This is a genomic window from Proteus cibi (genome assembly GCF_003144405.1).
GTDB lineage: Bacteria > Pseudomonadota > Gammaproteobacteria > Enterobacterales > Enterobacteriaceae > Proteus > Proteus cibi.
In genome coordinates, this window is sequence record NZ_PENW01000007.1 from 56,477 (window position 1) to 114,147 (window position 57,671).

45 protein-coding genes and 2 pseudogenes (1 of these 47 cut by a window edge) are annotated in these 57,671 nt (G+C 36.6%); 17 read left to right on the forward strand and 30 right to left on the reverse strand.

Annotation, left to right across the window (positions count from 1 at the left end):
* Nucleotides 1–85: 85 nt before the first annotated feature.
* Nucleotides 86–895, forward strand: coding sequence for a TraB/GumN family protein (locus DK865_RS02230; RefSeq protein WP_109391079.1), 810 nt, complete (start codon nucleotides 86–88; stop codon nucleotides 893–895).
* A gap of 34 nt (nucleotides 896–929) precedes the next feature.
* The gene (ybaK, locus tag DK865_RS02235; RefSeq protein WP_109391080.1) at nucleotides 930–1,409 is read left to right on the forward strand and encodes a Cys-tRNA(Pro)/Cys-tRNA(Cys) deacylase YbaK; all 480 of its coding nucleotides are present in this window, start codon (nucleotides 930–932) and stop codon (nucleotides 1,407–1,409) included.
* 121 nt (nucleotides 1,410–1,530) lie between these two features.
* On the opposite strand, the gene ushA is transcribed toward ybaK, so the two are convergent.
* A complete protein-coding gene (gene ushA, locus DK865_RS02240) occupies nucleotides 1,531–3,195 on the reverse strand; it encodes a bifunctional UDP-sugar hydrolase/5'-nucleotidase UshA (protein ID WP_036913736.1) in 1,665 nt (554 codons plus the stop codon).
* Nucleotides 3,196–3,576: 381 nt separating this feature from the next.
* On the opposite strand from ushA, the pseudogene DK865_RS18995 reads away from it, so the two are divergent.
* Together DK865_RS18995 and ybaL are read left to right on the forward strand one after the other, a co-directional pair.
* A pseudogene (locus tag DK865_RS18995) lies at nucleotides 3,577–3,870 on the forward strand (MFS transporter); the annotation flags it as partial.
* A gap of 238 nt (nucleotides 3,871–4,108) precedes the next feature.
* A complete protein-coding gene (gene ybaL / locus DK865_RS02250; protein ID WP_023582629.1) occupies nucleotides 4,109–5,869 on the forward strand; it encodes a YbaL family putative K(+) efflux transporter in 1,761 nt (586 codons plus the stop codon).
* Nucleotides 5,870–5,999: 130 nt separating this feature from the next.
* On the opposite strand, the gene DK865_RS02255 is transcribed toward ybaL, so the two are convergent.
* From DK865_RS02255 to DK865_RS02290, 8 genes are all read right to left on the reverse strand, one after another.
* A complete protein-coding gene (locus tag DK865_RS02255; protein ID WP_109391082.1) occupies nucleotides 6,000–7,310 on the reverse strand; it encodes an inosine/guanosine kinase in 1,311 nt (436 codons plus the stop codon).
* Nucleotides 7,311–7,413: 103 nt separating this feature from the next.
* Entirely contained in the window at nucleotides 7,414–8,532 is a 1,119-nt protein-coding gene (wzz(fepE), locus tag DK865_RS02260) for an LPS O-antigen length regulator Wzz(fepE) (RefSeq protein ID WP_109391083.1), read from the reverse strand.
* A gap of 163 nt (nucleotides 8,533–8,695) precedes the next feature.
* On the reverse strand, nucleotides 8,696–9,676 hold the full coding sequence (gene hemH / locus DK865_RS02265) for a ferrochelatase (protein ID WP_109391084.1): 981 nt from the start codon (nucleotides 9,674–9,676) through the stop codon (nucleotides 8,696–8,698).
* A gap of 163 nt (nucleotides 9,677–9,839) precedes the next feature.
* Complete coding sequence (adk, locus tag DK865_RS02270) at nucleotides 9,840–10,484, reverse strand: adenylate kinase (RefSeq protein WP_023582632.1); 645 nt, start codon at nucleotides 10,482–10,484, stop codon at nucleotides 9,840–9,842.
* A 182-nt stretch (nucleotides 10,485–10,666) separates the two neighbouring features.
* On the reverse strand, nucleotides 10,667–12,550 hold the full coding sequence (gene htpG / locus DK865_RS02275; protein WP_023582633.1) for a molecular chaperone HtpG: 1,884 nt from the start codon (nucleotides 12,548–12,550) through the stop codon (nucleotides 10,667–10,669).
* 248 nt (nucleotides 12,551–12,798) lie between these two features.
* Nucleotides 12,799–13,986 carry a formate-dependent phosphoribosylglycinamide formyltransferase gene (gene purT / locus DK865_RS02280; protein ID WP_023582634.1) on the reverse strand — a complete coding sequence of 396 codons (1,188 nt, stop codon included), beginning with the start codon at nucleotides 13,984–13,986 and terminating at the stop codon, nucleotides 12,799–12,801.
* A gap of 124 nt (nucleotides 13,987–14,110) precedes the next feature.
* Nucleotides 14,111–15,022, reverse strand: coding sequence for an EamA family transporter RarD (gene rarD, locus DK865_RS02285; protein ID WP_109391085.1), 912 nt, complete (start codon nucleotides 15,020–15,022; stop codon nucleotides 14,111–14,113).
* 235 nt (nucleotides 15,023–15,257) lie between these two features.
* Nucleotides 15,258–16,205, reverse strand: coding sequence for an aminoimidazole riboside kinase (locus DK865_RS02290; RefSeq protein ID WP_109391086.1), 948 nt, complete (start codon nucleotides 16,203–16,205; stop codon nucleotides 15,258–15,260).
* 273 nt (nucleotides 16,206–16,478) lie between these two features.
* Here DK865_RS02290 and DK865_RS02295 point away from each other — a divergent pair, with 273 nt between their 5' ends.
* Nucleotides 16,479–17,948 (forward strand): glycoside hydrolase family 32 protein, encoded by a 1,470-nt coding sequence (locus DK865_RS02295; protein ID WP_109391087.1) that lies wholly within the window; start codon nucleotides 16,479–16,481, stop codon nucleotides 17,946–17,948.
* A gap of 18 nt (nucleotides 17,949–17,966) precedes the next feature.
* Here DK865_RS02295 and DK865_RS02300 read toward each other — a convergent pair whose 3' ends face one another.
* Nucleotides 17,967–18,962 (reverse strand): LacI family DNA-binding transcriptional regulator, encoded by a 996-nt coding sequence (locus DK865_RS02300; protein WP_109391088.1) that lies wholly within the window; start codon nucleotides 18,960–18,962, stop codon nucleotides 17,967–17,969.
* A 467-nt stretch (nucleotides 18,963–19,429) separates the two neighbouring features.
* Here DK865_RS02300 and DK865_RS02305 point away from each other — a divergent pair, with 467 nt between their 5' ends.
* The 6 genes from DK865_RS02305 (at nucleotide 19,430) to allS (ending at nucleotide 25,754) form a co-directional block, all read left to right on the forward strand.
* Nucleotides 19,430–20,065 (forward strand): response regulator transcription factor, encoded by a 636-nt coding sequence (locus DK865_RS02305; protein WP_023582638.1) that lies wholly within the window; start codon nucleotides 19,430–19,432, stop codon nucleotides 20,063–20,065.
* Between the two features lie 945 nt (nucleotides 20,066–21,010).
* The gene (locus tag DK865_RS02310) at nucleotides 21,011–21,673 is read left to right on the forward strand and encodes a CDP-alcohol phosphatidyltransferase family protein (RefSeq protein WP_023582639.1); all 663 of its coding nucleotides are present in this window, start codon (nucleotides 21,011–21,013) and stop codon (nucleotides 21,671–21,673) included.
* Between the two features lie 3 nt (nucleotides 21,674–21,676).
* Nucleotides 21,677–22,399, forward strand: coding sequence for a lysophospholipid acyltransferase family protein (locus DK865_RS02315; RefSeq protein WP_023582640.1), 723 nt, complete (start codon nucleotides 21,677–21,679; stop codon nucleotides 22,397–22,399).
* The gene (locus DK865_RS02320) at nucleotides 22,386–23,321 is read left to right on the forward strand and encodes a phosphatidate cytidylyltransferase (protein ID WP_023582641.1); all 936 of its coding nucleotides are present in this window, start codon (nucleotides 22,386–22,388) and stop codon (nucleotides 23,319–23,321) included. The genes DK865_RS02315 and DK865_RS02320 overlap by 14 nt, the downstream gene beginning before the upstream one ends.
* 318 nt (nucleotides 23,322–23,639) lie before the next feature.
* Nucleotides 23,640–24,461, forward strand: coding sequence for a CPBP family intramembrane glutamic endopeptidase (locus tag DK865_RS02325; protein ID WP_023582642.1), 822 nt, complete (start codon nucleotides 23,640–23,642; stop codon nucleotides 24,459–24,461).
* 378 nt (nucleotides 24,462–24,839) lie between these two features.
* The gene (gene allS, locus DK865_RS02330) at nucleotides 24,840–25,754 is read left to right on the forward strand and encodes an HTH-type transcriptional activator AllS (protein ID WP_023582643.1); all 915 of its coding nucleotides are present in this window, start codon (nucleotides 24,840–24,842) and stop codon (nucleotides 25,752–25,754) included.
* 58 nt (nucleotides 25,755–25,812) lie between these two features.
* Here the strand turns inward: allS and DK865_RS02335 are convergent, their stop codons facing one another.
* The 6 genes from DK865_RS02335 to DK865_RS02360 form a co-directional block, all read right to left on the reverse strand.
* Nucleotides 25,813–27,054, reverse strand: coding sequence for an MFS transporter (locus tag DK865_RS02335; RefSeq protein WP_023582644.1), 1,242 nt, complete (start codon nucleotides 27,052–27,054; stop codon nucleotides 25,813–25,815).
* A 25-nt stretch (nucleotides 27,055–27,079) separates the two neighbouring features.
* Entirely contained in the window at nucleotides 27,080–27,985 is a 906-nt protein-coding gene (locus tag DK865_RS02340) for a carbamate kinase (RefSeq protein ID WP_023582645.1), read from the reverse strand.
* Nucleotides 27,986–28,032: 47 nt separating this feature from the next.
* Nucleotides 28,033–28,860: a DUF2877 domain-containing protein gene (locus DK865_RS02345; RefSeq protein WP_023582646.1), complete on the reverse strand. Its 828-nt coding sequence runs from the start codon at nucleotides 28,858–28,860 to the stop codon at nucleotides 28,033–28,035.
* Between the two features lie 42 nt (nucleotides 28,861–28,902).
* Entirely contained in the window at nucleotides 28,903–30,168 is a 1,266-nt protein-coding gene (locus tag DK865_RS02350) for a YlbE family protein (RefSeq protein ID WP_023582647.1), read from the reverse strand.
* A 12-nt stretch (nucleotides 30,169–30,180) separates the two neighbouring features.
* On the reverse strand, nucleotides 30,181–31,848 hold the full coding sequence (locus DK865_RS02355; RefSeq protein ID WP_023582648.1) for an acyl-CoA synthetase FdrA: 1,668 nt from the start codon (nucleotides 31,846–31,848) through the stop codon (nucleotides 30,181–30,183).
* Nucleotides 31,849–32,461: 613 nt separating this feature from the next.
* Nucleotides 32,462–33,139, reverse strand: a complete 678-nt coding sequence (locus DK865_RS02360) for a hydrolase (RefSeq protein ID WP_109391089.1) — start codon at nucleotides 33,137–33,139, stop codon at nucleotides 32,462–32,464.
* 17 nt (nucleotides 33,140–33,156) lie between these two features.
* On the opposite strand from DK865_RS02360, the gene DK865_RS02365 reads away from it, so the two are divergent.
* Nucleotides 33,157–33,603, forward strand: coding sequence for a pirin family protein (locus DK865_RS02365; RefSeq protein ID WP_228407714.1), 447 nt, complete (start codon nucleotides 33,157–33,159; stop codon nucleotides 33,601–33,603).
* Here DK865_RS02365 and DK865_RS02370 read toward each other — a convergent pair.
* Nucleotides 33,589–33,912 (reverse strand): annotated as a pseudogene (locus DK865_RS02370) (LysR family transcriptional regulator); the annotation flags it as partial. The gene DK865_RS02365 and the pseudogene DK865_RS02370 overlap by 15 nt on opposite strands.
* A 533-nt stretch (nucleotides 33,913–34,445) precedes the next feature.
* Between DK865_RS02370 and DK865_RS02375 the strand changes: the two are divergent.
* Entirely contained in the window at nucleotides 34,446–35,918 is a 1,473-nt protein-coding gene (locus DK865_RS02375; RefSeq protein WP_109391090.1) for an anion permease, read from the forward strand.
* 98 nt (nucleotides 35,919–36,016) lie between these two features.
* Here DK865_RS02375 and DK865_RS02380 read toward each other — a convergent pair whose 3' ends face one another.
* The 10 genes from DK865_RS02380 to DK865_RS02425 form a co-directional block, all read right to left on the reverse strand.
* Nucleotides 36,017–36,313: a helix-turn-helix domain-containing protein gene (locus DK865_RS02380; protein WP_036913742.1), complete on the reverse strand. Its 297-nt coding sequence runs from the start codon at nucleotides 36,311–36,313 to the stop codon at nucleotides 36,017–36,019.
* Between the two features lie 36 nt (nucleotides 36,314–36,349).
* A complete protein-coding gene (locus DK865_RS02385) occupies nucleotides 36,350–37,324 on the reverse strand; it encodes a fimbrial protein (protein ID WP_109391091.1) in 975 nt (324 codons plus the stop codon).
* Nucleotides 37,305–37,598, reverse strand: coding sequence for a helix-turn-helix domain-containing protein (locus tag DK865_RS02390; protein ID WP_109391092.1), 294 nt, complete (start codon nucleotides 37,596–37,598; stop codon nucleotides 37,305–37,307). Before DK865_RS02390 ends, DK865_RS02385 begins: the two co-directional genes overlap by 20 nt.
* Before the next feature lie 25 nt (nucleotides 37,599–37,623).
* On the reverse strand, nucleotides 37,624–38,115 hold the full coding sequence (locus DK865_RS02395; protein WP_109391093.1) for a fimbrial protein: 492 nt from the start codon (nucleotides 38,113–38,115) through the stop codon (nucleotides 37,624–37,626).
* A gap of 12 nt (nucleotides 38,116–38,127) precedes the next feature.
* On the reverse strand, nucleotides 38,128–38,643 hold the full coding sequence (locus DK865_RS02400) for a fimbrial protein (RefSeq protein WP_036913744.1): 516 nt from the start codon (nucleotides 38,641–38,643) through the stop codon (nucleotides 38,128–38,130).
* Nucleotides 38,644–38,726: 83 nt separating this feature from the next.
* On the reverse strand, nucleotides 38,727–41,237 hold the full coding sequence (locus tag DK865_RS02405) for a fimbria/pilus outer membrane usher protein (RefSeq protein ID WP_109391094.1): 2,511 nt from the start codon (nucleotides 41,235–41,237) through the stop codon (nucleotides 38,727–38,729).
* A gap of 24 nt (nucleotides 41,238–41,261) precedes the next feature.
* Nucleotides 41,262–41,930, reverse strand: coding sequence for a fimbrial biogenesis chaperone (locus tag DK865_RS02410; protein WP_036913745.1), 669 nt, complete (start codon nucleotides 41,928–41,930; stop codon nucleotides 41,262–41,264).
* A 63-nt stretch (nucleotides 41,931–41,993) separates the two neighbouring features.
* Complete coding sequence (locus DK865_RS02415; protein WP_023582659.1) at nucleotides 41,994–42,524, reverse strand: fimbrial protein; 531 nt, start codon at nucleotides 42,522–42,524, stop codon at nucleotides 41,994–41,996.
* Between the two features lie 640 nt (nucleotides 42,525–43,164).
* Nucleotides 43,165–43,770, reverse strand: coding sequence for a histidine phosphatase family protein (locus DK865_RS02420; RefSeq protein ID WP_023582660.1), 606 nt, complete (start codon nucleotides 43,768–43,770; stop codon nucleotides 43,165–43,167).
* A 22-nt stretch (nucleotides 43,771–43,792) separates the two neighbouring features.
* Nucleotides 43,793–45,286, reverse strand: a complete 1,494-nt coding sequence (locus DK865_RS02425; protein ID WP_023582661.1) for an SLC13 family permease — start codon at nucleotides 45,284–45,286, stop codon at nucleotides 43,793–43,795.
* A gap of 109 nt (nucleotides 45,287–45,395) precedes the next feature.
* On the opposite strand from DK865_RS02425, the gene DK865_RS02430 reads away from it, so the two are divergent.
* The 4 genes from DK865_RS02430 to DK865_RS02445 all read left to right on the forward strand — a co-directional run bounded on the left by DK865_RS02430 (nucleotide 45,396) and on the right by DK865_RS02445 (nucleotide 49,171).
* Nucleotides 45,396–46,310 carry a LysR family transcriptional regulator gene (locus DK865_RS02430; RefSeq protein WP_109391095.1) on the forward strand — a complete coding sequence of 305 codons (915 nt, stop codon included), beginning with the start codon at nucleotides 45,396–45,398 and terminating at the stop codon, nucleotides 46,308–46,310.
* 120 nt (nucleotides 46,311–46,430) lie between these two features.
* A complete protein-coding gene (locus DK865_RS02435) occupies nucleotides 46,431–47,255 on the forward strand; it encodes a VanW family protein (protein ID WP_036913747.1) in 825 nt (274 codons plus the stop codon).
* Nucleotides 47,256–47,481: 226 nt separating this feature from the next.
* Nucleotides 47,482–48,060, forward strand: a complete 579-nt coding sequence (locus DK865_RS02440) for a YebB family permuted papain-like enzyme (RefSeq protein ID WP_194295171.1) — start codon at nucleotides 47,482–47,484, stop codon at nucleotides 48,058–48,060.
* A gap of 181 nt (nucleotides 48,061–48,241) precedes the next feature.
* Complete coding sequence (locus tag DK865_RS02445) at nucleotides 48,242–49,171, forward strand: Dyp-type peroxidase (RefSeq protein ID WP_023582664.1); 930 nt, start codon at nucleotides 48,242–48,244, stop codon at nucleotides 49,169–49,171.
* A 72-nt stretch (nucleotides 49,172–49,243) separates the two neighbouring features.
* Here the strand turns inward: DK865_RS02445 and DK865_RS02450 are convergent, their stop codons facing one another.
* The 3 genes from DK865_RS02450 to DK865_RS02460 form a co-directional block, all read right to left on the reverse strand.
* Nucleotides 49,244–49,591, reverse strand: a complete 348-nt coding sequence (locus tag DK865_RS02450) for a hypothetical protein (protein ID WP_036913749.1) — start codon at nucleotides 49,589–49,591, stop codon at nucleotides 49,244–49,246.
* A 171-nt stretch (nucleotides 49,592–49,762) separates the two neighbouring features.
* A complete protein-coding gene (gene pbpC, locus DK865_RS02455; RefSeq protein ID WP_109391096.1) occupies nucleotides 49,763–52,141 on the reverse strand; it encodes a penicillin-binding protein 1C in 2,379 nt (792 codons plus the stop codon).
* 42 nt (nucleotides 52,142–52,183) lie between these two features.
* Nucleotides 52,184–57,671, reverse strand: partial view of an alpha-2-macroglobulin family protein gene (locus DK865_RS02460; RefSeq protein ID WP_109391097.1) — the 3' portion only. 449 nt of this gene lie beyond the right edge of the window; only the last 5,488 of its 5,937 coding nucleotides appear in the window; its start codon lies off the right edge, out of view; its stop codon occupies nucleotides 52,184–52,186.

The window sequence follows — 57,671 nt, forward strand, 5'->3', positions numbered from 1 at the left end:
TAAGTAAAGCTTAGTTTTCATTGTTTCATTCAATTAAAAATCCGTTATGCTGGGCTTAGTGATCGACACTCAAAGGAGCATATCAATGACGGGTATTTTTCAGAAAATCAAACATTGGATAGGAATAAAAAATACGATCCATTACCCTTATCCCGCTGTTGATATTACACTACCTAATAATGTCTCTTTGCATCTTGTGGGAAGTATCCATATGGGAGTTTCCACAATGTCGCCACTTTCCAATGTACTCATTAACGAAATAAAAAATGCTGAGGCGATTATCGTTGAAGCCGATATCTCGACGGACGTTCAGCCTTTTGATCAAGCATCCCTTTTTAGAGCGTCACTAGAAACACGCTTAAATACCCCTCTTTTTTCTCAAATTACACAGCATTGTGAAGATCTCGCTCTCTCACTTTATCAACTTGAAAATAAACCGCTGTGGCAAATTGCTTTGATTTTACAATCTACCCAAGCAATGCAACTCGGACTGCAACCGCAATACGGCATTGATTATCAGGTCATCCAATATGCTAATGCGTACAAAAAAAACATTATTGAACTTGAAGGCATTGAGGATCAGGTCGCATTATTATTGAATTTCCCTGACGATGGTCAGCAATTACTCGAAGACACACTAAAAAATTGGCACGAGAACGCACGTACATTGCAAATCATGATCAATTGGTGGTTAAATTATAATAGCAAAGAGAAACAACCCCCTTTGCCGAATACCTTTAGTAAAGCTGTATTTGATATTTTAATGGAAAGCCGTAACCAAAAATGGGCAAGCATATTATCAAAATTACCCGCAGGTCGTTACGTAGTGACGGTAGGTGCCCTTCATTTATTTGGTGAAGAGAATCTGATCGATTTATTAACGCACCCAGCATAAAAATATTGTTCTCATCGTGTAAGTAGGAATAACTATGACTCCCGCTGTCAATTTACTGGAAAAACAAAAAATCAAATTTACCCTTCATCCTTATGAGCATGATGCTAATGTCCATAATTTTGGTGATGAAGCCGTTGAAAAATTAGGTTTAGATAATCGCCAAGTATTCAAAACACTCTTAGTTTCTTTAAATGGTGATGCTAAAAATCTTGCTGTTGCAGTAACACCGGTTTCTGGTCAGTTAGATTTAAAACTCGTTGCTAAGTGCTTTAAAGCAAAAAAAGCAGATATGGCAGATCCACAAATTGCCCAAAAGGTCACCGGTTATTTAGTGGGGGGAATAAGCCCATTAGGTCAGAAAAAACGCCTACCAACAGTGATTGATAAACAAGCACTTGAATTTAACACTATCTTTGTTTCTGGCGGTAAGCGTGGCTTAGATATTGAATTATCAGCCGAAGATTTAGGCGCTGTATTAGGCGCTCAATTTGCACTTATTCGTAAAGAGTCATAATCATTAATGATTTTTTATTTTAAGGCTCACCCTCAAAATAAGAAATTAACGTGATTTAAACCCAAAATAAAAGGCGACATTTAATGTCGCCTTTTTTCTATATAAGCGTTATTGGTAAAACTTATTTTTTATAAACAATTTCGCCTTTAGGTTCGAAATCTGCTGCTTTCAATGGAGAATGCGCTTCGATATAACCTTTTAAGACTTCAGCATCAACAAACCCAGTATTGACATAACCTGGATGTGTATCAATCTTAGGATAACCATCACCACCAATACCGTTAAAGTTGAGTGTTGCCATGCGGTAAGACTTCGTTTTATCCAATGGTTTGCCTGCAATTTTAACATCGCTAACTTTACAGTCTGCATCTACGGTTAAGCTAACATTGTAGAATTGAGCATAAGCACCCGAATCTACTTTCATACAGGCAACTGCTGACAAATAAGGCTCGACTTCTTCACCTTTAAAATCAACATAAACCAACTCGTTGGCGAATGGTTGAACTTTCAGAACGTCTTTATAAGTGATATCACCAGATTCAATAGAATCACGAACACCACCACCGCTCATAATGGCAAAGTCTGCATTCGCACGTTCAGCTTGAGCGGATAATAATAGACGAGCCATATTGGTCTGAACAAAGCGAACTTTACTACGATCACCTTCTAATTTACCAACAACCTCACCCACTTTAACATTCAGTTGCTCACCACCTTTTTCTTGGTAAGGTGTCAGCAATTTCATCATTTCAGGGTTATGAGGAATTTCTTCTGTGTAGTAAACGAGTTCAGTTGTACCGTCGTCTTTCTTCACTTTCTGATTTAAGTTGATTGGGATTAATTGGTAATGTTTTAGCGTGAATTCACCATTACGGAATTCGAAGTCTGCACGACCAACATATTTACCCCATTCATGTGCTTGAACAATCCATGTACCATTTTGGTTATCTGGTGCACAAGGTGTGCCTGGCACATAATCCGCTTGTTTGTAGTTTTTATTCTCTTGAGACATACAAACCGGATCTTGTGAGTGACCACCCACAATCATATCAAGGTAACCTTTTGGTAACGCACGCGCCATTTCCACATCACCTGGCGCGTTAGAGCCATGATTACCATCATCATAGTGACCCATATGAGTGGCTGCGATAATAATGTCTGGTTTTTCTGTTGTACGCAGTTCTTCTACGACTTTTTTAGCTTCATCCGAAGGCTTGCGGAATTCAGTATCAGGGAAGTTTGCTGGGTTACCAATACGCACAGTATCATCAGTCGTTAAACCTAATACGGCAATTTTCACGCCTTGCTTATCAAAAATGGTGTAAGGTTTGAATAAACGCTCACCGGTACTTTTTTGATAAATATTCGCAGATAAGAATGGGAATGTTGCCCATTTTTCTTGTTGACGTAAAACATCTAATGGATTATCGAATTCATGGTTACCCAGTGCCATTGCATCATAGCCCACAAGATTCATACCTTTAAAATCAGGCTCTGCATCTTGTAAATCAGATTCTGGAACACCCGTATTGATATCACCACCCGATAACAGCAGTACGCTACCACCTTTTTTAGCAACTTCATCACGAATATTATCAACAACCGTTTTTTGTGCCGCTAAACCATATTCTCCACGATCGTTATGCCAAAAATGGCCATGGTGATCATTGGTATGCAAAATGGTAATTTCGTAGGTTTTATCCTTTTCCCATGCCTGAGACATCGCAGGCGCCATCGCTAAAGAAACCGTCAATGCGCATGCTGATAATTTAAAAGATAAGCTCATGGTATATCCCCATGTATATTATTTATTGAGAAGGTTCTGCCATGGTTCTACAGTAGAAAAAGAAGACAGAAGTTAAATACTTTTGCTGTATTTTATGATGTAGGTTATATAATTTTTTTATTATTTCATTGATCCGATAGTTTTTTTGAGACCTGAATCAAACTCTATTTCTCACAAAAGCACTCAACTCCAAATAGATGTAAACTAGACCAATGAAAATAGAAATAATTGATTAACAATAACACGGTGACAAAAAATCAAACTGATCAATACTACAGTGATTTTCTTCCCCTATTTTTACCTTATCTCCATCAATAACGACTATACTTTCTATTGAATACATAACGCTAGCGTTGTCTCTTTAGTTACACCCTATCGCGTTATACAGCCCTAGATTGGACAGAGCAATTAGCCATATTCATGGGTGTGATCTTGGCTTCAGCATTTTCTGCTATCTTAATTTATGCTCAAGAGTGAGTTTAGAGTAAAACAAGTATGGTTTCTGGACTTTTCTTTGGACTTATTTTTGGGATGAAAGGTATTGGTGCTGCGGTCTTAGGATATGCTACCGAGCAGACGAGTATTAAATATGTCTACCCTATTTGCATTTACCTTCCAATATTCGGTGTTTTCACCCTTTTTCTTCCTAATATCGGGGTAGATAAAACCAAATAACTTGTAATCACCCCTGTTATCTAAATGAACCAATAACAAGGTACTGCTTACTTTAAAAGGTAAGACTGATTAAAATAACATAAAAAAGTGCATTTGCATCAAAAAACTCAATCAACTTGTTATTTTTATAAATAATCAATAATTTTTAGCGAATTTATTGCATGAATACGTTAAACTATCAGCCTGCTATATTACTCGCCCCCCGATACATGTAGTTTAATAAAAAGAAGGAGAATTGATGCCGCATTCAACACCCCTCATTACCACCATTGTTGGTGGGTTAGCACTTGCTTACATTTTAGGCATGATCGCTCAACGGCTAAAAATCTCACCTTTAGTAGGATATCTTGCTGCGGGTGTACTCGCTGGTCCGTTTACTCCTGGCTTTGTTGCTGATACATCTCTCGCCCCTGAGCTCGCTGAAATTGGCGTCATTCTGCTAATGTTTGGTGTAGGTTTACACTTTTCGTTAAAAGATCTGATGGCCGTCAAAGCTATCGCTATTCCCGGTGCTATTGCTCAAATAGCAGTGGCAACACTATTAGGATTGGGATTATCCGCATTTTTTGGCTGGGGTTTATTTAGTGGCATTGTATTCGGTTTGTGTCTATCAACAGCAAGTACCGTTGTTCTTTTACGTGCACTTGAAGAAAGAGGCCTAATTGATAGCCAACGAGGTCAAATTGCTATTGGTTGGCTGATTGTTGAAGACTTAGCAATGGTCTTAGCCCTTGTACTACTCCCAGCTATTGCCAATATGCTGGAAAGTAGCGATCAAACCAATGTTTCTCAACTCATGATTAATTTAGGTATCACTATCGGTAAAGTGGTGGCATTTATCTTAATTATGATGATTGTTGGTCGAAAGCTTATTCCGTGGATTTTATCTAAAACCGCGGCAACAGGTTCTCGAGAACTCTTTACATTATGTGTATTAGCTCTTGCTTTAGGTATCGCTTATGGCGCTGTAACCTTATTCGATGCTTCCTTCGCATTAGGGGCATTCTTTGCCGGTATGGTGCTTAACGAGTCTGAATTAAGCCACAGAGCGGCTCAAGATACTTTACCGTTACGTGATGCCTTTGCTGTTCTGTTCTTTGTGTCTGTCGGCATGCTGTTCGATCCAATGGTGTTAATTGAACATCCTCTTGGGATCTTAGCAACACTGGCTATCATAATTATTGGTAAATCTGCAGCAGCGCTCGTCCTGGTACGAATGTTTGGACATTCTCGACGAACCGCCTTAACCATTTCAGCCAGTCTTGCTCAAATTGGTGAATTTGCCTTTATTCTTGCTGGTCTCGGTGTGGCGCTAAACGTTTTAGAACCCGATGCTCGTAATCTTGTTTTAGCCGGTGCGTTAGTCTCTATTATGCTAAACCCTGTTCTGTTCTCTTTATTAGACCGTTATCTGGCGAAAACAGAAACCAAAGAAGAAGTGGAACAGTTACAACAAGAAGAGCTGGAAGAAGAGATGCCTGTCCCTGTTGATATTTGTGGTCACGCCATTATTGTCGGTTATGGACGCGCAGGAAGCATGCTTACTGAAAAATTATTAGCTCAATCTATTCCATTAGTTATTATCGAAAATAGCCGTAATAAATTCACTGAATTAAAAGAGAAAAGTTTAAACACCGTACTGGGTAATGCATCGACGAAAGAGTCACTTGCTTTAGCCCGTATTGATTGTGCTAAATCTTTATTACTGACGATACCTAATGGTTATGAAGCAGCCGATATCGCTGAAACAGCAAGAAGTATGAACCCCGATTTAAATATCATTGTTCGTGCTCATTTTGACGATATTATCGTGCGGGCTAACTATGATGAAGAAGCGTCTTTTATCCTTGAAAAAGGCGCAAATCACGTCATTATCGATGAAGATCAAACCGCATCTGCAATGGCAAATATGCTAATTAAAGAAGTAGAATTTGGTTGTGCTATTGATGATACACCAGAAAATGGTCAACAAATCATTGCACCTAATGCCGCGCAGTAACTAATTTATTATTCTACTGACCTAGTCTATTGAATAAAAAATAAATACAAAAAAACCTATCAATATCATGTTGATAGGTTTTTTATTACTTAAAATTTGCTTCTATTTTTATTGAGAAAAACAGTAAAAATTAACGTTCCCAATAAGCTTCTTCCAAGCTGTCTTCCTTTTCAGGTAAACCGCGTGTTAAGCGTGGAGAATGCTGACTTAGCACTTGATAACTCACTCGATTAGCATATTTACATACTTGTGCTAACGAGGAATAAGTTAAATAAGTCCGAGGATGCTTACTTGAATTTGGCACATTGATGCGATGATAGCTATTCGCGGTAATATCATGCAGTAATGCAGATAATGCAGCATCACCCGCACCATTTGTATTCATGATTTTTTCAGGACCGCCCATATAAGGTTCAATATGAGAATAGACTTTTTCTGGCTCTTCACAATCTTTACGACGCATTGCACGGCTAAATTCATAACGATTAAATTCAGCAATCGCACCCGGTAATAAAGGATGAGAGGTTTGACGTTTAAAGTTGTGTTCTGTATAACCGCCCATGTAAAGCCCAGCAGGCCCCGCAGTACAAAGCACTAAGTCCACCCATTCTAAAGCAACATCAGAAGCCAACAGAGGATCAGCATGTCCTGTTAATTCAAAAGCTTCATCTTCATTCATTGCGACAACAGAAACGTGCTCTTTTAAGAAATCACGCCACCATTGTGGATCATCGGCAATAACATATTTTGTGCCCAGTGTGAGAACAACAGGTACATCATATTTTTTCGCATACTCTATCGCTTTCATGGTAGCTAATGGCATCGGTTCACCCGGTTTACAGCGAACTAAGTAAGCCGTTAGCACCAATGCGGAAGCTTCTGCAATCACCTCTTCCGGAATGCTTTCAGGTTTAAGTTGATTCATTTGACCCGGGCTAATCGCAAATGTGCGCTCACCATTTTCCGTGATCAACGTAAAACAACGCCCAATGGCACCATCAACACCTTGGAGGTAATTAAGATCAGTACGGCTAGATGTGTTACATAAATAACGATAAGCATAGCTACCAATCTGAATGTTATTACACATTGTGCCTAATAACACAGAACGGTCATCAGCTAATACAGAGTAGTTATGTAGCGTATTACCAATAGTGCCGCCCGCAAATTCGTGAGTGATCAGATTATTGTCTGTTAGTTCACGATAAAGTGCCTCTGCGACATCATCTTCAATAACAAGAGAGTGTCCCTGACTCAAGTTATAACGGTTAATAAACTCCTCATCAACTTTCGCTTCAATATCAACCAAGGTTTGGTCAATACCCACGATATAGGCACGAGAGGATTCGCTCTCTGTCATATTGATGATGGGTTGTAATAGAGGATCTCGTAAACTAACGGGAAAATAGTGTTTAGATTTTCGTTTGCCAGGGAATTTCATTGTGAACGATGCTACACAGCTAAAAAAGATGCGCAATGTTAACACAATATTATCGGAGAGGCAGTAGGTGTACGTCAGTACACCTACTTATTTAAAGATATTTTTATGCGGTTTTACGACGGCTTCTTGCCATATAGCTCAGTAAAACACCCATAACAGACAGGATGAAACCAACAAAAGCAGCGCCAACTAAAATCAGAGCACGTTTAGGTGCATCTTTTTTAGTCGGTTCGTAAGGTTTCAGCATATATTTGAAGGGTACAAATTGAAGATCATCTAATTTTACTTTTTCTAATTGCTTCATATTGTATAAACGGTTTTTCAGATCAGAACTTACCGTTGTTGGGTCTGTGATAGCTTCTGTGATCGCTAATTTACTGCTTAATGCATCAGAGCCCATGGCAATAGAATAATCAGGGTCATCTTTAATCTGTGCGCCTTCACTAGAAATAGGTTTTTTAACCCCAGCGGCATTTGCAATTTCTAACGCATATTTTAAGCGTTGCACATTTACATTACGCGCATTAGCGATACGCTCTAAATCCATTTCATAGGCTTTTTGCGCAAAACTTAATTTACGTTCAATTTGATCATCAATTTCGTCTTTTACTTCCATTCGTACTTTGGTAGAAACAAAACGAATATAACCAGAAAGTAAATCGTAAGCTTCTTCAGGCGTTGGCGCGGTAAAGCTTAAATTAATTTCACCACTAAACTCTTCATCACTATTTTTAGCATCTGAAACTTTTAAATTAATGTCTTTAGTGACAATCTCTTCTATTAATTTACGTTTATCTAGTGGCGTTGGCTCTTCCATTTTAGCCAGCAAGCTTTTGTAATAATCTGTGCTCACTAAATATTCTTCACGTAATACACGAGAATTATAGTTATTGATAAATTTTTGATAAACAGATGAACCATTCACACCTGTATCAACATCCACCAAGCTAAGCTCAGTCAATGTTGCTCTTAATTGCTTCATTTCATCCAGCATTGGCTTGGTAATTGCAGCTTGGCTCGTCCATTTTTGTGGTAAAAAGCTTGCAACAGTAAAGCCAACGATAGCAAATAATAACGTGATACCAATAATGACAAATTTTGATTTATAAATAACAGAAAATAATTCAAAAAGATCGATTTCATCATTCTGTTTTAGATAGAAATCGTCAAAATGTCCTTTATCAATTTCTGAAGATTGTGGTTTTGAAAGCTTACTATTCATTTTCCTGCCTAAATTTATGTAATGCAGTGTCCGTTTATCAGCACTTTTAGTGATTTCCACTAAAAGACTTAAAAAATGAGAAAAGATAAGTTTATATATAACTGAAATATGATCAAATTAATATATCATCAAATCCGATAATTTTATTTATCGAATTTAGACATTATTTTTTGCATACCTCTCGGATCATCGCTTCTAGCAAGTCAATATGCTCAGGGGCATCATTTAATGCCGGAATGTATTCATACTGTTTGCCACCACCATGAATAAAGAATTCTCGGTTCTGTTCATTAATTTCTTCTAATGTTTCCAAGCAATCAGATGAAAATCCTGGGCATACAACCTGCACATGTTCAATCCCTTCACTTCCCAGCTTTTCCATCGTTTTATCTGTATAAGGCGATAGCCACGGTTCACGACCAAAGCGTGATTGGAATGTCAACATCACCTGTTCTTTAGGATAACCTAACTGCTCTTCTAATTGCGCTTTTAGTTTTTCTGTTGTGAGACAACACTCATCATAATAAATATCACCCGTCTTGATAAAGCGCTCAGGAATACCATGGAAAGAGAGAACTAAACGATCGGGTTTACCATATTGCTGAAAGCTTTTCTCAATAGAAGTGACAAGCGCTTTGATATAAAGCGGATGTGTCGGATAACTACGAATAAAGTGAAGAGAAGGTATTGTGCGCATGCCTTTAAAAATTCGGCTGACACCATCAAATACCGCCGCAGAAGTAGAACAAGAATATTGCGGATAAAGGGGTAACAAAATAATACTCTCAACACCTTGTTGTAATAGCTTTTCAACCCCTTCGTTTAGTGATGGATTACCATAACACATCCCTAATTCCACAGGTATATTAGGTAATCGCTGAGCAACGGCGCGTTGTTGTGCTCGGCTATAAACTAAAAGCGGCGAACCTTCATTCATCCAAATCTGTTGATATAACTTAGCCACTTTAGGTGAGCGAAACGGTAATATCGCCCCTTGTAATATTGGTTTCCAAATCAAAGGAGAAATATCAACAACACGAGGATCGCTAAGAAATTGAGCTAAATAACGTCGAACAGCCCCCGTTGTCGGCGCATCAGGTGTACCAAGATTAACCAAAAGAACACCATACTTAGCATCATTCATACTATGACTCCTTAGAGTTATTTTATTAGGATAACCAAAGAGTAGAAGAATAAAGGAAAATAAGAGATTGTGCTTGTCAATTTATTGGATCAGTCTCTTTACCTGATTTTATACAGATAAAAAAAATCCCGGCTCAACCGGGATTAGTCATCACAATGACAAATTAGCCAAGGATACTTTTTAATTCAGCGTTAATTTCGCTTACTTTTTGTGTACCATCAACTTTGAAGTATTTCGCATTGCTTGCTTTCGCTTCATTTTGATAATAAGAAACTAACGGCGCAGTTTGAGTATGGTACTCAACTAAACGTTTACGAACCGTTTCTTCTTGGTCATCTTTACGCGTTGTTAATTCTTCACCTGTCACGTCATCACGATTTTCCACTTTAGGTGGATTAAATTTCACATGATAAACACGACCTGATGGTGCGTGAACACGACGACCAATAATACGCTCAACAATGATGTCGTCTGGTACCGCGAATTCCAGTACGAAATCCACGTTGATACCCGCTTCTTTCATTGCATCAGCTTGTGGAATTGTTCTTGGGAACCCATCCAACAAGAAACCATTACGGCAATCGTCTTGTTTGATGCGCTCTTTAACTAACGCAATAACTAATTCATCAGTCACTAACTGACCATTGTCCATCAGTGCTTTTGCTTTCAGTCCTAGTTCTGTACCTGCACTTACAGCCGCACGTAACATATCACCAGTTGAAATCTGTGGGATACCATAGTTTTCTTTAATGAATTGAGCCTGAGTGCCTTTACCAGCGCCTGGAGCGCCTAGCAGAATGATACGCATCGCGTAAATCCCCTTGCATTTAATTTTTTATATTTAAACTCGAAAACGCATTACCATACCATTTTGTGAGGTCATCGCTCAAGAAATCACGGTAGCGATTGCATTTTATTTTTTATCGAAAAAGAAAAAACCACGCTATCTTTTCAGATAAACGTGGTTTAAATGTTTGAAAACGAAAACAGTTACGCGTTTTGAACTAAAAGTTTATTCACTAAGCGAATAAACTGGTTTGGATCTTCTAAAGAGCCTCTTTCAGCAAAGAGCGCCTGATCCAGTAATAGATTTACCCAATCCGCAAATAGTGCTTCATCCGTTAATTCTGCTGTTTGCTTCACTAGTGGATGATTTGGGTTCAGTTCAAAATTGTATTTCACTTCTGGCACTTCTTGTCCTGCGGCGGCAAACAATTTAGCCATTTGTGTTGTCATTTCATCAGCACTGGTTGTCACAATTGCCGGAGTATCAGTTAAACGATGTGTTAATTTCACCTCTTTAACTTTATCTCCTAGCAAGGTTTTAATACGTTCAACAAAAGGGGCTAACTGTTTATCTGTTTCTTCTTGCTCAGCCTGCTTCTCTTCATCAGCAAGTTTATCAAGAGATTCATCTGCTTTACTGACAGACTGGAATGATTTGCCATCAAACTCAGTCAGGTAGTTCATCATCCACTCATCGATACGATCAGATAACAGCAGTACTTCAATACCTTTTTTGCGGAACAGCTCTAAATGCGGGCTGTTTTTCGCCGCTGCATAGCTATCAGCAGTGATGTAATAGATTTTTTCCTGACCGTCGACCATACGGCTAACATAATCTTCCAGTGAAACAGTTTGAGCATCGCTGTCGTTATGCGTTGACGCAAAACGTAGTAATTTTGCAATCGTTTCAATGTTAGATGAGTCTTCTGCTGGACCTTCTTTCAAGACTAAACCAAACTCTTTCCAGAATGCTTGATACTCTTCTGGCTTGTTTTCTGCGAGTTTTTGTAACATCTGTAATGCACGCTTCGTTAATGCACTGCGTAAATTACGTGTAACAGAGCTATCTTGTAAAATTTCACGAGAAACGTTTAGTGGTAAATCATTAGAATCCACTAATCCGCGGATAAAGCGTAAGTAATTAGGCATAAACTGCTCAGCTTCATCCATAATAAAGACGCGTTGCACATACAGTTTTAAGCCATGACGTTGTTCACGATTCCATAAATCCCAAGGTGCTTTTGAAGGCACATATAATAAGCTTGTGTACTCTTGCTTACCTTCTACACGGTTATGTACCCAGCTTAATGGATCTGCAAAGTCATGAGAGATATGCTTATAAAATTCTTTATACTCTTCATCACTGACTTCTGCTTTGTTACGAGTCCAAAGTGCCTGCGCTTTATTAATTTTTTCCCATGTGACAGTACCGTCTTCTTCATTTTTCGTTTCGATTTCAACAGGCAGCGAAATATGGTCGGAATATTTACTAATAATACTACGCAGACGCCAATCATCTAAATACTCATCTTCACCTTCACGTAGGTGAAGCGTAATTTCAGTACCACGATCTGCCTTTTCAATGTCAGCAACGGTGTAATCACCTTCGCCTTCAGACGCCCAAAAAACACCTTTATCGGCGCTTTCACCAGCTGCTCGAGTGCGTACTGTCACTTTATCTGCAACAATAAACGCAGAATAGAATCCAACACCAAATTGACCAATTAATTGGCTATCTTTAGCTTGATCTTGCCCAATAGATTCTAAGAATGATTTGGTTCCTGATTTTGCAATAGTACCGAGATTATCAATGACTTCATCACGAGTCATACCAATACCATTATCACTGATAGTCAGAGTACGCGCTTCTTTATCAGTGGAAATACGCACGTGTAACTCGCCGTTATTTTCATAAAGCGCGGCGTCTGATAATGCACGGAAACGCAATTTATCAGCCGCATCTGATGCGTTCGAAATCAATTCGCGAAGGAAAATTTCTTTATTGGAGTAAAGAGAATGGATCATTAATTGAAGAAGTTGTTTAACTTCTGACTGAAATCCTCTTGTTTCCTGACCTTTCATACTCATTTTTACCTCAATTCATCCTAATTTGGCGAAAAAAATCAATATGAGTAAAAAGTGGGGATAGTTAAGCTAGTTTCAAGGGTCGAGTAAAAAATTAAGCGAATAAAAGTGATTAAGCCCCTTATATTGCTTAGAATTTGAAAGGACTTTATGGACTATTTTCAATTCCAAAATACGTTTACTTCGACATTAAAGCTGAATTTTTACCGCTAAGCTGGTCGCTTTTACTTAGCGGTAATGATGTTATAGCGCTATTTGGAAGCGTCATTGACAATGATAGCGTTGGCACCTGCAATTGCTTCATCCAATGCCTGTTTTATTGTATCAGCATGAGCAAGCACAACACCTAGACGGCGAGAGCCTGCAATTTCAGGCTTAGCAAAAAGGCGAATTTGACGATCCGCTTTCAACGCTTTTTCAATACCAGAATAAACGATATTTGTACTATACAACTCCGGTAAAATAACCGCTGAGGCACAAGCGCCTAATTGGCGAATACCACCAATGGGATAGCCTAAAAAAGCACGAACATGAAGCGCAAACTCGGATAAATCCTGAGAAATGAGTGTCACTAACCCTGTGTCATGAGGACGTGGAGAGACTTCATTAAAGAAGACCTCATCACCTTGAACAAACAGCTCTACACCAAATAAACCATAGCCCCCTAAGTTCTCAACCACTTTACCCGCGATATGCTGTGCTTTAGCAAGTGCGATATCACTCATCTTTTGAGGTTGCCATGATTCACGGTAATCCCCTTTTTCCTGACGATGACCAATAGGAGCGCAAAAATGGACCCCATCAACAGCATGAATAGTCAATAAAGTGATCTCAAAATCAAACGGGATCATTTTTTCAACGATAACGCGCCCTTTTCCTGCTCTCCCTCCCTCTTGCGAGTAAATCCAAGCCTGAGCTAAATCGCTTTCATTACGAATAACACTTTGCCCTTTTCCTGATGAACTCATAACCGGTTTTACAATACAAGGAAAGCCGATTTCTAAAGCTGCTTTTTTAAAGCTCACTTCATCATCAACAAATTGATAGTTTGATGTAGGTAAATGTAATGTTTCCGAGGCTAAACGACGGATACCTTCCCTATCCATCGTCAGCTTTACAGCACGGGCACAAGGAACCACTTTTTGCCCCGCTTGTTCTAATTCAACCAGTAACGTGGTTGCAATAGCCTCAATTTCTGGAACGATAAAATCAGGTCGCTCTTGTTCAATAACTTGCTTTAATGCATCGCTATCAAGCATATTTACAACATGATAACGATGAGCAACATGCATCGCAGGGGCATTGAGATAGCGATCAACGGCAATCACTTCAATGCCTAAACGTTGGCATTCTATCGCGACTTCTTTACCTAATTCACCGGCACCTAATAACATCACCTTTGTTGCACTTGCTGTAAGAGCCGTACCCAGCACTGTCATTTTTTATCCTCACAATTAATAAAAACCACAACCACGCAAACGATTGCTTTTATATAGCATAGCGGATTTAGTTTGATAGAAAAATAGCCAGACAAAAAAATAATCAAACAGAGAAATAAAACAATTACACCGTTTGGCTGCGTTTTCCTTTTTGAATTTTTAGATAATTAAGGCGTTTTCGGATAAGTGCCAAAATACAGCATAAAAGTCCTAACCAAATCAGAGAGAAACTCACGCCTTTTACTTCATCAAAAGCTTCATGGAATAAGAAAACGGCAAGTAAAAATTGAATGGTAGGTTCAATATATTGCGCTAATCCGATCACTGTTAATGTGGTTCGTTTAACTGCTGCGGTAAAAAACAATAACGGCAGTATAGTGACAGGTGCTGTTAGAATATAATAAAAACGAGTCAGATTATCCGCAGAAGGTAGTGCGCTTTTATCTGTTATCAGCAACCAAATAGTGGCACCTATTGCTAATGGCATTAACCAGAGGGTTTCCATAAACAAAGAGGTGATCACATCAAAACGGATAAATTTACGGATCAAACCATATACAGCAAATGCGCCCCCCATCATGATAGCAAGTACAGGTAGTTCACCGTACATCCACAATTGATAGCCCACACCCGCACATATTAAGGCAACCGCCCATTTTTCTGCTGCATTAAGCTTTTCTTTAAGAAAGATGACACCCAATAAAATTGAGAAAAGTGGATTAATAAAATATCCCAAGCTCGCTTCTAATACTTGTTGATGTGTTAATGCATAGGTAAATGTACACCAAGAAACGGCCATAGCCATTGAGCTAAATAGACACATAAAAATAGAGCGCTTATCTTGTAAAACAGCACGCCATCGTGTCCTATTCTTAATAAAGAGTCGCACGAGCAATAAAAGAGGGATAGACCAGATCAAACGCTGAGCCAACATTTCTAATGGTTGCGCTCCGGGTAACAGCCGATAAAACAGCGGAGTTATTCCCCAAAGCAGATAAGAAAAAATGGCTAGTACCGCGCCCGATTGAGCCCACATTTAATGTTCCATCAATAAAAGTCAATAAGATTTAATATCATACGCTTAAAACAGAGGGAACAATATGATCAGCATCGCTGATTGATTGAACAAACATCAATACGACTGTATCGACGAAATAAAAAAATCTCCACAAATAACGATCCCGAGAAAAATCGTTATCAATGGAGAATAGGAAAATTCCATTAAGAGAAAACCGTGGTAAAAACCACAACCAGAAAAAAGGGGTGAGTAGTTAGAAAATCTCCCTAACATGTAAAGGCGGTTGTTGCTGAACAAAATCATGTAATTTTTTACGACTTGGTGCCGCAGCTATTGCCCCTTTTTGAGTGGTGGCTAAAGCACCACAAGCAGCTGCTTGCGTCACTATTTTTGATAAATATTGTTCATCTTCAGCAAAACCATATTCAGCAAGTGCGGCGAGTAAACCAGACATAAAGGCATCTCCAGCACCGGTTGTATCAATACATTCAACGATAAAGGCGCTAAATGCGACTTGAGTATTTGGCGTTAAAACTAAACAACCTTTAGAGCCTTGGGTGATCACTTTTAAACGCGCGGGATAATCTTCTAATTTTTTAAGTGCATTATTCAATGTCACTTCTTGTGTCATCCACGTAAGTTCATCTTCTGATAATTTTAATATGTCAGCTTTATGCGCATAACGATCAATAACTTCGCGCATTTCTTCGTGATCACGCCACATTTGAGGACGTAAATTAATATCAAAACTCAGTAGTGAATCAGTTTCTTTAATGTTTTTGATTGCACAATCTAAAGTCGAGCGACAAATGGGATTCACTAATGCTAAAGAGCAAAAATGCAAAATGTCTTTTTCAAACGCCGGTAAAGATTTTTCTGTTAAAAATTGATCAGCAGATTCAGCAACTAGGAAAGTAAAATCACGCTCACCATTTTCTTGTAAAGAGACAAGAACAGTACTGGTACGATGAAACTCATCAAATTCCATTGCACGAGTATCAACCCCCAGATCAAACAATGTTTTTTGCATAAAATGGCCAAACGCATCCTCTCCGACACGTCCAATAAAGCCACTTTGTTGACCAAGTTTAGCAACACCAGCAGCAACATTGACTGGCGCACCACCAGCACATGCTTCATATTGCATGTTTTGCAACGGGATCAAGTCAACAACAGCGTCACCTAAAGACCAGACTTTCATAATCTCTCCAGAAGATAAGCAATTATTTTTCTTAACTATATTCTGTTTTTCTGACTATTCATAACGAATAAGTAAAGATATTGCTCGTAAATCCACACTGATAACGTTAACATAATAAGATAAGATGATAAAGTCAATCTCGCACATCGTCTTTTTTTCACTCTAAATGTTATCGTTAACAACAAGAGTTATTGTGTGATTACGTCTGTTCTTTACCCTTTCAGAGCCCTTAAAAACGCACTCATAGCTCTAAAATATAATAAGGATAATGATATGAAACACCGCTTAGAACAATCAACAAAAGCCTTAGATACTTTGATTGAAAAACGAGGCAATAAATTTTATCCCCAGTTTCATTTGGCAGCACCTGCGGGTTGGTTAAATGATCCTAATGGTCTTATTTATCATGATGGTTTATATCATGCCTTTTATCAGCACCACCCTTATTCTCAAGATTGGGGGCCAATGCATTGGGGACATGCCACAAGCACCGATATGATCCACTGGCAACATCAACCTATTGCATTAGCACCAGGAGATGACTACGACAAAAGTGGTTGTTTCTCAGGATCGGCAATTAGCCATGAAGGTAAACTCTATCTTTTCTATACAGGACACAATTGGTTAGCAGCCGAAGGTGATGATAGCCAAATTTATGAAACGCAATGTGTTGCTATCAGTGAAGATGGTATTCATTTTGAGAAAAAAGGGATCGTTTTAGCCCCCCCTAAAGGTTATATGCATTTTCGTGATCCGAAGGTCTGGTATCAAGAAGGAAAATGGTGGATGGTTGTTGGGGCTCGTGATGAAAAAGACCAAGGTCAAGTCCTCCTCTTCTCTAGCGAAACCTTATTTGAGGAAGGTCAGCAGTGGAACAACGATTACACCGTTTTGGGAAAAACGGATGATAAAAATGTCTATATGTGGGAGTGCCCTGATTTCTTCCCAATTAGCCAAGAAAACGAATTTGCAATCGTCTTCTCACCACAAGGAAAACAAGCCGAAGGTTATCAATATCGCAACCTCTTTCAATCCGGTGCATTAATTGGTCAGTGGTCACCCAATCACCCCTTTAAACCACAAGGGCATTTTATTGAACTTGATAATGGTCATGACTATTATGCACCACAATCATTTACGACATCTGATGGTCGTCGCGTTTCTATGGGATGGATGGATATGTGGAATTCGCCAATGCCTTCAAAATCTGAATTTTGGGCTGGTTGCTTTACACTCCCTCGTGAAATCACTTTTGATAAACCCAAAAATCGCTTACGTATGGTTCCTGTTAAAGAAGTTGAATCATTACGCCAAGAAAAACAGACTATCCAGCCATTAACACTCAGTAATCAATCTATCGAGCTAATCAAGAATACGCCCGCTATCGAACTCGACTTAACGTTATCTTTAGACAGTGGCGCTGAAAAATTTGGCTTATGGCTAGGTGAGGGGCTCGAGCTCTTTGTTGATAATCAATCACATCGTTTAGTTCTTAACCGTCATTATCCTCAGCACAATATCAGTGGAGCTCGAAGTATTCCATTACCTGACGGCTGTGAATTGAATTTACGTATTTTTATTGATCGTTCATCAATTGAGATCTTTGTAAACAAAGGAGAATTCACCTTTAGCAGCCGATATTATGCTCAACAAGATGATCGAGCTTTACGTCTTTTTGCTATGAATGGTGATGCAACCCTAATTCATGGTGAATATTGGCATCTAAATAGTATTTACTCATAATAAATAAGACGTGAGTCTTTAAATAGACTCACGTTCAACTAATTGACAAGGTACGTGTCGGGTATCTTTGTGGTTTCGTTCTTGAATGATATGCAACGTCGCTTCTTTACCTAGTTCATAATGAGGCAGTTGTACCGTTGTTAATGGTGGATAAAACAACTCTCCTGTACCAATCATATTGTCAAATCCCAAAACAGCCACTTGCTCTGGAATACGTAACCCCATAGAAAGTAAAACTTGGTAAGCTAAAAACGCAATACGGTCATTACCACAAATGAGAATATCAAAGTCAGCTTTTTGATGAATACAATGCTTTTTCAATATTTCAATGACATCACGGTAGTGTTCATCGCCAAACATCATCGTATATTGTTGCAGATCTGCCAATGGCAATCCTGCCTCTTGCCAAGCATCTTCAACGGCTTTACGACGAATAGGGCCAGCAACAGACTCTGTTGGGATATAAAAGCACAAAGGACGGCGATATCCTTTTTCGATGACTTTTTTCATCGCAAAATACTGCCCATGATAATCATCGGGAATATAAGTAGGAAAAGCGTGTGTTTTATCCAAACAGTTTGCTAACACTAAATTCTTATCGAGCAATTTTTCATGTACAGTGATTTCACGCAACCCCATCGTTGTATAAATAATACCATCAGGACGTTGAGCCAAAAGTTGCCAAATGGCATTTTCATAACAATCTTGTGCAGTCAAATTGACAACAAATGAGCTCCAACCAAATTCTCTTGCCGTTTGTTCTATCGATAAAATCATTTCGACAGAAAATGGTGTCGTCGCGGTATCAATTGCCAGAACACCAATTGATGATACTTTTGTTCCTTGACCACGAATTTTTCGTGCAGAATAATCTGGAACATAGTTAAGTTGATCAATCGCATTTTGGACTTGTTTCAGTGTTTCTGGTTTTAATAACTCAGGGTTATTAATCGCTCTAGAGACTGTCATCAAAGAAACGGATGCAAGTCGAGCTACATCTTTCAGTGACGCCATAGCATTGGCTCGATTGGTTTATTAAAAAGGATCAATAGAAATAAAGTGCTATTTTACAAGAAGTAAAGTCAAAAATCCACAAAGTGAATTATATTGTAACTAAATGCGACAATTAATGACTTCATAAAAAGACATCTAAATATATTATTTTTTTACTTATTAAGTGAGTTTAATATAGTTAAAATCACTTACGAAAAAAAACTTAGTTACAATTAATAATTGTTATCTCCTCTCTTCATTATAGAAATAAATTATTCTTATCTATAAAATACAAATATTGAAACAAAACAAAGTTCTGATATTTTATCTATAATATAATACAGAAGTATTAATCATTTTTAATTTGATATATTCTGAATATGGCTCCGTTGCGTGAATGTCACCCTACATAAAAAACTTATAAATTAGTCAAATTTCGTTACTCATTCACTTTTAGTGTAAGAGCAGAGTAAAACCAGGAGCAGCATATGGAATCAATAATCCACTTAATCACTTTTGAAGATGACAGTACAAAAGTTCAACTTAAAGCCGTTCTTTCTTCTTTAGCGGCTAATGTGAAAACCTATTCAAATGAACAGGCTTTCTTGAAATACTATTTTTCATCAATAAAAGGAGCGCATAAAGAGTGCATCATAATTAATACAAAAAACAGTGCAGCACCATCAATTGCACTGATTAAAGAACTCAACAAATTGAAAAACATCATCCCTGTTATTATTATTTCAGGGGATAGTTCCATTGAGAGTTGCCGGAACGCATTTAAATCAGGGGCTTTTGAATATTTAACTCGTCCGCTAAATGTGAATGAACTCCTTAATATTGTCTCGGAATCTTTCCTACATTATGAAAGTGAAGTTGAGCAATTCCGAACCTATATATCTCTAAAAGATAAATTTGGTAAGTTATCTAATAGAGAAAAAGAGGTTATGGAGATGATCCTTGAAGGAAATACGAGTAAAGAAGCGGCAGAGAAACTTTCGCTATCACCTCGTACAGTTGAAGTGCATCGTTCAAATATGTATACAAAATTGAAAATAAGATCACTACCACAATTAGTTCAAGAGTATGATTTCTTTAAGAAATATGACTTAAGAGCAAACTGATTTACAATGTGATTTCTATTTATCAATAGGTTGTATTATCTAGCGATATAACGATATGACCTGCTTAATTTTCATTATATTTTATTAATGAGAAAACACTGTGCTTCTAAAAACATTCTATTTTGGATGAATTACACCTAATATGGGAATAATTAATACATTAGACACCATTCTACGATAGGAAGGGCGGCAACTTATTTTGATGCCACCCTTTCATTAGTGTTCGTTTAATTTCAATTTAAAACACTTGTATATATTATTTTCATAATCGCTATTATTAATAACTATTATGATTGTTTTTTATTAATAATAGCAATATAAGAATAGATGAAGCCCTTCATTTGATGTAAATCATTTTTCACTTATTATAAAGATGAATAGTCTCATTTTTAATTTCCCATTTTCTTTATTCTTATTTCACGAAGAAAATTATTCATGATTAAAAAATAATACAAAAGAAATTCCTGTCTCTTTTTTTTATGCCCAATTAAAGACTATTTATGCGTATTGATTTTCGATTTAATAAAAAAATTCTTTATAAGAAAATTCTAATCGAGAGGGGTTAATTCCAGTTATTTAAACTGTAAAATAAGAGATAATAATAAGTATTTCCCTTTATACTCCCTTTTACTTAAGAAATTTATTCTCCTTATACTTTAATTAATGTAATACATTATTTACTATTTCTACTTAATAACAGTCAAATAAAGAGTATCATTAAATGATTACACGATGTAAGTATAATACATTAGTTACCGATAAGTATTAACACCTAGAAAAATAAATAATTATTGATGATTGATTTATAGTCTTAATAAGAGCATAACAAGAAGGAATTCATCTTCATAAAAAAATATAAGATAAACTTATACGTTTATTCTTATTCTCACTTTGTGCAAATGCCCTTATGCTATCCCCTCCTAACTCGCTTTTAACAAAGAAAAAATGAACGCTCAAGATAAAAACCGTCGCCCTATAAAAGCAAGACAAACAAACTGGGCCACAAAGTGCAGTCGCTACTTACAACAAAAAGGGGCAACCCCTAACGGTATTTCCGTGTTTAGCGTCGTATTTGCATTACTTGCAGGCTTATCACTCTTTAGTGCCCTCTTTTACACATCTGGATTATTACGCTCAATTTTACTGATCCTTGGCGCTATCATGATCCAAGGTCGCCTTATTTGTAATTTATTAGATGGTATGGTTGCTGTTGAAGGCGGCATGAAAAGCCCAGTAGGTGCTGTTTATAATGAATTGCCCGATAGAATTGCTGATACTTTAATTATTTTGGGTGTCGGTTATGGATTATCTTCTGATTTTTCTATGGCCATTACATTGAGCTGGGTGGGCGCTTTTTTTGCGGTAATGACCGCTTATGTCCGTGTATTAGGGGGGGCTTGTGGGTTAGATCAACAATTTACCGGCCCAATGGCAAAACAACACCGAATGGCGTTATTAACCTCTGTTGCTGTTATTGCCGCATTTATTCCTAGTCTTTGGGGAACATGGCTCTTTTTTATTTCATTATGGATTATTATTTTAGGTTCAACGCTCACCACAATTTTCAGAACCCGTCGAATTTTACGGGATTTAGCACAAGGTGTCTGATTAATGAAAAATGGAAAACTTGCTTTAGATGCAAAAGTGGTATCATCCGTTTTAGTCTCTATTTGCCGATTCTTAACAGGTATTCGCGCTAAACAAACCTCTCCTATTGCAAAAGATACACCTTGTATCTATTACGCTAACCACTCTAGTCATCTTGATGGCTTAGTTATTTGGTCTTGTCTTTCGCCCAATATTCGCCCTTATGTTCATCCCGTTGCAGCTGAAGATTATTGGAATAAAAACCGCTTACGCCGTTATTTATCTCGTCGTATCTTTAGAGCCATTCTCATTCCTCGTCATGCGACCAAAATGAATTTTCCACAAGAGGAAAATTCTTGCGAGGAAACCGTAGAACAAGGCACAAATAACTCGGCATCATCAGCACAAAATAAAACTAATGCACTTGTCCTGATGCAAGAAATTTTAGACCAAGGAGATTCTTTAATTATTTTTCCTGAGGGTACTCGAGGTAACGGCGAATCTATTCAAGATTTTAAAGCCGGTCTTTGGCATCTCTCTCGTAAAAATCCGAATGTGCAATTAGTCCCTATTTACCTAGAAAACTTAAATAGAGTCCTTCCTAAAGGATCTCGCTTAGTTGTTCCTGTTATTTGCAGTGCCATTTTTGGTGCTCCTATTGGGTCTACTCATGAAAATGAAAGTAAACAAGAGTTTCTAGTAAGAGCAAAAAGTGCGTTAGAGGAGCTACACAATGGAACGTATTAATAATGAAGTCCTCTGGATATTTATCGGGCTCTTCTCTTTCTTAATTATCGCCAGCATTATTGGTGCTATTTTAGCAGCAATAAAAGGTCCTACTTCCACGATTACGAACCTTAATTCAAGGATCAACGCGTGGTGGGTAATGTGTATTATTGCAGGTGTTGCAATAGGCATTGGGGCTATTGGATCTGTCGTCCTATTTACTATTATCTCATGGCTTGCATTACGCGAACTGATTACCTTAACCCCTACACATCGTGGCGACCATGAAGCGCTATTCTGGTGTTTCTTCGTTATATTGCCTATCCAATACATTCTTGTTGGTGTGCAATGGTACAACTTAATGGCGGTATTTATTCCTGTTTACGCTTTCTTATTAATACCAACACGTATGGCGCTTTCGGGTGACACTCGCCACTTCTTAGAACGTATGGCAAAAGTACAATGGAGCGTAATGATAGCCATTTATTGTCTAAGTTATGCACCAGCACTTTTAATGTTGCCAATTGAGGGGTTCGAAGGCCGTAATATCAATTTACTACTCTTTTTAATGATAGTGGTGCAAGTTTCTGACGTACTTCAATATGTATTTGGTAAATTATTTGGCAAACATCCTATCGTGCCTAAATTAAGCCCAAATAAAACAGTGGAAGGCTTTTTTGGTGGCATTATCTCCGCCAGTCTTATTGGTATGATGTTGTGGTGGGCAACGCCTTTCTCATGGTGGGCTGCCTTTTTACTCTCTTTAGTGATTACATTGGCGGGTTTTGCTGGTGGCTTATGTATGTCAGCAATTAAAAGAGACAGTGGCGTAAAAGATTTTGGCACGATGATCGAAGGTCATGGTGGCATGATGGATAGAATGGATTCCCTCTGTTTTGCAGCGCCTATTTTCTTCCATGTTATTCGCTATTTTTACGTTTAGTTTTACGCTGTTTAATCAAATGTAAACGAGCCTATATAGACAAAAATACCGATATGAAAACTATCGGTATTTTTATACTCTCTATTTTTCTCATGCGAATTTAATATCCTTAATTGACTATCATTATATAAATTAAACATTTGTTTTAATTTTAGATTAAAAATCAATTTTATAAATTTAACATAAAATTCAATAAGTTAAATAAATAAATTACAAGCGAAGAGGTCTGATTTCTCTGTTTTCTTATTTATAGTGATAGCCTAGAAAGCCGCTATCTTTTACCCTAGCGCTCCTTTTCATTTTAGAACCTTTACAGTTATGATTACTTGGCTACTTCTTGCTTTTTCTTTGTTATTTTTGGGTTTCAATCGCACTCTTGCGTTTATTACACTAATCTTTACAGCACTTAGCGCATTTATAACCGGTGTTATTACATGGCATACCTTGCCAATTATTTTTAGTATTCTCTTACTCGCCTTCGCCTATTCCCGCTATAAAGAACAGCCTCTACTTAGCGCAATCATCATTCTTGCACTTATCATTATTGCTAGTGGATTAACTTTTCACCTTATTCCTGGTTTCAACAATTTACGTTACCTTTCACATACCATTATAGGGATGAAAAGCGCCCCTTTTTCTTTTTATTTCAATGCCGATAAAGCATTATTACCTTTTATTTTTCTGATCTTTGTGCCTACACTTTTTATCTGCGAACCATTAAAAAAAGCAAATAAATTACAGTGGGTAATGCTAATTATTGCTATTCCTGCGTTGTTATTAATCGCCGTAAAACTGGGGGGATTGGCAATTGAATTGCATTTACCATCGTGGTTACCTGCATTTATTCTCGCGAACCTCTTTTTTGTATCACTTGCTGAAGAAGCATTATTTAGAGGGGTTATTCAGCAAACATTATCACGCTATCTTCCGCCTTATGTTGCACTCTTAATCGCAGCCACTATCTTTGGTTTAGCACATTTCGCAGGCGGATTATTACTGATCATATTTGCTTCACTGGCGGGTATTATTTATGGATTAGCCTGGATGTGGAGTGGTCGGCTTTGGGTTTCAACACTATTTCACTTTGCACTTAATCTGACTCACCTACTCTTTTTTACTTATCCATTTAAAATAGCGTGATCTCTATTTTTCATATCACAATGATGGTCTATTTTTTATTCTGATCTTCACTACCTTTTACTGATATCTTAACTTAGTCAGTAAAAGGATAAGTGAAACGTGAAAGCAATCACACAAATAGAATACCGATCTTCTTATTTGCGCCCATCATCCGATGAAATTTTTGTTAGTATGCTTTATCACTTATCTATAAATAATCAAAACTTCATACGGCAAACAACAATAAGCCAAAAATAATAACATCCATTAACACGATAAGAAGTTGTCTTACTTTGCAGTATAGACCTCAGAAAAAATAGGTAAGCTTTGCTTTGTTTGCTTTTTTTAGTTCAGCATTCTCTGCTGAAAATTTGCCTCTTTCGCCATCAGGACAAAAATATGTTAGACCAAGAAATGATCCGCACTTTTATACAGGTCGCCGATTGCCAAAGTTTTACCAAAGCCGCCGATATGCTTCATAAAACATCCGCGGCAATTAGTTACCGTATAAAAACATTAGAAGAAAATATCGGCACCCAACTTTTTAATCGCACCACAAGAACCGTTACACTCACTCCCGCGGGTGAATACCTATTAGAAAAGTGCCGTCAATGGATTGTATGGTTAGAATCAATGCCTGTAGAACTCCAGCAAATGAACGCAGGTGTCGAACATCAGGTTAATATTGTTATTAATAATCTTCTCTATGATCGTACTGCAGTCGCCAGTATGTTGGCGTGTCTTCATCAACGTTTTCCATCTACCCAATTTCATATTACTCGCCAAGTCTATATGGGGGTTTGGGATGCACTTATTAACGAAGATTATCATTTTGCTATCGGTGTTACAGGCAATGAATCTCTTAAGAATAATATTAACATTTGTGCGATGGGCGAAATTCAATGGCAATTTGTTGTTGCACCTAATCATCCTTTAGCCAATATCAGCGGTGTATTAAGTGACGATCAAATGCGTATGTATTCTGCTGTAAACGTCGAAGATACGTCTCGCCATCTTTCTAAACGTACAGCTTGGCGCTTATCGGGTCAGCACGAGATCCGTGTCCCTGATTTACACACCAAATTAGCCTGTCATTTAAAAGGCGTAGGAATCGGATTTTTGCCATTAAGTTTATGCAAACCACTAATTGATAGTGGACAGTTAATTGCGAAAGAAGTGAAAAATCGTCGTCATAACTCTCCTCTTTCATTAGCATGGTGTGAAGACAAAAAAGGCGCAGTAGTCAGTTATTTAGTGGAGTTATTTAAGCAAAATCATCCTAGCGTACAATCGTTTTACGATCCTTTAAATTAAAAAGGCAAACCAAAGTTTGCCCTTTTACTGTGTATTCAGTCACTATCTGAATAACATACTACGCTTTTGCTTCTTCATTATTGTTGCTTTCTTTAATAAAGAGGCTTGCGACAATACCGATACAAATCAGAATAGCTGCAAAGTAGAAACCGGAGTCCATGCTACCTGTTTTGTCTGATAGGAAACCGGTTAATGTTGGTGCAAAAACAGAACCTAACATACCGATACAGTTATAAACGCCAAACGATGTACCTAGTGCATGTCGCGGTGAGTTATCAGCAACCACAGCAACAAGTACTGGGTTTGTACTAATTTTACCTACAATACCGTAAAGGATCAGAGCACCAATTAATACAGGCATTGATTCTGACATTGGCACAGCAAGAATAGCGATTAATGACAACGGTAACATGATCAGTAATACCGGTTTACGACGACCAATTTTATCTGAAACCCAGCTAAAAATAAGTGAACCAGGAATAGCAAACCACGGCATTAATGATGCGATAGTTGAAATTTGTGTTCCAGTGATCCCACGCTCAGTTTCTAAGTAGTACGGTAACCAAGTGACTAATACAAAGAAGCCATAGATTGAACAGAAGATGGTGACATACGCAAGGTTGATATTGCGATTACCAAATAAATCTTTAAATGTCAGTTTAACCTTCTGTTTTGGTGCGCCATTTTCTGTCGCAGGTTGTGCTTTTGGCTTATCTTTGATGATCCATAACATAACCAACCCAATGATAATAATGGGCACACCAATGATATAGAACGGAGCACGCCAGCTCATTCCCATCTCACCAACAGAAATACTTGAGATGTAGTAACCAATAGATAAACCAAATGCCATACCACTATTGATAATCGCACTACCTAATGTAATACGGTGTTTTGGTATCGCTTCTGAGGATAGACCATACTGAGGACCATAATAGAAACCTTGGAATATCCCTACCATGACCCATGCAAACATAAAGGTCACGTAAGTTGGCATCATACCCGCAATAATGGTAAATCCACCAAAGAGAACTACACCCGTTACTAATACTTTTTTCTTACCTAAATAGTCACCAATCATGCCTGATGGAATATTTAGTGCAGTATATCCGATAAAGAAAATACTCATAATGGAGCCTAGTTGAGCTTTAGTCAGATCAAACTCAGCACCAATATTTACCATTAAAGGACCAACAATGGCACGGCTACCATACAGCGCAATCCAACCAAAGAAGAAGATAATGGTCAGTTTGACCCAATAAGGGACTTTGCCTTTCTCATTCACTTGTGCATCGTTCATAATGACGCTCCTGAAAGAATTTTTATTAAGACTTATAAATTAAAGTGCCAGACTGACCTTCAATAACTTGTTGAATATTTTGTAATGCACCAATATGAGCTTGCTGCCCTGTTGCATTAACAAAATCACTCACTGCCATAATTTTTGGTCCCATTGCCCCATCAGCGACAGCCATTGGTGCAAGTTCTTCTGGTGTTGCTTCACGAATTGCAGCTTGTTCTGGTGTACCCCAATTTTTATAAATAGCATCTGCCTCTGTTAAAATAACAAAGTGCTCTGCATTTAATTCACGAGAAATTAAAGCCGCAGTTAAATCTTTATCAATAACAGCTTCACTACCAATAAATTCATTATTTGAATTGTTGACTGGAATACCGCCACCGCCACCACAAATAACAATATGCCCTTTATCTAATAGAAGTCTTACTGCATCAATATCAATAATCTTTTTCGGTGTTGGCGATGGCACAACACGACGATAATGTTTACCATCTTGTTTAAATGTCCATTGATACTTCGCCATTAATTCGTCTTTATCAGCCTCATCATAAATAGGGCCGATAAATTTACTTGGATCGTTAAATGCTTCATCATTAATATCAACTGAAACTCGAGTCATTACCGTTGTAATTGCTTGCTCAGGATGATTTTGATTAATTTTCTGCATCATCATATAACCAATCATACCTTGGCTTTCTGCGACTAAGATATCCAATGGATAGGCAGGAACATCTTGATATGCAAGGTTTTGCAGTGCAAGTAATCCGACTTGAGGCCCATTACCGTGTACTAATACAACACGATACTCTTTAGCTAATTTATTAATTGTTTCTGACATCAATTCAATATTTTTATATTGATTGTCAGCAGATAAAACTTCTCCGCGTTGCAATAATGCATTTCCGCCTAAAGCAATAACAATTGTTTTCATAATTATCCGTATCCGAATGTTTATATAAATTCTTTTATTAAAAAGATTTAATTAATATGCTGTTGTTGTTTTTTAGCTTGGTAACCAATCCATAATCCTAGTAATGTATCCGCGCCGGAATGATGACCAATAGAGAGTATTTCCAACATATCCTTAAAAATAATCTCTTTATTCTTTATTTTTTTACCTAATTGAATGAGATAGGTAGAAAATATTCCCTGTGTGGCATATTCCAAATAATGCTTACTGACAATGGTGGTCAATTCAAATAAAGGCGGTGTGTTATTAAAAAAATGATTAAGTTTATTTTCTGGCTCTACTAAATAATGTGCAAATAACATACCCACAAGCATATCATCTGAACTTGGCGTTAATCCGGGGCCTTTCCCTGTAAAAATAGCCCAGTTAACAGCATTGCCTAATAGCTGATTATGAAACAGCTTAGTTAATAACTTAATTTCACTCAGTTGCGCGATTTGACGATAATTTTTCAATGATCCGTATAACCCCGTTGCAATCGAGGGTGATAACAGAGAAAAAAAACTTTCTAACCAACGCAAATCTAAATCCGCTTTATCTTGTAAGCGTAAATTTTCACTTTGACCTGCGATCAATGTAAGCTTATTTACGAGTGTCGCTTGATGATTTTTAAGGTTCATCACTATCGAGGGATGGCACTGTTTGGCAAAATAATCAAAATCTTCTTGTTTCAGTAACCATCCCATCGGGCTTAATCCTCTACCTTCACGATGAAAAGTGATTAAGCGTTGTTGAGGACAAATGAAATTCAAAGCATGGTCATAAATGCCCACACATTTAATCTCACCTTCAAAGTCAGTGATATGCTGGCTGGTTTGAAGTGCTTGAATTTGCATAATGCCCCCTTGATTGCTGTACTTTGTCGTTAGAAAACGAGATTAAGCGTCGATACCTAGCTCTTCAGCAAGTGCAACAATCGCTTTTTCAAAACAACCTAAAGGTGCACGTACCGTACCGGCGCCAATCTGACCAACACCTGGCTCTTTATGTGCAATACCCGTGTTGATCAGTGGCGTAATCCCTGTTTCAACAACGCGACGAGCATCTAAACCTAAACATGCGCCTTGGAAATCCCAAGTTGGAATTTGCAACATCATGTTACGAGCAAGGTAGATCTCAGCCATTTCTTCAGTCACTTCACGCGCCGCATCCATACCGCCAGATGCACCGACAAAGCGAGTTACACCAGGTGCTGCAACCATTGCTGCGCCACCAATACCAAAGGTTTCAGTGATTGCACTGTCACCAATGTCTGGGTTTGCATCTGCTTGACTAAAGCCAGAGAAGAACAGACCTTGTGGTGTATTGACTGGTGCGGTAAACCATTGGTCACCCATTCCACTGATTTTGATACCAAAGTTGCTACCATTACGTGTCATCACCGTGACGATAGTACCTTGCTTGATTTGAGCCCCCGCATCCATCGCCGCTTTACAGTAAGCCATGGCTAAGTTCAGGAAGAATTGGTCTGTAATACTCAGGAATTTAGTCACTTTTGTGATTTCAGCTTCTTCAAAATCTAAAGTGCCTAGTACTGGTGCAAGCTGGCGCAGTAACAGTGCAGATGCGGCAATGTTACGTTGGTGGAATTCATCACCCATCGTAATGGCTTGCCCCATAATCGCCGTCAGATCGATACCATTTTCAAAGGTTGCAATCGCTGCTTTTAATACTGGCGCTAAGCTCTTTTGCATCCAATGTAAACGCTCTTGTACATCGGGGCCGTAAGCACCAAAGCGCATCACTTTACCGATACCTTCATTCATGTTGCAGTAAGCGTAGTTACCATGAATGTGGTTTTTAATAACCAGCATTGGCATATGCGCTGAAGTAATCCCTCCCATTGGACCGACTGCATTTACGTTATGGCAAGGAATAAACTCAATTTCACCTGCTTCTAACATGGCTAATGCTTGCTCTTCAGTTTCTGCCCAACCTTCAAATAAAGAAGCACCGATACATGCACCGCGAACAGGACCGCTCATTTCACCCCAAGTTACAGGAGGACCTGCGTGAAGTAATTTTTTACCTGTTTCTAAAGTAGGAACAACTTCTTTTGCTAAGCTAACATCACACCAGTGAGGACGGGCTTCACGGATACGTTCGATAACTGCTTCATTCGCTTGTTCGATAGTTGAGTACATATCTGCAATTCCTTATTTCAATTTCTTTAATATTTCAGCCAGTTTTTTATTGCCACCTGCGACAGGTGCCCACTGATAATGAACAACGGGGGTGCCACTTGATTGCAGATCGTCTGCAAAGCTACGTAATCCTGCATTGATCACAGAGATCCCATTAAGTAGTGGCGATACTTCAGCATGTGCTTCTGCTGGGTGTGGCTGGATTAATTCTTTTGCTAATAAAACGGCTTCTGGCAACGTATCCATCACAATAATGCCCGCTTCTTTTAGCTGTTTTTGCTGTTCGCTGCGGTTTTGTGGATCGTCTTCAGTACCTGTGATAGTTGCGATAGTGATTAGTGGATTGGCTTCGCCACGTTTCTCATTCAGTTTTTTGATTTCTTGAATTAACGCGCCAGCTGGATCTTGAGTTGCACCATAACCAATAACAAAATCAACCAGTAACACGCCAGCTTCTGTTTTATTGCTTAGCTCACTGATAAATTTGTTACGTGTGGATGGGTCAATCATTGGGTGTGGTTTACCTTGTGTATAGAAGTCATCACCCATATCGATAATTTTGTGGCCATCAGCATCTAGCATCGTGCCTTGTTTATGTTCGTTATCGACGTCAACATTCAGTTTTTCAGATAACAACATGGCACACTCAGCCGCTAGCGTACCACCGGCATAAAGACCAATAATTTTTTTACCTGTAACTTTAGGTAGCTCAGCTGCGATATCTTCAACACGTGCTAATTCAGCCGCAATGCGAGCAGTTTCATCTAACGTACGAGTAAAATAGAGGTTGTCGTCTTGGAATTTCTCCGGTGTTGTTCCGAGGAATTGCGCCACAATGGGTTTGTTATGACGTTTCATTTCGGCAATGATTTTTTGACGAACAGCCGGTGCAGGTGGCTTAGAAACAAAAGCGATAACACGTGTATTAGGATCTGCCGCCAGCATATTGATAGCAGTGATTGCACTGATACCACCAATTTGCTCTGTTAAGTCACGCCCACCTAAACCAATTGAGTGAGAAATACCTTGGCGCTGTAAAACGATTTGAGAGGTAATTTCTTGAATACCCGTCCCTGATGCGCCAACAATACCAATCGAGCCTTTCGGTGCAATGTTAGCGAAAGCAAGAGGAGCACCCGCAATATTTGCCGTACCACAGTCAGGTCCCATAACAATCAGACCTTTTGCTGCCGCTTTTTCTTTTAATGCTTTTTCATCTGCAATAGAAACGTTGTCAGAGAACAGCATCACGTTACAGCCATCTTCTAAACCCGTATCTGCTAGCTCAGCAGCATATTCACCCGCAATAGAGATAAGTAACATATTGGCATTATTGCTTTTTTGTTTCGCGGTACGCCAACTACGTACTGTCGTTAATTTGTTACCGCCTTTTTGACCGCTTGCAATTTCTGCAAGAGCTTCTTCCAATGCCGTAGAAATCATATCGATAATGGCAGGATCGTCTGATTCCGCTTTAATCGAAACGCAAATGTCATTCGGTGTTGCTTCGTTAAACATGTCATGCCAGAAACCGGTGACATCAAGAAGAGATTTATTCGCTGGTGTTCCCATCATGACGGAAATTTCTTCCACCTCTGGGGCTTCACTTAATTTTCGGGAAATAATCATCAGGCTTACTGAATCCTGAAAGCTCCCTTTTTTAATAAAAGCATGGATCATTATGATATCCTTAACGCATTTAATATATGTAACAGCACATATCTATTTGCATTTCGTTTTTTTGATAATAAGAAGCCTATTTGCTTAAGTTATTAAGCAATATAAATAAATGTCTGATTTATTAATTTCTAATCTCTGCGTATAAACATACTGAAGAAATATCGAAATGTAGAGTGACCGAAGTCACACTTATTTATTGTAAAAAATTTTTATTTAATCGAACGATATTTATTAAATAAATTATGATGAGGAAAGTTTATTAATTCAGGAATAAAACAAAACAATCTGAGGGGGATTTAACAAAAACCAAACAACAAAAAACCCATAAACTCCAAATAAAACAAAGGCAATCATTATCAAAGTCACAATTTCATAACATACAGCAATAAATAATTATTATCAACAAATAAAAAAAGCTATTTTTCTTTATTAAATTTTTAATTTCATTTAATTTTATTAAACAACAAAAAAGCCTTATATTTAATAAGGCTTTTTAAATAAATTTCATTATTGAACCCTAATATATCCCTATAAAATAATGCCCATAAAGAAAAGACTTTATAGGCATTTTTAAATACAGAGAATAAAAATAACACAGAGAGTTAAAGATTAATTAACGCTGAGAATCTAAAACTTCGTTATTTTTTAATACGTCTTGAGCCTTGCTATAACTTTCAATTAATAACTGATAAGCAGGGAAAATTTGAGTATACGCTTGCGCCCATTCAGCAGCATCAGCACGGTTCCATGTTTTTTGAATTTCAGAAGCAACCGCTGCGGTGTCCATCGGTACTACCCCCGCTTGAACAATACGAGCTAAGGTAATTTCTTCAGCCATTTTACTGTAAGTACCTGATGCATCAATCACAGCAAAGACTTGATAACCTTCAGCAACAGCACTAATTGCTGGAAATGCCATACAGACACTCGTAAAAGTACCCGCGATAATTAATTGCTTTTTACCTGTTGCTTTAACAGCTTCAACAAACTCAGGATTATCCCAAGCGTTAATTTCACCTTTACGTGCAATGTATTTTGCATGAGGTGCATTTTGATGAATTTCAGGAATTAATGGACCATTAGGACCTTGCGGTACAGAAGCGGTTGTAATAACAGGCATATTAGCTAATGTTGCCATTTTCGCTAATACTGAAGCGCGAGCTCGTAATTCCGTCATTGGCATATCACCTACAGTTTGAAATAAACCACTTTGGTGATCAATTAATAACATAACAGCATCTTCTGGATTAATTACAGGGCGTTGACCATTAAAATTGGCTGGAGTGCTCAAAAGGCGGGGTGTTAGATATGGTGCAGTTGTGGATTAATCTTCCATCTGAGGCTAAATCAGCACCTGCTGGCTATCCGTTATTAAAAGAAAGCGCGATCCCTGTACTTCCTTTGGCAGATAATGCCGGTCAATTGCGCGTTATTGCTGGGAATTATCATGACACGTATGGTGCAGCAAAAACCTTTTCGCCTGTCGATGTGTGGGATCTCCAATTAAAGAGCACAAAATCAGTGACGCAGCCAACTAAGAAAGATCGCTATGTTGGCTTAGTGGTTTTACACGGCAGTGTTTATCTTGATAATCAGACTCAATTACAAACAGGTGATTTGGTTATTTTAGATAATGAAGGTGGCACTGTTAATCTTGAAGCGATTGAAGATGCCATCGTCTTATATCTCAGTGGTGAACCTATTAATGAGCCTGTTGTAGGTTATGGCCCTTTTGTGATGAATATAAATTTGTAATAATGCGACAGGGCACGAAAGTTTAATGGTGCCATGTGGGTGCCCTTGTGCTGAACAAATAACTTCTTCCGCAATTTCAGCTTCTGCAACGACATTTTTACACTGCTGATAAAATGTCTGTCCGATTTTAGTGACATGAAATTGACGTGTAGAACGGTAAATCAAAGAAACATTAAGCTTTTGTTCCAAATCAGCGATACGACGACTTAGTTTAGATTTAGGTATACCTAATGTTTCTGCTGCTTGAGAAAAACCGTCAAACTCAACAACTTTCACAAAATAGTAAAGATCATTTAAATCGTACTTCATTGTGTATCACCTATTAGGTTATTTTCAATATTTAGCTGAATTGTTTCAAATACCGATATTATGGCAAAAAATAATGGTAAATATTATTTACCATTATTCAACTATTGTTAATGACATTATAATCACATAGGTTAATAAAATAAAGACGACCAAAAATAATAACACAATCTTTTATAAAATTATCAATTTAATATTACAAATGTGATGCAAAATAAAATCACATACCATAATTATATTTTATTTCCACCTATCATTAAATTTAGTTTTTATTATTAAAGTTTAGTTATAATAAAAAAAGAAACAAAAACAACAATAAAAACAGAAAGATAAATAATCACTCTGTATCTTAATAACATTAAGTTACATAAAACCTATTATTTTAAAATTAAGTTAATAAATAATTTTGTTTTTATGACACCAATCAATGAATGTTTAATAATATGTTAATAAGATTCTCTCCAATAAAAACACTTATTAGCTTTATTTTTTACTTCCGATTATTTATTTAACCTGCAACCTAATGGAATAACCTGATGAATAAATTAACTCCATTACGACCTATACCTACATTAATCGCCGTTTCTATTGCTCTTATTATCTGGTTTCTTATTCCCGTACCACAAGGTGTTGACCCCAATGCTTGGCATTTATTAGCACTCTTTGTGGGTACTATCGCCGCGATTATTGGTAAAGCACTTCCTATCGGTGCTGTTTCTATTATTGCCATAGCATTGGTCGCTGTTACTGGTGTCACTAATCCTAATTCAACCAAAGCTGCTATCGGTGATGCATTAAGTGGATTTTCCAATGATCTTATCTGGTTAATTGGTATTTCCATTATGGTATCAATGAGTCTAAATAAAACAGGGCTTGGTGCTAGAATTGGTTATTATTTTATTTCACTATTTGGTAAAAGAACCATTGGAATAGCCTATTCATTAGCAATTGCCGAAACAATTTTAGCCCCAGTAACACCCAGTAATACCGCACGAGGTGGTGGGATTATTCACCCGATTATGCGATCAATTTCAGATAGTTTTAACTCTAAAGCGGAGGATGGCACAAGTGGCAAAATAGGTCGTTATCTCTCTTTAGTGAACTACAATATAAATCCTATTACTTCCGCTATGTTTATTACGGCAACAGCCCCTAACCCGCTCATTGTCAGTTTAATTATTAGTGAAACAGATCCTACACATGAGCTTAGTTGGTCTATGTGGGCAATTGCGGCTTTTGTGCCAGCTATCGTTTCATTAATTTTAATGCCTATTGTTATTTATCTACTTTATAAGCCCGAAATAACCAGCACTCCAAATGCGCCTCATTTTGCCAAAGAGCGTTTAGCACAATTAGGTCCTATTTCATTACCTGAAAAAATAACGCTTGCTGTCTTCGCCTTATTATTAATTATGTGGGCTGGTGTCCCTGCATTATTATTTGGTGACGGATTTAGTGTTAATGCAACAACAGCGGCATTTATTGGTTTGTCGATTTTATTATGTACAGGCGTTTTAAATTGGGATGATATTTTAAAAAACAAAGGTGCATGGGATACAGTAGTTTGGTTCTCTGCATTAGTAATGATGGCATCCTTCTTAGGAAAATTAGGATTAATTAAGTGGTTATCACTCAGTGTCGGAGCAAGTATTGATAGTATGGGCATTAGTTGGGTCAGTGGCATGATATTACTGGTACTGATTTATGTTTATTCTCACTATTTCTTTGCCAGTACCACCGCTCATATTACAGCAATGTTTGCCGCATTTTATGCCGCAGGGTTGGCTCTTGGCGCACCACCAATGTTATTAGGGCTGATTTTGGCATTCTCATCTTCATTAATGATGTCATTAACACATTATGGTACAGGTACTGCGCCCATCATTTTTGGTTCAGGTTATGCCACATTAGGTGAATGGTGGAAAACAGGCTTTGTGATGAGTGTAGTTAATCTTATCATCTGGATCACGCTTGGCAGTGTATGGTGGAAAGTATTGGGATATTGGTAAGAATAAATCCCGCCAAGAAGCGTAAATGCCTAAGTATTCGTGGTTACATCATTGTTCTAAATGATGCTTCACGTCTTAGGCATTATTCTAAACAACTCTCATTGTATAAAAATCACTTCGGCCATGTAGTGATTTTTTTGATTATCGATTTTATCTTTCTCAAGCTTATTATCTTCGATAAGCAAATCACTTAAAAAATATTCTGGTTCAACGTCAAAAAGATAAGATAAACAATAAAGCGTTTCGGCATGAATGTTTGTGTCTCCATTTTCATAACGAGATTGATGTTGTTGACTAATTCCAAGTAATGCACCGAGTTCATCCCCAGTCATGCAATACATTTCTCTCAAACTTCGGATCTTTTTTCCAACTAATTTTGATATTTTCTTGTTCATAGTAAACTTCCTCATAAACAAATAAAATACAATATATTATTCATATAAAATATTGACTGTTGCGACTGAATTTGCTGTACCTGCTGTTATCTTATCGCCAGTCTTAATATAACGCGCTTTCCAGTTAAAAATATAATCACCTGAAGGAACATTATTTTGTAAATTAAGCTTTGTATTTAATTTAATTGGATTATTATTACTATTAACTATTTGGATACCAATACCGGTTGCACGGTTAGAACCCGATAAATTTAATTTCCCTGTATTAGCATCAATATATCCTGCACTACTTGTCACTGTTGCTTTAATATTTGTTCCAGCAGCGCAACTTAACGTAAGCGGAATATTAACATTTTGACTCACATCTCCAATATTTTTAAACTGTGTGTCGTACCACGTTCCTAAATTTATATTGTAGTTATCTGCTTTTGTTGTACATTTCAATGAATTTACTGTTATTGCACCAACAGGAATTCTTAATGTTGATAAGATCCATTGGTGATTATTAGGTAAAGTATTGTTTTGTACCATTCGAGCTAAATTCCCTCCCTTTAATAAACCGGATTGAGTTACTCTGCCTGTTTTTATAATTTCAATAACCCAAGCTGGGTTAGCTATTATATATTTCCTGCCCTCATTATTATTAGAATAATCAATATTGATATAACCAATATTATTCATTTTTACTTTTAATACAATACCAGGAATATTGGTGGCTACTATCTTATTCGAATTAGGAACCCATCCATTAATAAAACGCCCAGACAGAACAGAGTCTCCACATATTCCCTCCTTTTCTTTAAATGTACTTATAAAAGAGGGGTTATAAAGAAGTGTAATTGTATCAAGTGTTCTTGTCGTCAGATCGTCATATTGAATATTAAAAACACGATTTGGTACATCAACTATCACATTCTTGTAATTTGGATTTTGTACACATGCTGCAGTAGAATAAGTAGAGTAAATTAATATTCCACTTAAGAGTAATGGCTTAATTATTATATTTTCCATTTTTAGCCTCATTATTTTTTAAAAGGATAGCTTTAATTTCATGATCATCTTTTTCATCTAAAATAAAAAAATCTTTTAAATGAATATTAAATATTTCCGCGTATTGATTAAGTCTATCCAGATTAATTCTATTAATTCCTCTTTCATATCTTGATTGTTGTTGTTGACTAACCCCTATTAGGGCAGCCAATTCATCTAATGAGATCCCCTTCATTTTTCTATAATAAGTAATTTTTCTACCTATTGCTTTCGATACTGGATAGCGATTAATCACTTTCCACTCCTAGGTTAAGTAGTTTTTAGTTGTAAATTAATGTAAGTTCAAGATGACTTTTAAATGTTCCCGTACTTATTCCATCAGCGGTTTTAATTAACCTTGCTGCTAATGGATATTCTGCCATTTTTGTTTGACTATTAATTATCGCCTCTAATTTACTACCATTTTTTATTATGGTTTTATTTCTATTTTCAACTAAATTTAGTGCGATATTTTTTGCAGTTCCATTATTAACAAAATAATTTCCATTATTAGGATCAGCTGTTCCCGCTATCGTCATCGTCGCTTTTTGTGTGCTTATTGGACAATTTTTTAGTTTTATTGAAAAATTGATCCAATCTGTGTTCTGATTATTTTTTAAATCTCTAAGATTTACTTTCTTAAAATCGATTAAATAGTTCTTATTCTCGATCTCACAAGGCGATACGGTTACAGTGCCATAAATATTAATATTTACAGTGCTCGCTATTGTAAAAGCAGAATAAAACAGAAGTAAAAAAATCATCGCTTTCATAGTATTTCTCTTTTATAAATAGACAATATTTGCAGTCACTTTCGCTGATATTGTTCCTGGCGTTCCCTTACCTGACGGACTAAACGCTCGGGTTCGTAGTCCTAGATTAATATCAGTTCGCCCATTTAATGTGACCGTTAATGATTGTTGATTTCCTAGTTTTAGCGTGCCTGTCCAATTTTCTAATTGCACTGCAATATTTTTAGCACTTCCTTGGTTTTTATATAAACTACTCGGATCAGCAGTATCCGAAACACCTGTAAACGTAAGCTTTATTTGATTAATCGCTGTAGAACAATTTTTAAAATCTATATAAAAAACATTCCAGCTAGAAGCAGAATTTGCCTTTTCAAAATTAGCGGCGGGTATATTTTTTAAATCAACATTAATATTTTCGCCACTCGAAATATTGCATGTCGCTATTTTAATATTGCCGATAAAATTTAAATTAACGCTATCTGAAGCCCAAGAGATTGGACTTATTATTAGCGCATTTATTAAAAATAACTTACTTATTATTTTTTTCATTTTCATTTCCTACACGTAGCAGATATCGACAGCTCTATTTTAATTAGCTGTAATAATGCAATTTAATTAATAAAATATTTATATTATTTATGGCAAACCACGGTAGTTTTATAAAGTCCTAAATAATCAGAGACACCCAATAAATTATAATTTGCACTACATTGTTTATCATTATATTTTACAATAAATTGTCCTTTTTCACTTAACCCAGACAAATAAACTTCACCATCGTCACCCACGATGTTATTTAATTGAGGATTATCTTTAAAAATAACCTGTGCACCAAAAGGAATGACTTCACCATTTTCTAACGTCAATGAAATTAATGCACGATGCCCAACATTTGCAGAAAAATTTGCTTTTACTAATGCACCACGGCTAGGAGAAACCGTCTGACTCGTTAACGCCATTTCAGTATTTTCTGGTAGTGCAGTTGTATCAATATCGATTGTATTTTTACGATATGGCGTAACATAAGGCACTAAAGCATAACCATAACTGTTAGTTTCTACTCCTGCTTGATTTAACACAGTCACATTACCTGCATCAGGAATATCTACAATAGCCGCAGTCTCACCAAGCTGTTGACCCAAGACAACCCCCTCAGAATGAGCAACTAAACTGCCATTAATACCATAATATAAATTATAGTTATCCTTACTATATCCACTACCACCAGTCACCTCACCGTACTTACCCTTATACGATGCGTTTAAATTTCCAGAAGATCCTTGATCTTGGTTCGTAAATGCTTGCTGTAGACTCCAATTTAATCGATTATTTAATTGAGATGCGGATAACCCCACACTTCCTGTACTTGGACTTTGACTACTACTATTTGTATTAAAATTATAATAAAACGTATCATCAAAAACGTTAAAAGGAACACTTACTGAAAGCGCTAATTGATGCTCATTCTCGCTTTTAGAATAATTAGATGATTTATAAGAATATGTATTTGTATTTTTATTATAAGTATAATTTAGGCCATAACTAATACCTTGCCAGCTGTTGTTGTATCCCACGGTTGCTGACTGCGTTTTTCTATCACTATTCCAATAATTCTCTCTGACATATCCGACGGAAAGAGAACCGTACTGCTCTCCCAGATTCTGATTAATCGTAATTTCTGCTCGATTACGGCGGCGTTCTATTTCTGGCGTATTAACGCCATTTCGATATTCATCAAAAACTTCCGCTAAACTATAGTATCCGTCAGTCGAATAACGGTAACCCGCTAACGCAATATTCGTTCCTATCGTATTGAGATTTTTGTTATATCTAAAACGATAAGACTGCCCATGCGATGTATCACCATTATTTAATGTGGAATGGGACTGTATAACATCAATCGATATTGCACCTAATGCACCTAAATTTTTGCCCGCACCAATAGAATATGATTGGTAATTATGACTAAGCTGGCTTCCTCCATAAACTGTTGTTCCATAAGGCAAACCATAGATTAATGTGAATTGTCCAAATTTCTGTTTTTCAATTTCTTTATTATAAGCACGATATTCCCCTCCAGTGACACTATAAGATAAATAACCTTCACGCTGTAAAACGGGCAAAGAAGCAAAAGGAATGATTTGATGCTGTTCACTCCCATTAGACTCTTTGATAGTGACATATAAATCACCGCTACTTCCTGTTGGATATAGATCATTAATTTCAAAAGGCCCAGCAGCAACTTCTGTTTGATAAATCGTATAACCATTTTGCCTAATCGTAATCTGCGCATTACTACGTGCAATACCGCGCACAACAGGTGCATATCCTCGTAAACTTTCTGGATACATATCATCATCGGTAGAAAGCTGTATCCCTCTAAAAGGCACGCTATCAAAAACAGATGCAGGTGATACACCATCGCCTAAAATTAATTGGCTTTTGATCCGATTAATACTGCGCGATAAATAGGTATAAACAGTATCCCACTTCCCCGAATATTCATCACTATTAGACCAAGTTGTATAATTTCTTAAACGCCAAGGACCTATATTTATACCAGGTCTTAAATTAAGATAGTTTGATGTTGAATTTGAACCATTACTTTTACGATCATAATTTTTTGAACCACTATAACTATAATTTAATAATAGTGCTGTAATACCATTATCTATATTACTCAGATCAATAAACCCTCTAGGTTTTTTATTTAATGCAATTTGTGGAATACTTAAATACAACCGCTGAGAATTAAATTCAAAATCGCTTTTTGCATTAGGGATTGTAGACAAATTCACACAGCTATTTTCTGTTTTGTTTAAATCTAAATATTCTTCAGTTTTAATACCAAATTTAGCAAGATCAGTTACTGATAAACAAGGTATTAACTTACCATTGTCTTTTTTTTCAAATTTAATATTTTCAGTAGAAATCAAATCAGTATTAACATAAATATCAACATAATATGTACCCGGTAATTGTTCATTACTTTCAAACTGAGATAAATCAATTGTACTTTTATTAGGCAATTCTAAAAAGTCAGGATCAAAGTAAACATTATCTACATTAGGAACCTTTGCATATAACGAGGCTGTATAGCCTAAATATAAAAATAGGCTAATACATATTTTATTCATTTTCATATTAAAACCTAATTTTATAGAAGGTTATATTTTTATTTCTGATAAATCAGTAATCGCACCATAATCATTAATAACTTCCCAATTGATAGTGCCATGATTTTCTTCATTATTAATATCAAATGATTTTACTGAGTAAGGAGCAACATAAGAAACATCTTCAACAGCTTTATTATTGAACTTAATCATTTGAAAATTAAAAAAATAAGGTGTTGGGTTTTTTACATTTATTTTATTTCCCACTTTTGACCATTCTAATTTTTTCTGTTCTTCTACAAAATTGACATTTTTTAATTCTTTAGGTCTAAAAATTAATTTCATCTGTGTTTTAAATGCGATTTGCAATGAGTTTTCTGTTCTCTCTGTTGCTGGAATTGTTTTAATATTTAACCAAAAAAGAGACTCTCTATCTTTAGGTAACGTATTTTCAGTTAAAAATATTCTTAACGCATTTGTATTACTACCGTTTAACCTAAATAATGGGGGCGTTATAGTAAAATTTGATTGTTTTTTTTCATTAACATCATCAATCCAAGACTGAATTAAATAAGGAATATTATCTGGATTTTCGACACTAATACTGACGTCTTTTTTTCCTTCATCATAAATAACACGAGTACCGCCAATAACAACCCCCGCATTTGCGGTATTAAAAAAAACAAAAAAAGTCATCAACGAGTAGATAATAAACTTCATATCTTCACCATAAATAGAGTAAAAGGTTCAATTCCTTTTAAACCTTTTATTGTTTAGATAATATTAATTATAATTAATAGTAAATGTTGCATTACCATTTGCAGGACCCGCTGTAACAGTATCGGATTTAGCGATATAACGAGCTCGAAAATCTAAATTATTAACAACACCAGCCCCTGTCTTTAATGGATAAATTTTAGAAGCCGTAAATAATGGGACTACGGTATTTGTATCATCTGTGATTTGAATACCAACGCCAGACGCGACACCGGTTTCCTTTTTCAACGCAATAACACTATCATCACCAGAATAAGATTCGGCATCAAATTTTACGGCAGCACTACTTACTGTAGTGGGACAATTAATTAATTTAATTGTAAATTTTGTTGCAGCAGCTGTACTCCCCGTACTAGGTAATGCGGTTTTAGATACCTTACCTAAGTTCACTTTTAATGCATCAGATCCCGAAGCAAGTTCACAAGCGTTATCTATAATTTCACCTGTAAAATCAATAGTGCCATCTGCAGCTAAAACATTATTAACTGCAAAAATAGAACTACTAGCAATGAATATTGCAAGTAAATTTTTCTTCATTTATTTTTCTCCAAAGAGCCATTGTTAATATAATTATTAATATTATTTTAATATATTGATTAATTTATCGATTAATGTATTTACCAACTTCAAATCAGTAATTAACTCAATATATGAGTATTATTATATTAATTTTTATAATAAACAAGTTTTGGTTATAGCAGAATAATATATGAATTATTAATGCAATGCAGTATTTAAATCTAACGAAACCCCTTATTAGTTAATAGATAAAACTTATTTTTAATTAATTCAAATTTTCACATATTGATACAACATTGTTAAATCAAAATAAAAGTTAAAAACCATTTTTCAATAATAAATAAATTTTTATATTGTTTTCTAACCTATATAGTGTGAATTAAAAAAGCGCCAATTCCCCTTGACAATATAAGTTATCCTTTCAATTTATTTTAGTATATTAAAATATTAACGCGTGTTTTTTAGAGAAAACTTCATTTAACCCATTAATTGAAATTTGAACGTAAAAAGAATAAAAACCATACATGAAAATATTTGACTTTATTTTTAAACACAAAAAAAGAGCAAGGTTTCCCTTGCTCTGATTTTATATCGGAGTACTTTTTTGCTATTTTTATAAAAACATTATGATTAAATTGAAAACCACTTCTTATTAATCTTAATCAGCGACATTCTTATCTGGCATATAAGAACCAATATTATAGGCTTCTAATTTTGGTGCTTTATCAGAATTAAGATCAAAATTAAATATCGTTATTGTGCCTGGTGTTGCGGGTAATAAAAATTCAGGTGACAGATTTAAAAATACCTTACAAGCGGCACGAATAACACCACTGTGCACGACGGCTAATAAATCACTATCCTCTTTATGTACCCATCCTTGTAATGCCGCACCAATACGATCGCAAAAATCAAACCAATTTTCACCTTTAGGTGGCGTATAAGTTCCTGCTCGCCAATTTTTGTATTTATCTGCATGATGTCTTATGAGTTCTGGTTTTCGTTGTCCTGTCCATTCTCCCATATTTAATTCACGCAATAATGGCTCTTTAACCGCTTCTGGATGACCAACAATTTCTGCAGTTTGTACTGTTCGCCCTAAATCTGACGTAATAATCCTAGCGGGTGATAACAATTTAATACTCTCTCTTATCGCCATTGCTTGGTTTATACCTTTTGGTGATAAACAAGAATTTGCATGTCCTTGTAAGCGTGATTCCATGTTCCATAAGGTTTCACCGTGTCTTAATAAAATTAGTCTCATTATTATTCCTTAATTTAATGGCTTAAAGACCATATCCAAGAATTTGGAACCAAGTGAATATCGCAATAGAAATTACCGATGCACCAACAAAACAGGTAATTAATCCATATTTCATTTGGTCTAACACAGTAAAGTAACCACTTGAAAAATAGATGGTATTTACTTTTGAATGTGGTGGTAATGTAATGGTATATGTGAGTGTAAAAGATGCAGCCAATGCTAATGTTACTGGGTCCATACCTAATGTTTTGGCAAGTGCAATAATGGCTGGAATTAATATGGTCGTTTTCACGGTTTTACTGGTAAAAATTAAATGGCTATACATACAGATAAAGACAACCACAATATAGACCATCGTCGTACTCATATTTTCGAGTCCGAGCCCATAAACCATTTTACCAATTAACCATTGTGCACCTTGTGTGGATTCTAAAGTATTACCTGCCGCATAAGCACCTGCTGCAAATATCATAAGATCCCATTTGATATTGGCTTCATTCCACGTTAATAAGCCAATACGAGGCATCAAACAGAGAATGGCAGCAATAACTGCGGTCATATAAACGCTAATTTTGAAACCAAACATATCTAGGTGATAACTTTCGGTTGCCCATAAGAATACCGCCATTAAAAAGATATACATGGCTTTTTTCTCATTCTTAGTTAATGCACCAAGTTGAGAACGTTCTTTTTTTAATTTCTCTAGCGAACCTTCAAAATCCACTTCCCCTTTAAAAGAGAATAATTTTAATCCAATAAAAAAGGAGATAGTCATACCAACAATAGCTAATGGAAAAGAAGCAATTAACCAATCCATATAACCAATAGAACCGCCGGCTTGTGAATTGATAAATCCAACAGCAATAATATTAGCCGCGGTACCCGTCATTACACCGGATGTTGCCAAAGCATCAGCTTGTACACCTTGCAACATCATTAATTTCCCGTAATTACTTTTTCCAGGAATCGCCTTATGTATCTCTAATAAGATCATACAAATAGGCACCATTAATGTCGCACGGGCAGTCGTTGAGGGAACAAAGAAAACTAAACTGAAGTTAATTAATATAAGGACAAATAACGCTTTTTTGGGTGTTTGACCAAATTTGGTGATCATCCATAAAGCAAAGCGTCTCGCAATATTCGATTTGATCATAGCGGACGTTAAAACAAATGCTGAAACCATCAGCCAAATAACGTCATAACCTAATGTACCGAAAACCACTTTCTCTTTTGCGACAGTTCCCGTTATTGGAAGTAAAACAATCACGAGCATTGAGGTTAAATAAATGGGTAAAGATCCACACACCCATAAAATTAACGCAGCACAAAAAATAGCAATGGCTTTTTGCCCTTCAATACTTAATCCATCTGGTGTTGGCATAAAAAATAAAACGAGTAATACCAATAAAGCTAAAGGTATTCCTATGGTTTTTAAGGTTATTTTCTTACCGTTTTGTTTTGGTGATGATGGCGCTGGTTTAGCGATGTCATCTCGCTTCGCAGTCTTTTCCATAACCGATTCCTCTTAATGTGTAGGGTAGGAAGCCCAGTATAGAAACATTGAGGTATAAAGATAATTGTATTAATATATTATAACTATAAAAATAATTTATGGTGTTGAGATGAATTTAAGCCAACTTGATGCTTTTCTACTGCTTGCCAACGGTTTTAATGTTACTGAAACCGCAGAACGCCTATTCTGCACTCAACCCAGTGTGAGTATTAAAATCAGAAAACTAGAAGAAGAATTGCAAACAACATTGTTTGAAAGGATCAATAACCGGCTTTATTTAACCCCTCAGGGTAAGGTTTATCAGCAATACGCGACTCAAATTATTAATTTAGTAAAATCGTCTTCTGAGCATATGCGACAATTTGATGATCCCTCTAAAGGTGAAATTAAGTTTGGTGCTAGCCATTTTGTTGGCGTTTACCTCTTACCTCAAATTATGGCGCAGTTTAGAGAACAATACCCTGATGTAAAATTAAGCATGGATATCTCAAGCTCAACACAACTTATCCGCCAGCTTGATACCCAAGAATTAGAGTTTCTGATCATGTCAGATCACATCTATTTAGATCCGACGGAATATCATCTTGATACCTTTCTTATTGATCCCTTGGTGCTTATTTGTTCACCTGAACATTGGCTGGCAAAAAAGAAACATTGCCGATTTTCTGATATTGCATCAGAAGTTTTTCTGATCAAACCCGAACACTCTGCTACCCGTGATTTTTTATTAGATAGGATCCAAGAAAATAATAAAGAACTCAAAAATGTGATGGAAATAAATAGTTTAGAAGGAATAAAACAGGGAGTTATTCACGGTTTAGGGATCTCAATTTTATCTCGTTTGTCTATCATGCAAGAATTAAAATCAGGTCTTTTATGTGAAATTACATTTGATGATATTCAATTTAGCCGAGGTATTCGTTACTTTTATCATAAAGAAAAATATATCTCTCCAGCTACTAAGAATTTTTTATCTATCTTACAATCTCAAGCTCAAATTTTAACAAAAGATATCAATAAATAAATTTATTGGCTAAATTCTTAGTGCTATTACTTTAAGAATATCAGCGTATCAATATTCTCATTAAATCGTTATCATATTCACGCTTACTTCTTTCTATTAGCTCTTGCTTAAAAGGATTTTATGCGTAGAACACTCTCTTCTTATCACCCTATTCTTTATTCTTTGAGAGTGGCGCAACGTCGTTTCTTTCGCTCTCTTAGTTGGCGATTTTCAGGTCGAAAATACAGCAGAGATGTTCAACCAGAACAACGACTTTCACACCGTTATCTAAAACACACATCTAAATTAATTAGTCGCCGCGGCGAAAGTGATATTCAATTACAATACAATAAAATAACGAATCTTAAATTAGTTGAAAAAGCGTTAGATGGCATCGTGATAAAACCTGGAGAGTATTTCTCTTTTTGTTATTTAGTCGGTAAACCTAGTTATAAAAGAGGTTTTATTGATGGTATGCAACTCTCCTATGGAGAAGCAAGAAAAGGTGTAGGTGGGGGAATTTGTCAGGCAAGTAATTTAATACATTGGTTAGCACTACACTCTGAATTAAACGTAATTGAAAAGGCAAACCATAGTTTTGATCCCTTTCCTGATGAAGGACGAGTGCTTCCTTTTGGCTCAGGTGCCGCTATTTTTTATAACTATGTAGATCTCGTCTTATATAATCCAACCCCCTATGATTACCAAATTAGATTACATGTCGCTGATCATCAATTAGAAGGCGAACTCCTTTGTAGCGAAGCAAGGGAATATCGTTATCATATTTATGAGAAATCTTCCTCTTTTATCAAAAAGGGAGAGCATGTGTATCGTTGTAATGAAATTTGGCGAGATATTTACACTAAAAACAATGTAGGTGCCTTCCCTCAATTAATTACATCAGAATTGCTTTATAAAAATAGTGTAGTTGTGAAATATGATATTTCAGATGAACAACTAAGTTAATTCACTTAGATATATTTTTATTACTCAATTAAAATATTAATTTATTATTCTAAATTTATCTTCTTATTCTGAATAAATAACAACTTTCCTCTTAAAATTAAGAATACCTTAAATCGGCGTGTTCTTTTTTCATTAAGATCATTGAGTTATCAAATAGAAACCTTATCTATTTATTATGGTCAAATAATGGTGATTAGGTTTCTATTCAATAGGTCATATAATGATGATAAAAATTGATTATCCACAAAAATTAGAAGTTGGTGATATTGTATTTACGTGTATTGGTACCTCTTTATTTCGTCAAATTTCTTCTGCTTCTTTATGCTGGAGTAATCATGTTGGCATTATTATTGGTCATAATGGCGAAGATTATTTAGTTGCCGAAAGTCGAGTTCCACTCTCAACCACAACCACATTAACCCGCTTTATTAACCGCTCTGCGGGTAAGCGTTATGCAATACGCCGTCTATCAACACAACTCTCTGACGAGCAAAAAAATGCACTTGTTGCACAAGTTCCTGAAAGATTAAATAAGCTTTACCACACGGGCTTTAAATACGATTCTTCCCGTCAGTTTTGCTCTAAGTTTGTTTTTGATATTTATCAATCAGCACTCTCTATTCGTGTTGGTGAAATAGAAACATTCCAAGAATTATTAAGCAAAAATCCTAATGCCAAATTACAATTTTGGAAATTATGGTTTATTGGGCAAATACCATGGGAAAGAACCACTGTTACGCCAGCAAGTTTATGGCAACATCCACATCTCTCTTTAGTTTATCAAAGTCATGAAAATATTAATTAACACAGTGTATTAGCATCATAAAAAAGAAAATAATAGCTTTTACAATACTGTTTATTCATAAAATCAGAATAAGATCCAACCCCTCTCTTTGTAATAGAGAGGGATTTGGTGTAAAACTAAAAATAATATTCTGTAAATATAGATTAATTACTCTTTATCTATTCGTCATTTAGGGATCACTATGAAATACCAAGATGTTACGAAATCACCCTGTGAGAATGCTTATTTTTTAGTTTTTAACCTCAACTACTCACCTGAAAACCGCGATATTCTAATCGATTTTTGTAATAATTTTTCTGGTCTGATACGTAGTATGAGAACACGTTTTCCTGAATTGGAAACAAGTTGTGTCATGGGATTCGGTGCAAAGGCATGGACTACATTATTTCCCAATCAGCCAAAACCCAAAGAGCTAAATACCTTTAAAGAAATTAAAGGTGACACTTATACTGCGGTTTCTACTCCGGGCGATCTTTTTTTCCATATTCGAGCTCTCAAAGTTTCAGCCTGTTACGAATTAGCGTCTATCATCAGCCAAAAGCTAAAGGATATTGTTACACCTGTTGATGAAGTTCATGGATTTAGATATTTTGACGGGCGTTCTATTATTGGTTTTGTCGATGGAACTGAAAATCCAGAGTATGAAGATGAGCGTGCTTCTTATGCCGTTATTGGCGATGAAGATCCTGAATTTACAGGTGGCAGTTACGCCTTTGTACAAAAATATATTCACGATATGGAAGCATGGGAAAAACAGCCTCTTATTGAACAAGAGAAAGTCATAGGTAGGCACAAATTCAATGATGTAGAGTTAACCGATGAAGAAAAAGAACCTGGTTCACATAATGTGGTAACCAATATCCAAAATGAAAATGGCGAAGATTTAAAAATTGTCAGAGCCAATATGCCTTTTTCCAATCCATCCCAAAATGAATATGGTACTTACTTTATTGGCTATGCCCGTTATTTTTCAACAACTAACCGTATGCTAGAAAATATGTTTGCAGGTACACCCGAAGGTCATACGGATAAATTGCTTAAATTCAGTACCCCTGTAACAGGTACATTATTCTTTGTTCCATCCCCTGAGTTTCTGGATGATCTAGCGTAATTTATTACAAGTAGATATATAGGCCTGTTACTTATATATCTACTTTTTATTATGGGTTTTTCTTTGGATCAATTATAAACCGAAAACATTAACGTAAAATTCTTTGCCGTCGTCAGTACTTTCAATAGTATAAGTAATAGGGATCGAGTTTTTACCACCCGCACCTTCAAAAGAGAGTTCGGCAGCACATGAGTAAGTATCTCTTTTCTCATCATGTTCACGAGTACGTACGCTTTCTACTTTGATCTTAATTTGATCGATCACTGCCGCCATTTTTTGATCGCGTAATTCGTCTTTTGTAATATCAATCACTAAATTTTTGGCTTCAGTACTATTACAGCTAGGTGTTGCATCACTACATCCCACTAAAGGTAATGCTAATGCACCTAATAAGGCTAGTTTTAGAATTCGAGTTTTCATATTGATTAATTCTTCCTTACTCACAAGATAAAATAAATTTTTCAATATTTTACCTAATAATTATCTCGCAACAATATAGTGAGTTAATAGTCAGAATAAGATAACGTTAGAAATTAATATTTTGGCGTTAAGATAATCATTAAGTAAAACCTACAAACTTTAACGCCAATATTAATGTGCTTCGATTTCTTGTTTGTTAATCATACCAATAATATCAACACGAATATTTCGTGTATCCGCTCTTCCTTTATCGTCTACTGCGCGAATACGATAGCGACCACTCTCTTTGGGATACCACTCTATTGATCGCTGATTTGTACTATTTCCTAAATAAGCATCATCAACAAACCAATAAATAATATTGCTGTCATTATCTGTTGTTGCATTAAATACAATTGATATATGTGGTGATGAAGTGCGTCTTAAAGTATAAGTGGTATTACGTAATGGCGATAATATACGAGGAGGTATTCCCGTCATAGCCATATCCCCATTTTTACAATGAGCAGTAGAAGGCGGTGTTCGCTTTGGTAGCCCAGCTTGAGCAAATACGTTAGCTAAATCAGAAGGCCAATATTCAAAAACTTCAATCTTAACCTGATCTTCATTATAAGGAGGACAAACAACTTCTCCCGTCACTTTATCAATTGCTAGAGGCCGATAAATTGTATCAACTTTAATTGGTGATTTTCCGGGAATAAACCATGTTTTACCTTTACGTTGGCACCATGGCGTAGGCAAATGACCACTCGCCAAACAAATATCGACTTGTTTAATATTTTCAGGAAATTTAAATTTTGGCTCTTTTAAGTTCGGATAATCAGCAACAATATTATCTATAATGTTAAAAAATAGAGGGGCAGCGGCTTCAGCGCCAATTAATGCACTATTCCCTTTACCATCAAAATTACCTATCCAAACAACTAAAACATAAGGTCCAAAAATTCCACTACTCCATGCATCTCGAAATCCCCATGATGTGCCCGTTTTCCAATAAATCGGTAATGTCATGGATTTTTGTGCCAAAGTATCATCAGGTCTTCGATGTTGGCTTAACATATCCAGTGTAATAAAGCTCGCTTCTTCACTTAATAACTGAATAGGTTTAGCAATAGCATCTGTACTTTGCATTCTTAACGGTTTAAGTTGACCTCGATTGGCTAATATTGCATAGAGCTTCGCTAATTCTTGTACTGTAATTTCACCGCCCCCTAACACCAAAGATAGACCGTAATGTCTCTCACTCGCCATATTGCTGATACCTGACATTTGTAGAAACTGGTAAAGCGTCGGATTTTTCAATTGAGAGGCGATCGACACTGCGGGGATATTTCGGCTGTAATTTAACGCTTGAGTGGCAGAAATAGGCCCTAAAAAACGTAAATCAAAGTTTTCTGGCGCATAACTACCAAAGGTAGAAGGTACATCTTTTAAAATTGTTCGAGGATGTAAAATCCCTTGTTCTAATCCTAATGCATAGATAAAAGGTTTTAATGTTGACCCCGGTGAACGCTTCGCATTAGTACCATTAACTTGCCCATGAATATCAACATTATAATAATCAGCCGAACCAACCAACGCTTTAACGCCCATATCTCGTGTATCAACCAGGATCACAGAAGCATTTTTAACACCTAGGTGTCTATTTCGTTCAATAAATGCATCAACTTGTTTCTCAACTAAGAGTTGTAATGGAAGATCAATCGTTGTGACGATATCTGTGGGTTTTCTTGGATTAAACTTTTCCTGTTTTTCAATTTGCTCGATAAAATGAGGGGCGATATAAGGCATTTTTTCCGGCTGACGTAGTCGAAGTGGCAATTGAAACAGTGCGGATAAATCAGCATCGCTAGGATATTCTTCCAACCAATAATCATAAAGCTGATTACGCGTTTTCATCAAAGAAAGGCTAATGCCGTCACTATTTGGCTCGATTCGATAACTCGGTGATTGAGGTAATACAGCAAGTGTTAACGCTTCCGGTAATGTTAATTCTTTAGGATGTTTATTAAAATAAATTAAGCTTGCAGCACCAATGCTCTCTATATTTCGTCCATAAGGAGCGTAGTTAAAATAGGCTTCTAAAATATCATGTTTTGAATAACTGAGTTCTAATTGAATAGCGCGTAATACCTGAACTAATTTACCCCCTACTGTACGTGTATTTAATTGCCAGTGCATACGAGCCAGTTGCATGGTAATTGTCGAACCACCTTGCAATCGCTCACCATAAACATAACTAACAAAAAAACCTCGAATTAAGCTGTAAGGATTAAATCCAGCATGATAATAGAACCAGCGATCTTCATATCGCATGGCACTATCTATCATCAAGGGCGCAATATCCTCTAAATCTGTCCACAACCGATAGCGCTCATCATTAGCCAGTGTTAAACGGAGTAAATTTCCATTGCTATCATAATATGCCGTTGAAGATAAAAAACCTTCTGATAATGCTGGGTGTGGAAAAAGGCGAAATCCCACACAAAAGAGGGCGATTAAAAAGCCCCCCATCAATATATTTTGTAAAACTCGCTTGCTTCTCGTCATTCTAAAGCAACCAGAAACACGCGTCTGAAATCCAAACTAATTTCATTTTACATTGCCATTATTTTGCATCGGTTTATTGACAGTCATAACGCCTTTACCAATCGCTAATGCTTGTATTTCCCTGTCATACATAGCTTCTGCAAATGCTGGCGGTATAGAAAATATTCCCGAATTAGTGGCTTTAATTTGGTAAACAAACTCTTGTACTTGTTGAGTTGCAGTACCATAAATAATGACGCGATCTTCTCGAATATCACTGTATTCTGGTGACCAGCGAGTGCCTTTAGTACCCGTTGGCGATAACCATTCGACTTCTGGGTTATCCACATCATCCATTGATTGTTGTACGGCTTCAAAACCACCGGGAAGTAGGTCCACCAGCACAACATTATTCACACCTTGTTTTGCATTCGCTCTGATTTTTATATGTACATAAAGCTTTTCACCTAAGGTTGTACTATTAACAACCTCACCTTTTTCATTCACGTAATCACGAGAAATTTCTAATCCTCGTGAAAGTGCTTCTTTAGGTTGTTCGCTATCAAAACCAGATTGTGTGACAACATACCAAGCCGCATTATTCGTTGGATTATTAAATAAGATCTCTTTAATACCCGCTTTAAACTGACCTATCGCTGTGGCATTTGTCATAGAGGAAATAACAACAGGTGGGTTTTCACCACTTTTGACACTCACGGTTAATGGTTGTGTCGGTGTTGTCATATTTTGGATCTGTTTAGTGTAATGCTCTAATGCCAAGATACTCATTGCCGAGGATTGCGTGGTATAGCGCTCATCCTTAAAGCTCATTACCATATTTTCCAGTAGTTGTGGCGGAATATCTCCCGCTTTTTCGGGGAAGTGTTTCACAATCAAATACAGCCTTGTACTGTCTTGGATCAGGGGATCTAAATAGTTATGTGACCACCACGCTTTGCTATAAGCTTTGCTTAGCTCTTGCCATGTAGGTTTTAATAATTCATCTGCTTGTTTATCCATTTTCAGCATTTTGTAAGAAGCCGCTAAATATAAAGCGCCTAAGTCACTCTGCCATGTTTTTGGATAATTTTTTTGCATTCGCGTTTGAATAGCCGCAATTTCTCCCGTAGTCACCTTACCTTGACGTGTTAATAAATAAACAGCAAAAGCACGCATTCTAAGTTCATCTTGATTATTTAATCCGGCATTGACGGCAAGCTTAGTTAAATATTCGTTGGATGACCGTAAAAGTGTTTCAGATACAGGGTAATTCGCTTCTTGTGCCTCAATTAAAAATTGAACAACATATAAAGTCACAAATGGATCAGTCGATGGCGTTGAACGCCATGTTCCAATGGCACCTTGACCATTTTGACGAGTCAGTAGTGTCGCCATAGTCTGTTCAAGCTGAGTATTAATTTTATCTTGTGAATATATCGCCTTCATTTCAGGATTACGTTGGTGGAATAACAACGGTATTGCCTGACTTGTTATTTGCTCTGAACAATTATAAGGATAATTAGCAAGATATTGTGCCAATGCACTGCTTAGTACTAAAGGCGAGTAAGAAACACGCGCATCCCTTTTCGCATATTCATCATACATTTGTCGAATATACGTCACACTCTGCTCTTTACCATCCATACGCCCTAAGCTTGATTGAGTACGATAAGCTGAAGCTGGGCGAATAGAGAGAGCCACTGTCCTTTGAGTAACTTTGCCGTCAGTATTCACTGAAAATGTAATAGCGCCATTGCCCAATTGTGATTTGGCTTTCAATCTAAAGGAAACTACCGTTTCTTTTTTCTCACCTAATGTCAGTTGATAACGGTTCTGTCCGATAACCTCTAATTGAGGGTCAGGTGTTATCGTCACATCGAGTTTTGTTGCAACACCATTAAGATCACTCAGGTTATTTGCAATACCTAAAGTGACATCAAATTCATCATTAGGTGCCACAGTTGTAGGAATATGAGGACTTAATACAAAGTCATCGCGTACAGTCGTATAGCGTTGCGTATTCCCAATACGATTTGGTGTTACAGATACTGCCATGACTCTTATTTTGCCATTAAAATACGCTGGCACTTTGTAGTTAAAAACCGCTTCGCCATCGACTTCCGTAATACCAGACCAATAAGCAACAGGCGCTTCTTTCTTACGCTTAAATGGATTCAAATAGAGGTCAACACCTTCTCCCGCATCCCCCCCCGGCGCTGAAGCCAGTGATATCATTTTGCTAAATTCCGGCAGAATAAGATCCAGGATTTGCGTGCTTTCAACTTCTAATGCGCGTTTACGGAAGAAGTAATCCAATGGATCTTTTAATTTATATCGAGCGACTTGCAAGATACCTTCATCAACAGCAAAAACAGCAACTTGTTGTGAGATATCTGTTTTTACCGTAATCGGTAAGGTATCACCCGGTTTAATAACATCCGGTGACTCTAATTCGATTTGGGCTTGGAAATTTTCACGGCTGACTTTAAACGGCACCACCCCATAACTAAGTGGACTCATGAATATTTCATCAGAGTTTATATCTCTAACAAATTGAACATTGATGTAGCCATTACCTTCCAATTGCGCAGGAACTCGGATTTTTTGTACCGAATTTGTTGTTGATGATGTAAACCATTGCCAAGAATACACTTTGTCCCTTTCTATCGTAATAATACCGCTACCAACATAAGGGGCATTGATGGCAATTTCGATCTCTTCACCAGCTTTATATGTATCTTTATTTAAAGTGAGCTGTAACTCTGCTTCGCGATCAAGTGAACGAGTCACATTTGCATGACCTGCAACAGTATAATTAATGCGATTAAGTACACTGCCCTCTTTATTTTTGACTAATAATACAAAGTTCCCTGGTGTTTGTGTTTCTAATGCAAAAGAGCTTCCATTCTCATCAATAGAAAGTGGGACATCATCAATAAACACTTCTTTGAGTTTAGATTGATATTTATAAACACCCGAATTTTGTCGAGTTAAAACAGAGAGGTATTTTTGCTCATAGCGTTCTAACGTTAATGCCTCTTGAGCAATTTGCTTTAATGTTGGATCAATCACAATAAACTTGAGGTTGCGCTGTGCATTTTGATTAATATAGTCAAGCGTCCCATCTGCTTTTACACCAATCAGATAATCATGAGGAGATACCATAACACGCGCAGCTGCCGTCACAGAACGACCACTCCCCGCATCAAACGCTTCAGAGATAAGTTGTAATTGATAAGTAGCATCATCATAAGATGTTAACCCTAAATCAATCTCAGCGCCCCCCTCTGCATTCGTTGTTGTTTCTTCTAAATCAGTTTCAAAGCTGTCGTGATTACGACGATTTTCATAAAAACGATAATCAGAATAGCGTGAAAAATTAGGATAAATAGGTCTTAAGGTTAATTTGGAAACAACACGTCTATCTTGTGCTGGAGTGCCAAATAAATTTTGTACATCTATTGAAGCTTTTAATTCAGATGGTTTCACCCATCCTTGTTGCCTATCTGGCGTCAGATTGAGTGCGACTTTAAGTAAGTCGGGTTCAAACTCTTTAACCACAACCGTTGTACTGCCTAATAAACTGGCATCTTCATTATTTTTACCGACTAAATAGAGATAGATATTCCAATCTCCAGTAGGCGAGTTTTCTGATGTGGTATAGCTTAATTCGTTGAAACCAAACTCGTTTAATACCATAGATTGATTGAACATCAATGTATTACGAGGATCTCGAATTTCAACGCGTAAAGGTATACCTTCAAGGGCTGTTTTCCAGTCAAAAGTACGAGTAATTAGACCGATATTGAAGGTTTCACCCGGCCGATAAACGCCTCTATCAGAAAATAAGAAACTATCGAGAGTACGAGGGTCTCTTGGAGTATCATCACCAAAGATATCAAAGCGAGAAAGGCTAAGTTGTCTATCGTAATAAGCATTTGTTGGTAAAAACGAAATATCACCCTCTTTTTCAACTAAAAAGAGAACGGCGGTCTGCTCATTTCTAAAATCTTTAAGATTAGGGAAAGCGACATGACCATCAGTGCTCGTCGTTTTACTCAATAACGTTGTTCCGTTTTTAGCAATAACAGAGACTTTTGCATCGCTAACAGGCGCACCGTTATAAATAGATTGTACGAATACATCTCGAGAACCATCAATCGATGATTTAGCAATGATCCCTAAATCGGTGACAACAACAAAGCGTGTATCAGAAACTTCGTCATCTTCATCATACTCTTCGTCTTCATCGTCTGCTCTTGATGCTTTATTCGGTTCCCAAGAAGTCAGTTTTAATAAAAATATTCCACGCTTAGCATTAGGATCAGCAGATAAATAACGACTTAAATCAATACCTTTATATTGAACTTCACCTTTATTTTCATTATTTAGTGCTGTTTGATACGTAAAATGCTCAGTAAAATATTCATCATTAAGGCGGTTAAAGTTTGTCGATGTAAAATATTTATCTTTAAAAGAAACGATGTGTTGTAACTGACTTGGAATAACTCGTTTTATATCAAGTTGTAGCCCCGGTAGATTACGAGCAGAAACAGTGATCTGCTTATCGCCCGTCATAGAAAGCAAAGCACCTTCAGAAACAAAGTTCAGCATTTGCGGATAATCAGGCACACTGACAATTTGATAACGATCTTCTTTTAATTGGTATCCACCCACAGATATTATCCCTCTAGGGATTTTAACTAATATGTGGCGATAAGCTGGCGCATTGTATTTAAAAGCAAAAGTAGCTTGATTTTCTTGTTCATTATCATTCATCTCAAGCGTTAGCTTCTCTGACTGAGCAAGAATAGTTTTACTGACATCATTCAGGTTCCAATCGTAATAATCGTCTTCATCTTGGCGAATGTCGGTATTTTCTAATTCTAAATTGTGTTGAGGCAATAACCATGCAGACACTTCATTTTTTATCTCTTTTTCATTTAATTCATCACTTAATGAAATAATAAGTACCCGCGCATCTTTTCCATTTTCAGACTCAACCAGTTCACTTTCTATATTGGAAACATTAAGGCTATATAGACTCGGGATCTCAACATGATATGTTTTTTCTTTTGATGTTGTATTAGCAGTTACTGTTGTCGCAATACCCGGTTCAATTTTAAGGAAGACCTTACTATTAATATCTTTTAACGCTAATTGTTCAGAGTGAACCCAAGCCGTTAATTTTTTATTATCGTAATTGATGGCATATTTCAGTTTTTCATTATCGCCATATCTCATTGAAAGGCGCTTTTCAAAACTCTGAATATCGACAGGAGCATTAAAAGAGATCTTGATTATGGCATGTTTTTGAGATGGGTTTTGAGGATCTTGATAAAACTCACTCTTTCCTAAGCTGTAATCGAAAGGTGTTGTTTTAAACTCATACTTGTTTGATTTTAATGAAAACTGTGGTGCTAATAATTTAGTTTCATCAAGCTGAATTTTATATTCACTGCCCATCGCAAAAGGCTTTTTGGCTGTAAAAACAAGGGTTGAGCCATTTTGCCACTGCCAGTTACCTTCAATCGCCGGTGTTAAAGTCACA

What these genes read in the sequence shown, in the direction of transcription:
- adk (WP_023582632.1), bottom strand. Translation starts at nt 10,484, where the DNA reads ATGCGTATCATTCTGCTAGGCGCTCCAGGCGCTGGTAAAGGCACTCAG.
- DK865_RS02320 (WP_023582641.1), top strand. Translation starts at nt 22,386, where the DNA reads ATGGAACGTATTAATAATGAAGTCCTCTGGATATTTATCGGGCTCTTC.
- DK865_RS02290 (WP_109391086.1), bottom strand. Translation starts at nt 16,205, where the DNA reads ATGAAAGTCTGGTCTTTAGGTGACGCTGTTGTTGACTTGATCCCGTTG.
- DK865_RS02305 (WP_023582638.1), top strand. Translation starts at nt 19,430, where the DNA reads ATGGAATCAATAATCCACTTAATCACTTTTGAAGATGACAGTACAAAA.
- DK865_RS02445 (WP_023582664.1), top strand. Translation starts at nt 48,242, where the DNA reads ATGAAATACCAAGATGTTACGAAATCACCCTGTGAGAATGCTTATTTT.
- ybaK (WP_109391080.1), top strand. Translation starts at nt 930, where the DNA reads ATGACTCCCGCTGTCAATTTACTGGAAAAACAAAAAATCAAATTTACC.
- DK865_RS02415 (WP_023582659.1), bottom strand. Translation starts at nt 42,524, where the DNA reads ATGAAGAAAAATTTACTTGCAATATTCATTGCTAGTAGTTCTATTTTT.
- DK865_RS02450 (WP_036913749.1), bottom strand. Translation starts at nt 49,591, where the DNA reads ATGAAAACTCGAATTCTAAAACTAGCCTTATTAGGTGCATTAGCATTA.
- DK865_RS02230 (WP_109391079.1), top strand. Translation starts at nt 86, where the DNA reads ATGACGGGTATTTTTCAGAAAATCAAACATTGGATAGGAATAAAAAAT.
- DK865_RS02385 (WP_109391091.1), bottom strand. Translation starts at nt 37,324, where the DNA reads ATGGAAAATATAATAATTAAGCCATTACTCTTAAGTGGAATATTAATT.
- DK865_RS02255 (WP_109391082.1), bottom strand. Translation starts at nt 7,310, where the DNA reads ATGAAATTCCCTGGCAAACGAAAATCTAAACACTATTTTCCCGTTAGT.
- DK865_RS02425 (WP_023582661.1), bottom strand. Translation starts at nt 45,286, where the DNA reads ATGGAAAAGACTGCGAAGCGAGATGACATCGCTAAACCAGCGCCATCA.
- DK865_RS02435 (WP_036913747.1), top strand. Translation starts at nt 46,431, where the DNA reads ATGCGTAGAACACTCTCTTCTTATCACCCTATTCTTTATTCTTTGAGA.
- ybaL (WP_023582629.1), top strand. Translation starts at nt 4,109, where the DNA reads ATGCCGCATTCAACACCCCTCATTACCACCATTGTTGGTGGGTTAGCA.
- DK865_RS02340 (WP_023582645.1), bottom strand. Translation starts at nt 27,985, where the DNA reads ATGAAAACAATTGTTATTGCTTTAGGCGGAAATGCATTATTGCAACGC.
- DK865_RS02380 (WP_036913742.1), bottom strand. Translation starts at nt 36,313, where the DNA reads ATGAACAAGAAAATATCAAAATTAGTTGGAAAAAAGATCCGAAGTTTG.
- DK865_RS02300 (WP_109391088.1), bottom strand. Translation starts at nt 18,962, where the DNA reads ATGGCGTCACTGAAAGATGTAGCTCGACTTGCATCCGTTTCTTTGATG.
- DK865_RS02365 (WP_228407714.1), top strand. Translation starts at nt 33,157, where the DNA reads ATGGTGCAGTTGTGGATTAATCTTCCATCTGAGGCTAAATCAGCACCT.
- rarD (WP_109391085.1), bottom strand. Translation starts at nt 15,022, where the DNA reads ATGTGGGCTCAATCGGGCGCGGTACTAGCCATTTTTTCTTATCTGCTT.
- DK865_RS02375 (WP_109391090.1), top strand. Translation starts at nt 34,446, where the DNA reads ATGAATAAATTAACTCCATTACGACCTATACCTACATTAATCGCCGTT.
- DK865_RS02315 (WP_023582640.1), top strand. Translation starts at nt 21,677, where the DNA reads ATGAAAAATGGAAAACTTGCTTTAGATGCAAAAGTGGTATCATCCGTT.
- DK865_RS02420 (WP_023582660.1), bottom strand. Translation starts at nt 43,770, where the DNA reads ATGAGACTAATTTTATTAAGACACGGTGAAACCTTATGGAACATGGAA.
- DK865_RS02395 (WP_109391093.1), bottom strand. Translation starts at nt 38,115, where the DNA reads ATGAAAGCGATGATTTTTTTACTTCTGTTTTATTCTGCTTTTACAATA.
- DK865_RS02430 (WP_109391095.1), top strand. Translation starts at nt 45,396, where the DNA reads ATGAATTTAAGCCAACTTGATGCTTTTCTACTGCTTGCCAACGGTTTT.
- DK865_RS02295 (WP_109391087.1), top strand. Translation starts at nt 16,479, where the DNA reads ATGAAACACCGCTTAGAACAATCAACAAAAGCCTTAGATACTTTGATT.
- DK865_RS02345 (WP_023582646.1), bottom strand. Translation starts at nt 28,860, where the DNA reads ATGCAAATTCAAGCACTTCAAACCAGCCAGCATATCACTGACTTTGAA.
- DK865_RS02405 (WP_109391094.1), bottom strand. Translation starts at nt 41,237, where the DNA reads ATGAAAATGAATAAAATATGTATTAGCCTATTTTTATATTTAGGCTAT.
- DK865_RS02310 (WP_023582639.1), top strand. Translation starts at nt 21,011, where the DNA reads ATGAACGCTCAAGATAAAAACCGTCGCCCTATAAAAGCAAGACAAACA.
- DK865_RS02410 (WP_036913745.1), bottom strand. Translation starts at nt 41,930, where the DNA reads ATGAAGTTTATTATCTACTCGTTGATGACTTTTTTTGTTTTTTTTAAT.
- DK865_RS02355 (WP_023582648.1), bottom strand. Translation starts at nt 31,848, where the DNA reads ATGATCCATGCTTTTATTAAAAAAGGGAGCTTTCAGGATTCAGTAAGC.
- ushA (WP_036913736.1), bottom strand. Translation starts at nt 3,195, where the DNA reads ATGAGCTTATCTTTTAAATTATCAGCATGCGCATTGACGGTTTCTTTA.
- htpG (WP_023582633.1), bottom strand. Translation starts at nt 12,550, where the DNA reads ATGAGTATGAAAGGTCAGGAAACAAGAGGATTTCAGTCAGAAGTTAAA.
- DK865_RS02350 (WP_023582647.1), bottom strand. Translation starts at nt 30,168, where the DNA reads ATGTACTCAACTATCGAACAAGCGAATGAAGCAGTTATCGAACGTATC.
- purT (WP_023582634.1), bottom strand. Translation starts at nt 13,986, where the DNA reads ATGACAGTGCTGGGTACGGCTCTTACAGCAAGTGCAACAAAGGTGATG.
- DK865_RS02325 (WP_023582642.1), top strand. Translation starts at nt 23,640, where the DNA reads ATGATTACTTGGCTACTTCTTGCTTTTTCTTTGTTATTTTTGGGTTTC.
- DK865_RS02335 (WP_023582644.1), bottom strand. Translation starts at nt 27,054, where the DNA reads ATGAACGATGCACAAGTGAATGAGAAAGGCAAAGTCCCTTATTGGGTC.
- allS (WP_023582643.1), top strand. Translation starts at nt 24,840, where the DNA reads ATGTTAGACCAAGAAATGATCCGCACTTTTATACAGGTCGCCGATTGC.
- DK865_RS02400 (WP_036913744.1), bottom strand. Translation starts at nt 38,643, where the DNA reads ATGAAAAAAATAATAAGTAAGTTATTTTTAATAAATGCGCTAATAATA.
- hemH (WP_109391084.1), bottom strand. Translation starts at nt 9,676, where the DNA reads ATGAATGATGCTAAGTATGGTGTTCTTTTGGTTAATCTTGGTACACCT.
- pbpC (WP_109391096.1), bottom strand. Translation starts at nt 52,141, where the DNA reads ATGACGAGAAGCAAGCGAGTTTTACAAAATATATTGATGGGGGGCTTT.